The sequence below is a fragment of the Kitasatospora sp. NPDC051702 genome, from assembly GCF_040681575.1.
In the GTDB taxonomy this organism is placed as follows: domain Bacteria; phylum Actinomycetota; class Actinomycetes; order Streptomycetales; family Streptomycetaceae; genus Kitasatospora.
On the sequence record NZ_JBFAZB010000062.1, the window covers coordinates 1 to 47,814 of the forward strand.

At 74.1% G+C, this 47,814-nt stretch carries 34 protein-coding genes and 1 rRNA gene; 10 read left to right on the top strand and 25 right to left on the bottom strand.

What is annotated here, in order from left to right; all coding sequences use genetic code 11:
* Positions 1–154: 154 nt before the first annotated feature.
* The 5 genes from hflX to miaA form a co-directional block, all read right to left on the bottom strand.
* Entirely contained in the window at positions 155–1,657 is a 1,503-nt protein-coding gene (gene hflX, locus AB0N04_RS34590; protein ID WP_360222226.1) for a GTPase HflX, read from the bottom strand.
* A gap of 103 nt (positions 1,658–1,760) precedes the next feature.
* Entirely contained in the window at positions 1,761–4,115 is a 2,355-nt protein-coding gene (locus AB0N04_RS34595) for an HD domain-containing protein (protein ID WP_360222223.1), read from the bottom strand.
* Between the two features lie 174 nt (positions 4,116–4,289).
* Positions 4,290–5,198 (bottom strand): diaminopimelate epimerase, encoded by a 909-nt coding sequence (gene dapF, locus AB0N04_RS34600; RefSeq protein ID WP_360222220.1) that lies wholly within the window; start codon positions 5,196–5,198, stop codon positions 4,290–4,292.
* Positions 5,199–5,241: 43 nt separating this feature from the next.
* Positions 5,242–5,751: a hypothetical protein gene (locus AB0N04_RS34605; RefSeq protein WP_360222217.1), complete on the bottom strand. Its 510-nt coding sequence runs from the start codon at positions 5,749–5,751 to the stop codon at positions 5,242–5,244.
* Between the two features lie 227 nt (positions 5,752–5,978).
* The gene (miaA, locus tag AB0N04_RS34610) at positions 5,979–6,920 is read right to left on the bottom strand and encodes a tRNA (adenosine(37)-N6)-dimethylallyltransferase MiaA (RefSeq protein ID WP_360222214.1); all 942 of its coding nucleotides are present in this window, start codon (positions 6,918–6,920) and stop codon (positions 5,979–5,981) included.
* 167 nt (positions 6,921–7,087) lie between these two features.
* On the opposite strand from miaA, the gene AB0N04_RS34615 reads away from it, so the two are divergent.
* Positions 7,088–7,333 (top strand): antitoxin, encoded by a 246-nt coding sequence (locus AB0N04_RS34615; RefSeq protein ID WP_360222211.1) that lies wholly within the window; start codon positions 7,088–7,090, stop codon positions 7,331–7,333.
* Between the two features lie 31 nt (positions 7,334–7,364).
* Here AB0N04_RS34615 and AB0N04_RS34620 read toward each other — a convergent pair whose 3' ends face one another.
* Both AB0N04_RS34620 and miaB read right to left on the bottom strand, forming a co-directional pair.
* On the bottom strand, positions 7,365–8,063 hold the full coding sequence (locus tag AB0N04_RS34620) for a hypothetical protein (protein ID WP_360222208.1): 699 nt from the start codon (positions 8,061–8,063) through the stop codon (positions 7,365–7,367).
* A 203-nt stretch (positions 8,064–8,266) separates the two neighbouring features.
* Positions 8,267–9,766 carry a tRNA (N6-isopentenyl adenosine(37)-C2)-methylthiotransferase MiaB gene (gene miaB, locus AB0N04_RS34625; RefSeq protein ID WP_360222205.1) on the bottom strand — a complete coding sequence of 500 codons (1,500 nt, stop codon included), beginning with the start codon at positions 9,764–9,766 and terminating at the stop codon, positions 8,267–8,269.
* Between the two features lie 210 nt (positions 9,767–9,976).
* Here miaB and AB0N04_RS34630 point away from each other — a divergent pair, with 210 nt between their 5' ends.
* Positions 9,977–10,996 carry a TAXI family TRAP transporter solute-binding subunit gene (locus tag AB0N04_RS34630; protein ID WP_360222202.1) on the top strand — a complete coding sequence of 340 codons (1,020 nt, stop codon included), beginning with the start codon at positions 9,977–9,979 and terminating at the stop codon, positions 10,994–10,996.
* Positions 10,997–11,048: 52 nt separating this feature from the next.
* Here the strand turns inward: AB0N04_RS34630 and AB0N04_RS34635 are convergent, their stop codons facing one another.
* Entirely contained in the window at positions 11,049–12,482 is a 1,434-nt protein-coding gene (locus tag AB0N04_RS34635; RefSeq protein ID WP_360222199.1) for a HAMP domain-containing sensor histidine kinase, read from the bottom strand.
* 6 nt (positions 12,483–12,488) lie between these two features.
* Complete coding sequence (locus AB0N04_RS34640) at positions 12,489–13,247, bottom strand: response regulator transcription factor (RefSeq protein WP_360222196.1); 759 nt, start codon at positions 13,245–13,247, stop codon at positions 12,489–12,491.
* A gap of 371 nt (positions 13,248–13,618) precedes the next feature.
* Between AB0N04_RS34640 and AB0N04_RS34645 the strand changes: the two genes are divergently transcribed.
* The 5 genes from AB0N04_RS34645 (at position 13,619) to AB0N04_RS34665 (ending at position 18,872) form a co-directional block, all read left to right on the top strand.
* On the top strand, positions 13,619–14,392 hold the full coding sequence (locus tag AB0N04_RS34645; protein ID WP_360222193.1) for an amino acid ABC transporter ATP-binding protein: 774 nt from the start codon (positions 13,619–13,621) through the stop codon (positions 14,390–14,392).
* Positions 14,393–14,512: 120 nt separating this feature from the next.
* Positions 14,513–15,412 carry a glutamate ABC transporter substrate-binding protein gene (locus AB0N04_RS34650; protein WP_360222190.1) on the top strand — a complete coding sequence of 300 codons (900 nt, stop codon included), beginning with the start codon at positions 14,513–14,515 and terminating at the stop codon, positions 15,410–15,412.
* A gap of 66 nt (positions 15,413–15,478) precedes the next feature.
* A complete protein-coding gene (locus AB0N04_RS34655) occupies positions 15,479–16,129 on the top strand; it encodes an amino acid ABC transporter permease (protein WP_360222187.1) in 651 nt (216 codons plus the stop codon).
* Positions 16,126–16,977, top strand: a complete 852-nt coding sequence (locus AB0N04_RS34660; RefSeq protein WP_360222184.1) for an amino acid ABC transporter permease — start codon at positions 16,126–16,128, stop codon at positions 16,975–16,977. Before AB0N04_RS34655 ends, AB0N04_RS34660 begins: the two co-directional genes overlap by 4 nt.
* A 122-nt stretch (positions 16,978–17,099) precedes the next feature.
* Positions 17,100–18,872, top strand: a complete 1,773-nt coding sequence (locus tag AB0N04_RS34665) for an FAD-dependent monooxygenase (RefSeq protein WP_360222181.1) — start codon at positions 17,100–17,102, stop codon at positions 18,870–18,872.
* 33 nt (positions 18,873–18,905) lie between these two features.
* On the opposite strand, the gene AB0N04_RS34670 is transcribed toward AB0N04_RS34665, so the two are convergent.
* The 5 genes from AB0N04_RS34670 to AB0N04_RS34690 all read right to left on the bottom strand — a co-directional run bounded on the left by AB0N04_RS34670 (position 18,906) and on the right by AB0N04_RS34690 (position 24,351).
* Positions 18,906–19,928, bottom strand: a complete 1,023-nt coding sequence (locus AB0N04_RS34670) for a regulatory protein RecX (RefSeq protein ID WP_363365643.1) — start codon at positions 19,926–19,928, stop codon at positions 18,906–18,908.
* A gap of 4 nt (positions 19,929–19,932) precedes the next feature.
* Entirely contained in the window at positions 19,933–21,051 is a 1,119-nt protein-coding gene (recA, locus tag AB0N04_RS34675; RefSeq protein ID WP_360221009.1) for a recombinase RecA, read from the bottom strand.
* A 193-nt stretch (positions 21,052–21,244) separates the two neighbouring features.
* Positions 21,245–22,378 (bottom strand): AI-2E family transporter, encoded by a 1,134-nt coding sequence (locus AB0N04_RS34680; RefSeq protein WP_360221012.1) that lies wholly within the window; start codon positions 22,376–22,378, stop codon positions 21,245–21,247.
* 195 nt (positions 22,379–22,573) lie between these two features.
* Positions 22,574–22,768, bottom strand: a complete 195-nt coding sequence (locus AB0N04_RS34685; RefSeq protein ID WP_360221015.1) for a DUF3046 domain-containing protein — start codon at positions 22,766–22,768, stop codon at positions 22,574–22,576.
* Positions 22,769–22,821: 53 nt separating this feature from the next.
* Entirely contained in the window at positions 22,822–24,351 is a 1,530-nt protein-coding gene (locus AB0N04_RS34690) for a S8 family serine peptidase (protein ID WP_360221018.1), read from the bottom strand.
* Between the two features lie 149 nt (positions 24,352–24,500).
* Here AB0N04_RS34690 and AB0N04_RS34695 point away from each other — a divergent pair, with 149 nt between their 5' ends.
* On the top strand, positions 24,501–29,231 hold the full coding sequence (locus AB0N04_RS34695) for an ATP-dependent helicase (protein ID WP_360221021.1): 4,731 nt from the start codon (positions 24,501–24,503) through the stop codon (positions 29,229–29,231).
* A 122-nt stretch (positions 29,232–29,353) separates the two neighbouring features.
* Here the strand turns inward: AB0N04_RS34695 and AB0N04_RS34700 are convergent, their stop codons facing one another.
* The 9 genes from AB0N04_RS34700 to AB0N04_RS34740 form a co-directional block, all read right to left on the bottom strand.
* Entirely contained in the window at positions 29,354–29,650 is a 297-nt protein-coding gene (locus tag AB0N04_RS34700; RefSeq protein WP_360221024.1) for a hypothetical protein, read from the bottom strand.
* 55 nt (positions 29,651–29,705) lie between these two features.
* Positions 29,706–30,074 (bottom strand): helix-turn-helix transcriptional regulator, encoded by a 369-nt coding sequence (locus AB0N04_RS34705; protein ID WP_030290911.1) that lies wholly within the window; start codon positions 30,072–30,074, stop codon positions 29,706–29,708.
* Between the two features lie 366 nt (positions 30,075–30,440).
* The gene (locus AB0N04_RS34710; protein ID WP_360221048.1) at positions 30,441–30,917 is read right to left on the bottom strand and encodes a CinA family protein; all 477 of its coding nucleotides are present in this window, start codon (positions 30,915–30,917) and stop codon (positions 30,441–30,443) included.
* A 122-nt stretch (positions 30,918–31,039) separates the two neighbouring features.
* Entirely contained in the window at positions 31,040–31,678 is a 639-nt protein-coding gene (gene pgsA / locus AB0N04_RS34715) for a CDP-diacylglycerol--glycerol-3-phosphate 3-phosphatidyltransferase (protein WP_360221027.1), read from the bottom strand.
* Positions 31,675–33,168 carry a 30S ribosomal protein S12 methylthiotransferase RimO gene (gene rimO / locus AB0N04_RS34720; RefSeq protein ID WP_360221030.1) on the bottom strand — a complete coding sequence of 498 codons (1,494 nt, stop codon included), beginning with the start codon at positions 33,166–33,168 and terminating at the stop codon, positions 31,675–31,677. The genes pgsA and rimO overlap by 4 nt, the downstream gene beginning before the upstream one ends.
* 108 nt (positions 33,169–33,276) lie before the next feature.
* A complete protein-coding gene (locus AB0N04_RS34725; protein ID WP_360221033.1) occupies positions 33,277–34,137 on the bottom strand; it encodes a RodZ domain-containing protein in 861 nt (286 codons plus the stop codon).
* A gap of 394 nt (positions 34,138–34,531) precedes the next feature.
* On the bottom strand, positions 34,532–37,225 hold the full coding sequence (locus AB0N04_RS34730; protein WP_360221036.1) for a DNA translocase FtsK: 2,694 nt from the start codon (positions 37,223–37,225) through the stop codon (positions 34,532–34,534).
* A 144-nt stretch (positions 37,226–37,369) separates the two neighbouring features.
* On the bottom strand, positions 37,370–38,008 hold the full coding sequence (locus tag AB0N04_RS34735; protein ID WP_360221051.1) for a response regulator: 639 nt from the start codon (positions 38,006–38,008) through the stop codon (positions 37,370–37,372).
* 294 nt (positions 38,009–38,302) lie between these two features.
* Positions 38,303–42,826, bottom strand: a complete 4,524-nt coding sequence (locus AB0N04_RS34740; RefSeq protein ID WP_360221054.1) for a HAMP domain-containing protein — start codon at positions 42,824–42,826, stop codon at positions 38,303–38,305.
* A 540-nt stretch (positions 42,827–43,366) separates the two neighbouring features.
* On the opposite strand from AB0N04_RS34740, the gene AB0N04_RS34745 reads away from it, so the two are divergent.
* Together AB0N04_RS34745 and AB0N04_RS34750 are read left to right on the top strand one after the other, a co-directional pair.
* Positions 43,367–45,928, top strand: a complete 2,562-nt coding sequence (locus tag AB0N04_RS34745) for a SpoIIE family protein phosphatase (RefSeq protein ID WP_360221039.1) — start codon at positions 43,367–43,369, stop codon at positions 45,926–45,928.
* Positions 45,929–46,227: 299 nt separating this feature from the next.
* A complete protein-coding gene (locus AB0N04_RS34750; protein WP_360221042.1) occupies positions 46,228–46,791 on the top strand; it encodes an acetate uptake transporter in 564 nt (187 codons plus the stop codon).
* Here AB0N04_RS34750 and AB0N04_RS34755 read toward each other — a convergent pair.
* Together AB0N04_RS34755 and rrf are read right to left on the bottom strand one after the other, a co-directional pair.
* Positions 46,784–47,629, bottom strand: a complete 846-nt coding sequence (locus tag AB0N04_RS34755; protein WP_360221045.1) for a phosphatase PAP2 family protein — start codon at positions 47,627–47,629, stop codon at positions 46,784–46,786. The two genes, AB0N04_RS34750 and AB0N04_RS34755, sit on opposite strands and share 8 nt — an antisense overlap.
* A gap of 98 nt (positions 47,630–47,727) precedes the next feature.
* Positions 47,728–47,814: ribosomal RNA gene (rrf, locus tag AB0N04_RS34760) — 5S ribosomal RNA — on the bottom strand; the annotation flags it as partial.

The following is a 47,814-nucleotide window of genomic DNA, read 5'->3' on the forward strand; positions in this document are numbered from 1 at the left end:
CTTCAACAAGCTCATCCCCGCGCTCCTGGCCGAAGGGCACCAGGTGCTCAGTTCGCAGCACGGCCTGGACTCGCTCGAAGGGGACGTCGCCTGCGCCCGGACGCATCCGTCCGGGGCCCTCCGTCACCGTTCGTGCCGCACCGCGGCAGCGGCCTCAGCCCTGCAGCGCCACCGTGAAGCGCTCCAGTTCGGCGGCCAGCTCGGCCGGCACCTTGGCGTGCAGCAGGGTGCCCTCGCCGGTGTGCTCGGTGGCGAGCAGCTCGCCCTCGGCGTGCACCCGCGAGACCAGCCCGCCGTGGGTGTAGGGCACCAGGGCCCGCACCTCGACGGCCGGACGCGGCAGCTCGTCGTCGATGAGCTTCAGCAGCTCCTCGATGCCCGCGCCGCTGCGGGCCGACACCACGATGGCGTGCGGCTCGCGGCGCAGCAGGCGCTGCAGCACGTGCGGGTCGGCGGCGTCCGCCTTGTTGATCACCACGATCTCCGGCACGTTCTGCGCGTCGACCGAGACGATGACCTCGCGGACGGCGGCCAGCTGCGTCTCCGGCTCGGGGTGCGAGCCGTCGACCACGTGCAGGATGAGGTCGGCGTCGGCGACCTCCTCCATGGTGGAGCGGAAGGCCTCGACCAGGTGGTGCGGCAGGTGCCGGACGAAGCCGACGGTGTCGGCCAGGGTGTAGACCCGCCCGCTCGGCGTCTGGGCCCGGCGGACGGTCGGGTCCAGGGTGGCGAACAGCGCGTTCTCCACCAGGACGCCGGCGCCGGTGAGCCGGTTGAGCAGGGAGGACTTGCCGGCGTTGGTGTACCCGGCGATGGCCACCGACGGCACCTGGTGGCGCTTGCGCTCCTGGCGCTTGGTGTCGCGGCCCTTCTTCATCTCGGCGATCTCCTTGCGGAGCTTCGCCATCTTCTCGCGGATCCGGCGCCGGTCGGTCTCGATCTTGGTCTCACCGGGACCACGGGTGGCCATGCCGCCGCCGGACGAGCCGGAGCCGCCACCACCCATCTGCCGGGAGAGCGACTGGCCCCAGCCGCGCAGGCGCGGCAGCATGTACTGCATCTGCGCGAGCGAGACCTGCGCCTTGCCCTCCCGGGACTTGGCGTGCTGGGCGAAGATGTCCAGGATCAGGGCCGTCCGGTCGACGACCTTGACCTTGACCACGTCCTCCAGGTGGATCAGCTGCCCGGGGGTGAGCTCACCGTCGCAGACCACGGTGTCGGCACCGGTCGCGGCGACGATGTCGCGCAGTTCCTGGGCCTTGCCGGAGCCGATGTAGGTGGCCGCGTCGGGCTTGTCGCGGCGCTGGATGACGCCGTCCAGCACCTCGGAGCCGGCCGTCTCGGCGAGCGCGGCGAGCTCGGCCATCGAGTTCTCCGCCTCCTCCAGGGTGCCGTCCGTCCAGACGCCGACGAGGACCACGCGCTCCAGGCGGAGCTGGCGGTACTCGACCTCGGTGACGTCCTCGAGTTCGGTGGAGAGGCCGGCGACCCTGCGGAGCGCGGCGCGCTCGCTGCGGTCGTACTGGTCGCCGTCGTAGTGGTGGCCGTGGTCCTCGTCGATGGCCGCGAGGTCCTCGTCCATGAGGGCTTCCGCCCGCATACCGTCCAGGCGGCGCGGGGCGTCGGCGTGGTCGCGGGTGTCGAACGTGGAGGTCATTCTGTCCTTTGGTCGCTGGTGCGGATGGCCTGTGCGGACGGCTCGCGCCGCCCACCGGGAGTCTGCCCAGCTTCCGCCCCGCTTACCGTCCGGGCGAGGTGAGCTACCCCTCGGGTCCTCGGGTGCCACCGGGGCTCCTGTGCCCTGTGAACGCCGCGGACCGGCCGTGAATTCCCCATGATGGTCGCACGCCCGGCGCGGGCCGGTCATCCCCATTTCCCCCGGGGTCGCGGGCGCCGCCGCCCTCGGGGGCATGCGGGCGGCTCACGTCGTACACCCCGGACACCCGGAGCATCGCCCGCATCAGCGCGGGCAGCACGGCCGGCTCGGGCAGTTCCACCGTGTAGGTGTGCCGGACCCGCAGTTCCTGCGGCGGTTCGACCTCGGCGGAGACGATGCCCACGCCCTCGGCGGAGATCGCCGCGGTGAGGTCGGCGAGCAGCCGGGGGCGGTTCAGCGCCTCGGCCCGCAGGGTGGCCCGGTGGCCGGCCGCCGGGGCGCCCTGCGGCTGCCAGCGGACCTCCAGCTCCGCGCGGCCCGCCTCGCGCATCCGCTCCCCGGCCGGGCAGCCGGTGCGGTGCACGGCGACGGCGCCGCCGCGGATCGGGTAGCCGGCCACCTCGTCCGGCGGGACGGGCGTGCAGCAGCGGGCCAGCCGGACCGGCGCCCCGGGGTGCCCGGCCACCGCGACCGGCGCCGGGCGGCGTTCCGGGCGGCGCTGCGCGGCCGGGGCGGGCTGGCCGCTGGAGGGCCCGGTGCGCACCACGGGGAGCCGGGCCGGGTGGTCGGCGAGCCAGCGTTCGATGGCCAGCCGGGCCGCCGGGGTCCGGGCGTGGGCCAGCCACTCGGGGGCCGGTCCGGAGGGTTCGGCGGCGGGTGCGCCGGCCCCGGCGGGCGCGCTCCCGGCGGGCCCGGCCGGGGTGGGCGCGGTCTCGGTGAGCACGGCGAGCAGGTCGCCGTCCTGGAGCACGGTGGAGAGCGCGGTGAGCCGGCCGTTGACCCGGGCGCCGATACACCGGTGGCCGGTCTCCTCGCCGAGCAGGTAGGCGGCGTCCACGCAGGTGGCGCCGGCCCGCAGCTGAAGCGTTTCGCCGTCCTCGGTCACCACGGTGATCTCGCGGTCGCCGGCCAGGTCGGCGGTGAGCGCGGACCAGAAGGCGTCCGGGTCGGGCGTCTCCTGCTGCCACTCCAGCAGCCGGCTGAGCCAGCCGGGCCGGGCCGGGTCGGTGCGGTCGAGCTCGTCGGCGTCCTGGACGGCGCCGGCCGGCTCCGGGTCCCCGAGCGCGACCACCCCCGTCTCGGCGACCGCGTGCATCCGCCGGGTGCGCACCAGCACCTCGACCACCTCACCGCCGCCCAGCGCCACGGCGGTGTGCAGCGACTGGTAGAGGTTGAACTTGGGGGCGGCGACGAAGTCCTTGAACTCGCCGGGCAGCGGCGTCCAGCAGGTGTGCAGTTCGCCGAGCACGGCGTAGCAGTCGGCGTTCTCCTCGACGACCACCAGCAGCCGCCCGAAGTCGGCCGGCTGCGGCCCCTGCGGCCGCCCGTCCGGGCCGGGCGCGGCGGCCCGCTTGAGCAGCACCCGGTGCAGCGAGACGCAGTGCCGGGGGCGGACGGTGACCTCGGCGGTGACCCCGGTCTCGGCGAGCTGGCGGGCCAGCTGCCGGGCGAAGGGCTCCAGCAGCGCGTCGGGCTCGCCCTCGTGACCGGCCATCAGGGCCCTGGTGCGGGCGTGTTCCTCCGGGTGCAGGGTGGCGAAGACGATGTCCTCCAGCTCCGCCTTGAGCACCTGGATGCCGAGCCGCTCGGCCAGCGGGATCAGCACGTCCCGGGTGACCTTGGCGATCCGCACCTGGCTGGCCGGCTTCATGTGCCGGATGGTGCGCATGTTGTGCAGCCGGTCGGCGAGCTTGACGACCATCACCCGGACGTCGTCGCCGGTGGCGACCAGCATCTTGCGGAAGGTCTCGGCCTCGGCGGCGGCGCCGAAGTCGACCTTCTCCAGCTTCGTCACCCCGTCCACCAGGTAGGCGACTTCGGGCCCGAAGCCCTCGCCGACCTGCTCCAGCGTCAACTCGGTGTCCTCGACGGTGTCGTGGAGCAGCGAGGCGACCAGGGTGGTGGTCCCGGCGCCGAGTTGGGCCAGGATCATGGTGACGGCGAGCGGGTGGGTGATGTACGGCTCGCCGCTCTTGCGCTTCTGGCCGCGGTGGCTGGCCTCGGCGAGCCGGTACGCGCGGGCGAGCAGGCCGAGGTCGGCCTGCGGATGGTGCTCGCGGTGGACCCGGACGAGCGGTTCGAGGGCGTCCGGGACGGGCGGCCGGCCGGTGGCCAGCAGGGCGGCCCGGCCGGCCCGGCCGAGTGCGGCCCGGCCGAGTTCCCCCAGGGGCCGCCTGGCCCCGGCTTGCCGTGCGGACGTCGGCTGCCCCGTCAGGGACTGCCCGGCTTCGATGGTCATCGGCGCACCTCCGGCAGCGATCACCGGTTGCCCGCCTGCCCCTCTCGGGGGCGCCCGGCCCGGTGGTCCATGCTACCGAGCAGAGCACGTTCCGCGATGCGTTGCTTCCCGTCCGCGACCGGCATCACCCGAACGGGCGGATTCGCCGGCTCACGAAGTGGGCAAACCGGGCCGTCAGCCGACGAGGGTCGCCCACCAGCGCGGGTCGATCTCGCCGCCCGCCACGATCACCGCGGGCCCGGTCATGTCGATCCGGCCGTCCGGGTGCTCGGTGACGACCACCCGGCCGCCCGGCACGTCCACGGTGTAGGTGGCGGGCTCCCCGGTGACCGCCGGGTCGACGCCGTCCCGACGGATGGCGGCCACCGCGACGGCGCAGGTGCCGGTGCCGCAGGAGCGGGTCTCCCCGGAGCCGCGCTCGTGCACCCGCATGGCGACGTGCCGCGGACCGCGGTCCACCACGAACTCGACGTTGACGCCCTCCGGGTACACGCCGTCGGGGCTGGTGAGCGGGGCGGTGTACAGGTTCCCCGCGTGCTCCAGGCTCTCGACGAAGGCCACCGCGTGCGGGTTGCCCATGTTCACGTTCAGCGCGGGCCAGCGCCGGGCGCCGACCGCGACCTCGACGCCGTCCGGCCCGGGCAGCCGCGCCCGGCCCATGTCGACGGTGACCTCGCCGAGCGTGCCGTCCGCGGCGTCCTCGGCGACCCTCGCCCGCCGCACCCCGGCGCGGGTGGCGATCGCCAGCTCGCCCGGCTTCGCCAGCCCTGACTCGACCAGGAAGCGGGCGAAGACCCGCACGCCGTTGCCGCACATCTCGGCGATGCTGCCGTCGGCGTTGCGGTAGTCCATGAACCACTCGGCCCGGTCGGCCTGGTCCACCGAGGCCGGGTCGGCGGCGGAGCGCACCACGCGCAGCAGCCCGTCCCCGCCGATGCCGGCCCGCCGGTCGCACAGGGCGACGACGGCCTGCGGGCCGAGCGCCAGTGCGCCGTCCGGGTCCGGGATGATGACGAAGTCGTTCTCGGTGCCGTGCCCCTTGAAGAAGCGGGGGCCGGCCTGCTGCGGGGAGGATGCGCTCACCCTCCCGATGGTACTGAGTCGCCGGGCCGGGGCCCGGGCCCGGTCACCGCAGGTAGGCGACCCGCCAGACGGCCAGCGCGCAGGCCGCCAGCGCGATCAGGGTGTAGACCACGATCGCCTTCCAGCCGGCCCGCTGCCCGGAGCCGCGGCGCGGCAGGCCGGGCCACTTGTAGCCGGCGTGCCGGGCGGCCATGGCGCCCCAGCCGACGGAGGCGGCGGTGAGCAGCAGCCCGAGCATGCCGACCATGGTCGCGCGGGCCCCGGCGGAGCCGAAGGCGAGCGGGAAGGCGAACATCAGCGAGCCGAGGGTGCCCAGCAGGGCGATCGGCAGGGTCTGCCACCAGCGGAGCCGGCGCAGCGGCCGGATCTCCCGCTCGTGCACCGCGCCCGCCGGGGTGCGGGTGTCCAGGGCGGGCAGCGCGGTGGCGTAGGAGGTGGGTGCGCCCAGGCCGGTCAGCACGGGCAGGTCGCCCATCGTGGACTCGTCGAACGCCTCGGCCGGCGCGGTGACGCTCCCGCTCTGGCCGGATTCGGGGCCGGTACCCGTTGACACACGGCCTCCCCTGACTGTTCGACACGAGCGGACTCGCGGCCGGGCACGGTCGGCCCGCGCGGGCCGATCCCTATGGCATCGATGATGGCATGTCCAGAGGTGCGTTCCGGGCCTGACCGGGGTCGACAAGTGATCCGTGGCCATCACGTGATCGGCCCGTGACCGCCGGTTCGTCCTGCACGGCCACCTGCGCGCGCACCTGCACCCGCCGGGTGGCCGGAACCCGCCTACACGGCCGGAACCCCCTGACGGCCGATCAGTTCGAGGGATCGTTCCAGCAGCTCGACCGGGTCGGTCCCGGCCGGGCGGGAGAGCCAGTGGATCCGGTCGTCGCGGCGGAACCAGGACTCCTGGCGGCGGGCGAAGCGCTTGGTGGCCCGGACGGTCTCGGCCCGCGCCTCGTCCTCCGTGCACTCCCCGGCGAAGTGGTCCAGCACCTGCTGGTAGCCGAGCGCCCGGGAGGCGGTGCGGCCCTCCCGCAGTCCGGCGCCCTCCAGCTCCCGCACCTCGTCCAGCAGCCCGGCCCGCCACATCCGGTCGACCCGCAGCGTGATCCGCTCGTCGAGTTCGGGGCGCGGCACGGCGACGCCGATCTGCACCGCGTCGTAGACGGCGGTGTTGCTCGGGAGGTTGGCGGTGAACGGCCGGCCGGTGATCTCGATGACCTCCAGGGCACGGACGATCCGCCGCCCGTTGCCGGTCAGGATCGCCTCGGCGGCGGCCGGGTCCAGCTCGGCCAGCCGCCGGTGCAGGGCGTACGGGCCGTCCCGGTCGAGCTCGGCCTCCAGCCGGGCGCGGACCTCCGGGTCGGTGCCGGGGAACTCCATCTCGTCGATCGCCGCCCGGACGTACAGCCCGGAGCCGCCGACCAGGACGGGCGTGCGCCCGGCGGCGAGCAGCCGGTCGATCTCGGCCCTGGCCAGCCGCTGGTACTCGGCGACGCTGGCGGCCTCGGTGACGTCCCAGACGTCCATCAGGTGGTGCGGCACTCCCCCGCGCTCGGGCAGGGTGAGCTTGGCGGTGCCGATGTCCATGCCCCGGTACAGCTGCATCGAGTCGGTGTTGATCACCTCGCCGTCGAGGGTGCGGGCGATGGCGACGGCCAGGTCGGATTTGCCGGCGGCGGTCGCGCCGACGACGGAGACCACGCGGGGCTGGGAGCTGCTCACCGCTCCAGTCTCGCAAAACCGGCGGGGTTGCCGTGACCGCGCTGCCCGACCGCCACCGGTGCGCGACGATATGACTGTTTCCGGCCGTTTCGGCGGTCGCGAACGCTTCGACCCCCCGGGACGTTGGTCAGGACACGGAGAGGAAGGGTGACGACACCATGGGTCTGATGGACAACCTCAAGGGCAAGGCCGGGGAGCTCAAGGAGCGGGCCAGCGAGCTCGCGGGAAAGCACGGCGACCAGATCGACCACGCGGTGGACCGGGCCGGCGGGGCGATCGACCGGGCCACCAAGGGCAAGTACAGCGAGAAGATCGAGCACGGCGCCAGCCGGGCCAAGGGTGCGGTGGACGACTTCGCCACCAGGCCCGGGCCCGCCACGGGCGACGGCCCCGGCCCGGCCCCGCGGGGCTGAGGCTCCCGGCCGCCGCCCCGCACCGGGGCGCTCAGCTCCAGGACGCCACCAGGTACCCGACGCCGTACGGGGCGTCCTGGTAGCCGAGCCGTGCGGTGAGGCCGGCGCCCTCGGCGGCGCCGGCCAGCACCTGCCAGGGCGCCCGGCCCTCGGCCTGGAGCTCGGCGGCCAGCGCGGCGTCCAGCGCGGCGAGGGCGGCCAGGTCGGCGGAGCCCAGGGCGGCGGCCAGCGCGGCGTCGAAGCCCTCGGCCCGCTCGTCCAGGTAGCCGGGGGCCTTCAGCGAGCGGCACGCGCTGCCGTCCCCCAGCACCAGCAGGGCGACCCGGTCGGCGAGCCCGGCCAGGCCCTGGCCGAGGCCGAGCATCCGGTCGGCGGGGGCGTCGGCCGGCACGGCGCAGGCGTGCGTCGGGACGTCCACGCCGGCGCGCTGCAGCAGCCAGGCGCCGATGGTCAGCGAGGGCGCCAGCTCCGGCCCCTCCACCCGGTCGCCGGGCAGCTTGGCCACCAGCGGCACCCCGTAGCGGTGCAGGGAGCCGGCCCCGCCCTCGGTCCACACCTCGGCCTGCGGGCCGGTGCCGACCACCACGACCAGCTGCGGCGCGGCCGCGACCAGCGCAGCCAGCGCCTCGTCGCAGGCGGCCCGCAGCCCGTCCAGCTCGGCGGCCGCCCCGGCGGCGACCTCCGGGACGAGCAGCGGCGGACAGGGGCACACGGCGGCGGCTACCAGCATGTGGATCACTCTAGGCCCTCTCCCGCCGGGAGGAGGGGGGCCGAAGCGGCCCGTCCGCACACGGACCCCGACGGGGAACGGACCCCGACGGGGAACGGGAGCCCGGCCGGAGAACGGGACCCAGGCCGGAGAACGCGCCGGGCGGGAAGCGCGACGGCCCGGCGGGACGCGGGTCCCACCGGGCCGTCGTGCGCGGCGCGGCGTCAGTCGCCGCAGCAGCCACCCGCCGGGGCGGCCGACGGCAGCGCGGCCGGAGCGCCGATGGTCGGCAGGCCGAGCATCACCCCGGCCGGCTTGGCCGCGGGCTTGGCCTGGCGCTTCTCCCAGGCGTCACCGGCCCGGGTGCGGCGCACCGCGAGGGTCGGCCCCTCGGCGAGCAGGTGGTGCGGGGCGGCGTAGGTGATCTCGACGGTCACCATGTCGCCCGGGCGCACCGGCTCGGCGGGCCGGGTGAAGTGCACCAGCCGGTTGTCGGGGGCGCGGCCGGAGAGCCGGTCGGTCTTGTCGTCCTTCTTGCCCTCGCCCTCGGCGACCAGGATCTCCAGGGTGCGGCCGACCTGCTTCTTGTTCTCGTCCCAGGAGATCTCCTCCTGGAGCGCGATCAGCCGGTCGTAGCGGGCCTGGACGACGGCCTTCGGCACCTGGTCCGCCATGTCCGCGGCCGGGGTGCCGGGGCGCTTGGAGTACTGGAAGGTGAAGGCGCTGGTGAAGCGGGCCTCGCGGACGACGTGCATCGTCTCCTCGAAGTCCTCCTCGGTCTCGCCGGGGAAGCCCACGATGATGTCGGTGGAGATCGCCGCGTCGGGCATCGCCTCGCGGACCTTCCGGATGATCCCCAGGAAGCGGTCCTGCCGGTAGGAGCGGCGCATCGCCTTGAGCACCCGGTCCGACCCGGACTGCAGCGGCATGTGCAGCTGGTGCATCACGTTCGGGGTCTCGGCCATCGCGGCGATCACGTCGTCGGTGAAGTCGCGCGGGTGCGGCGAGGTGAAGCGGATCCGCTCCAGGCCCTCGACCTGGCCGGCCGCCCGGAGCAGCTTGGAGAAGGCCTCGCGGTCGCCCAGGTCGGAGCCGTAGGCGTTGACGTTCTGGCCGAGCAGGGTCACCTCGATGACGCCCTCGTCCACCAGCGCCTCGATCTCGGCGAGGACGTCGCCGGGGCGGCGGTCCTCCTCCTTGCCGCGCAGCGCCGGGACGATGCAGAAGGTGCAGGTGTTGTTGCAGCCGACCGAGATGGCGACCCAGGCCGCGTACGCCGACTCGCGGCGGGTCGGCAGGGTGGAGGGGAAGGTCTCCAGCGACTCCAGGATCTCCACCTGGGCCTTGCGCTCGACCGCGGCCCGCTCCAGCAGCGCCGGCAGGTGGCCGATGTTGTGGGTGCCGAACACCACGTCGACCCAGGGGGCCTTCCGCACGATGGTGTCGCGGTCCTTCTGCGCCAGGCAGCCGCCGACGGCGATCTGCATGCCCTTGTGGCGGGTCTTGACCGGCGCCAGCTGCCCGAGGTTGCCGTACAGCTTGTTGTCGGCGTTCTCGCGCACCGCGCACGTGTTGAACACGACCAGGTCCGGGTCGCCGTCCTGGCCGGCCTTGACGTAGCCGGCGTCCTCCAGCAGGCCGGACAGCCGCTCGGAGTCGTGGACGTTCATCTGGCAGCCGTACGTGACGACCTTGTAGCTCTTCAATCCGCTCTCACCGCTCACCAGACCAGGGTACGGGCAGCCGCGAAGCGCTTTTCCCGGTCCCGCCCCGCCCGTGCTCCCGCCGTCCCGCCCACCGCCCCCGCCGTCCCGCCCACCGCCCACCGGGCAGGCGCTCCGGTCCGGCCGGGAGCACGGGTGCCGGGCCGGCCCCGCGGTTCCCGTACCCCGTTCCCCCTCCCGTTCGGCCGGGGCGCCTGGCAGTATCCCTGCATGGCCCCCACCACTCCTCCACGCCTCGGCGCCGCCGCCCGCACCGCGGCCCGCAGCCCGCTGTGGCGGACGCTGCTGGCCCTGGTGCTGGTGCTCGCGGCGCTGGGCGGCTGGTGGCTGTCGGCGGGCCGCTCGCCCGGCTACCCGCTCGGCGAGACCCGCTTCGCCACCGGGGTCGAGCGCGGCGTGTACGACCGGTACGGGCAGCTGCTGGAGACCCACGTCGCCAAGGCGATGCCCGGTGTGCGGCTGGCCCTGGACAACTCCCAGGGCTCGATAGAGAACCTCACCCGGGTGACCGGCGGCCAGGACTCCTTCGCGATCGCCACGGCCGACGCGGTCGCCGACTACAGCGGACCGGGGAAGGACCGGCTGCGGGCGATCGCCCGGCTCTACGACGACTACCTGCAGCTGATCGTCCCCGCGTCCTCGCCGGTGCACCGCACCGCCGACCTCAAGGGCCTGAGGGTCGGCGTGGGGCTGCCGCAGTCCGGGGTGAACCTGGTGACCAGGCGGCTGCTGACCGCGGCCGGACTGGACCTCGACCGCGACATCGTCCCGGTGCCGGACGGTGTCGGCGCCGCCGCGGACGACCTGCGCGCGGGCAAGCTGGACGCCTTCTTCTGGTCCGGCGGCCTGCCGACCAGCGCCCTCACCGACCTCTCCGACCACGTGCGGATCCGGGTCGTGCCGCTGGGGGACCTCGCCGAGGCGATCCACAAGATGGAGGGCGGCGGCACCGACGCCTACCGGGCGGCCACCATGCCGAAGGGCACCTACCCGAACGCCGAGCCCACGGAGGCCGTCGCCACGGTGGCGGTGCCCAACCTGCTGATCACCCGGGACGACGTGGACCCGGGCCTGGTCGAGGGGATGACCCGGGCGGTGATCGACAGCCGCGACCAGATCGGCGCCCAGGTGCACGCGGCCCAGCTGGTCGACCTGCGCACCGCCGTCTACACCGACCCGCTCCCGCTGCACGAGGGCGCCATGCGCTACTACCGCTCCGTGAAGCCCTGAGGAGCCTGCGCTCCGCCCGTCGGCCGGCCCGCGGGGTCGCGCGGGCCGGCCCTCAGGCCTTCGCCGGCCTGGGCACGGCCAGCGTCACCGCGAGCCCGGTCGGCTTGACCGGCGCGAAGCCGAGCGAGCCGCCGCCGGCCGCCAGCAGGGTGCGGGCGATCGACAGGCCCAGCCCGGAGCCGTCCACGTTCTGGTGGCGCGGGCTGCGCCAGAACCGGTCCCCGGCGCGGGACAGCTCGTCCTCGGTGAGGCCGGGCCCGGCGTCCGTGACGGTCACCGCGACCTCGTCCTTGCGCACCGCGACCCGCAGCCGCACCCGGCTGTCGGCCGGGCTGAACTTGAGCGCGTTGTCGAGCACGGCGTCGAGGGCGGAGCCGAAGCCGATCGGGTCGGCCATGCCGAGCGCGAGCGCCGGGCCGTCCCAGCGCAGCTCGATGCCGCGCTGTTCGGCGACCGGCCGCCAGGCGTCCACCCGGGCCAGGGTGAGCGCGGCGAGGTCGGTCTGCTCGGGTTCGGGGCGGGCGTGCTCGGCGGTGGCCAGGCCGAGCAGGTCGTCGAGCACCCGGGCCAGCCGGACGCCCTCCTCCCGGACGCCGCCGAGCTCCTCCTCGTGCCCCTCGGGCAGTTCCAGGCCGAGCACCTCGACCCGCAGCAGCAGCGCCGCCAGCGGGTTGCGCAGCTGGTGCGAGGCGTCGGCGACGAAGGCCTTCTGCTGGTCCATGGCGAGCACCACGTGGTCGGCCATCTCGTTGAAGGAGCGGGCCAGCCGCTGCAGCTCGGGCGGCCCGCCGCCGGGCGCGACCCGGGCGGCCATCCGGCCGGTGGCGATGTCGTGGGTGGCCCGGTCGAGGGTACGGACCGGACGCAGCACCCACTCGGTGAGCCGGACGGCCAGCAGCACGGCGACGATCATGGCGGCGGCCTCGCCCGCGCCGATCACCAGCCAGCTGTGCAGCATCCGGGTGCGCAGCGCCCCGGTCGGCGACTCGCTGAGCACCACCGCGACCACGTCGCCGTCGCGCACCACCGGGGTGGCGACGGTGAGGGTGCGGTCGCCGGTCCACGGCCACACCTGCGGCGGGTTGTGGCTGCGCCGCCCGTCCAGCGCCTCCTGGAAGGCCTGTGCGCCCCAGCCGCCGGCCGGCACCCGCCAGTCGGCGGGCGCGGCGGCTATCGGCTGGCCGTCGCGCTGGAAGATGCCCAGCCGGACGCCGTAGAGGTCGTGATAGCGGCTGACCTCGGCGTCGATGGCGTGCCGGCGGCTGACGTCACCGGGGGCGGGTTCGAGGTCCCCCTTGAGCGCGGACTCCACCCCGGAGGCCCCGGAGGTGGGCAGGTCCTGGGCGAAGCGGGCGGCGTCGTCGAGCCGGTCCACGACCACCTTGCTCTGCTGGGCCGCCGCGACCGCCGCCGCGAGCGGCAGCCCCAGGGCGGCCAGGACGCAGAGCATGAGGGCGATCAGGATGCCGAGCAGGCGGGTGCGCACGTGCGGTCAGTGCTCCGCGGGTGCGGACGACGGGGCCTGGTCCGCGGCGGGCGCCGGGGACTCCGGGATCAGCCGGTAGCCGACGCCGCGGACGGCCTCGACCAGGCCGGGCAGGGCGAGCTTGTTGCGCAGCGAGCCGATGTGCACCTCCAGGGTGCGCCCGTTGCCCTCCCAGCCGCTGCGCCAGACCTCGCTGAAGATCTGCTCGCGCCGGTAGACCACACCGGGGCTCTGTGCGAGCAGGGCGAGCAGGTCGAACTCCTTGCGGGTGAGCGGCACGTCCCGGCCGTCCACGCTGACCCGGCGGCGTTCCCGGTCGATCCGGATGCCGCGGGACTCCAGCGGGCCGCGCTGCTGCGGGACGGCGTCGGGCGCGGGCGCGGCGACCGCGGCGGGGGCGGCGCCGCGGCGGGCCACCGCGTGGATGCGGGCGAGCAGCTCGCCCATGTCGTAGGGCTTGGTGACGTAGTCGTCGGCGCCCAGGTTGAGGCCGTGGATCCGGGAGCGGATGTCGGCGCGGGCGGTGACCATGATCACCGGCACGCCGCTGCCGGCCCGGATCCGGCTGCACACCTCGAAGCCGTCGCGGTCGGGCAGTCCGAGGTCGAGCAGCACCACCCGGTACGGGTCGTTGCCGTCCGGCACCAGGGCGTCCAGCGCCTCGTGCCCGCTGCGGGCGTGCCGGACCTGGAAGCCGTGCCGGCCCAGTACCGCGACCAGCGCGGCGGCCACCCGTTCGTCGTCCTCGACGAGCAGCAGTCGCATCCTGTTCTCCTCCTTCCCCCACGTGATCACCGGACCGATCGGTCGGGTCCCGGTCCTGCGCAGTATGAGCCAGCGGACGGCCCGGCGCCAGGCTCGGCCGTCCACCGGGCTCCGGGGGGACGGGGAGCACCGGCGCGAACGCCCGATGTGACATGCCCCGTTGACGCACTCGCGAACAGTCCGCGAGCACCGTGTGGCCGTTTCGTGATCCTCAAGTTCCGCTCAGATCGGCTGACGGCGGCTCGTCATCGCTCCTATGGTCGGCCCACCGGGGGCTGCGGCTCCGCCGGTCGCGGCTCCCGGATTCGTACCACCATTGCCGCCCAAGGGAGTTCGGACTCCCGAGGGCCGACACAGAGGGAGCAGGCGCGATGACCGAGAACCCGGTCGCGGACTCCACCCCCGCAGCCGCCCCCCTGGTCGTGCTGAACGGTGTGAACAAGCACTACGGCGCCCTGCACGTGCTGCAGGACGTCGACCTGGAGATCGTCCAGGGCGAGGTGGTGGTCCTGATCGGGCCGTCCGGCTCGGGCAAGTCCACGCTGTGCCGGACGATCAACCGACTGGAGACCATCGACTCCGGCTCGATCACCATCGACGGCCGCCCGCTGCCCGCCGAGGGCCGGGAGCTGGCCCGGCTGCGCGCCGAGGTCGGCATGGTGTTCCAGTCCTTCAACCTCTTCGCGCACAAGACCGTGCTGGAGAACGTGGTGATGGGCCAGGTCAAGGTGCGCCGGGTCCCCCGGGCCGAGGCCGAGCGCACCGCCCGCGAGCTGCTGGACCGGGTCGGCGTGGGCGCCCAGGCGGACAAGTTCCCCGCCCAGCTCTCCGGCGGCCAGCAGCAGCGCGTGGCGATCGCCAGGGCGCTGGCCATGAAGCCCAAGGTGATGCTGTTCGACGAGCCCACCTCGGCCCTCGACCCCGAGATGGTCAACGAGGTGCTGGAGGTCATGCGCCGGCTGGCCGCCGAGGGCATGACGATGGTCGTGGTCACCCACGAGATGGGCTTCGCGCGCTCCGCCGCCAACCGCGTGCTGTTCATGGCCGACGGCCGGATCGTCGAGCAGAACACCCCGGACGCCTTCTTCACCGCGCCGCGCTCCGAGCGCGCCAAGGACTTCCTCTCGAAGATCCTGCACCACTGACGCTTCGGGACCACGCGGGGCCGCCGCCGGCAAGGGCGCCGGACGGCCCTGCCCGTGTACACAACTTCCAGACGCCAGAGCCCGGTTGAACCGTGGCCAAGCTCCCAGGAGAACACCCTCATGAGGACTCGTCGCACCCTCGCCGTCGCGCTCTGTGCCGTCGCGCTCACCGCCACCGCCGCCTGCGGCAAGGACGGCTCGCCCGGCTCCGCCGCGAGCTCCGGCAACGCGCCGGCGCTGCCGACCTACACGGTCAAGACCGACGTCAAGATCGACTCCGCGATCCTCGCCGAGGCCAGGAAGCGCGGCCAGCTGATCATCGGCGCCAAGGCCGACCAGCCGTTCCTGGGCTTCGAGGACGTCGCCAGCGGCGACCGCAGCGGCTTCGACATCGAGATCGCCAAGATGATCGCCGCCGACCTCGGCTTCACCCCGCAGCAGATCAAGTGGCAGACCCTGGTCTCCTCGCAGCGCGAGCCGGCCATCGCCAAGGGCCAGATCGACTTCTACGTCGGCACCTACAGCATCAACGACGAGCGCAAAAAGACGGTCTCCTTCGCCGGCCCGTACTACATCGCCGGCCAGGACCTGCTGGTGAAGAAGGACAACACCTCGATCACCGGCCCGGAGAGCGTCAGCGGCAAGAACGTCTGCACCGCCACCGGCTCGACCTCGATCAAGAACATCCAGCAGTACAACCCGAAGATCACCCAGTTCGACACCTACTCGGCCTGCGTCGAGAAGCTGCTCGCCGGCGAGGTCGACGCGGTCACCACCGACGACGCGATCCTCAAGGGCTACGCCTCCAAGTTCGCCGGCAAGCTCCAGGTGGTCGGCAAGCCGTTCACCAAGGAGAACTACGGCGTCGGCCTCAACAAGGACGACGCGGCCCTGCGCGGCGCCATCACCGACGCCCTCAAGGCCCACGAGGAGAACGGCGACTGGAAGAAGGCCTACGACGCGACGCTCGGCCTGTCCGGCTCCGCCGCGCCCGCCGTGCCCACCCTCGACCGCTACTGATCCGCACGCGGCGAACCGCCGCGGCCACACGTTCCCGACCCGACATCCTGAGAGGAGGGCCGCCGGATGGGGTTCCTGTTCGAGGACGACAACTTCGCGTTGTTCCGCGACGGCTTCCTGCAGACGATCGAGCTGAGCGCGCTCAGCGCCCTGCTCGCCCTGCTGCTGGGCACCCTGCTGGCGGCCTTCCGGGTCTCCCCGGTACCGGTGCTGCGCGCCTTCGGCACCACCTGGGTGACGCTGTTCCGCAACACCCCGCTGACGCTGCTGTTCTTCGCGGTCACCTTCGGGCTGCCGGCGCTGGGCGTGCACTTCAGCCACCTCGCCTTCGCCGTGCTGGCGCTCGGCGGATACACCGCCTCGTTCGTCTGCGAGGTGATCCGCTCCGGCATCAACACCGTGCCGCTCGGCCAGGCGGAGGCCGCCCGCAGCCTCGGCATGGGCTTCGGCCAGACGCTCACCCTGGTCGTCCTGCCGCAGGCCGCCCGGACCGTCCTGGCCCCGCTGAGCAGCGTGTTCATCGCGCTGCCGAGGAACTCGGCGATCGCCGGCGCGTTCAGCGTCAGCGAGCTGTACAGCGCCCAGCAGACCTTCTCCGAGAAGGGCTACTCCATCTTCTCGATCTTCTTCTGGATCGCCTGCGCCTACCTGGTGATCAGCGCCACGGTCGCCGCGCTGTTCCGCTTCCTGGAGTCCCGACTGGCGGTGGCCCGATGAGCAAGACCTCCACCCGCGTCCCGACGGCCAGCGTCCTCTACGACGCCCCCGGCCCGCGCGCCCGCAACCGGTACCGCCTCTTCGGGGTGCTGTCGCTGCTCGGCGTCGCCGGACTGCTCTGGTACGCCTTCACCGCGCTCGACGACAACGGGCAGTTCGACCCCCAGCTGTGGGACGCCTTCCAGTACAACACCGTCCAGCAGTGGATCCTGGAGGGCCTGCTCGCCACCCTCAAGGCCTTCGGGCTGGCGGCGCTGTTCTCGCTCACGCTGGGCTCGCTGCTGGCCACCGGCCAGCTCTCCGACCACCGGCCGGTCCGCTGGCTCTGCGTCAGCTTCGTCCAGTTCTTCCGGGCGATGCCGCTGCTGATCCTGATCGTCGCGCTCTACTACGCGTTCTTCGCGAAGGAGCCGATGTGGGCGCTGGTGCTCGGGCTCACCCTCTACAACGGCTCGGTCCAGGCCGAGATCATCCGCAGCGGCGTCAACGCCGTCCCGCGCGGCCAGGCCGAGGCCGCCTACGCGCTGGGCATGCGCAAGACCCAGGTGATGGCCGGCATCCTGGTGCCGCAGGCCGTCCGCTCGATGCTGCCCTCGATGATCGGCCAGCTGGTCGTCACCCTCAAGGACACCTCGCTCGGCTTCATCATCACCTACCAGGAGCTGCTGTTCATCGGCAAGAAGATCGCCAGCCAGCCGCTGAACGCCGCGGGCTTCCCCTACATCCCCGTGGTGCTGGTGATCGGCCCGATCTACATCCTGCTTTGCCTGCTGCTGACCGCGCTCGCCCGGTGGATCGAAGCACGCGGCCGTCGCGGCGCGAACCGGCGCACTTCGGCTGCTGCTTGACGGACACGCAGGTGAACTGTTGCATTGCTCTTCGTGACACCTCCCGGGAGCATCCACGCGGCATATGCGGCAGCGGTAACTGACGCCGGCCCATCGGCCGGTTCGTGCCCGGAGGTCACCGCATGGACCCGGTGATCGTGGTCGGGGCCGGACCGGTCGGTCTGGCCCTGGCCCTCGCCCTGGCCCGGCACGAGGTGCCGACCGTCGTCCTGGACGAGGGCTCCGGCCTCTGCCCCGAAGGCCCGCGCAGCGTCGTCCTCGGGGCCGACACCGCCGCCTTCCTCACCCGGATCGGCTACTCCCGGGCCGTCTCGGACTCCGCCCTATGGGACTCCTTCGCCGTCTGGCGGCGCCGCCAGGAGGTGCTGCGGATCGACCTCACCGACTCCCCCACCTTCCACCTGCCCCAGCACCGGCTCCAGCGCGGCCTGCGGGACGCCCTGACCGGCACCCCGCTGGTGAGACTCGTCCCGCTGAGCCGGGTCGTCGAACTCGAACAGGACCGCGACGGCGTCAGCGTCCGCACCCACGGCACCCAGGACGGCTCCAGCACCTGGTGGCGCGGCAGCCACCTGGTCGGCTGCGACGGAGCCCGCTCCGCCGTCCGCAAGCTCCTGAAGATCCGCTTCCCCGGCCGCCCGGCCGTCGACCGCAACGCCATCGCCACCGTCCGCGTCGACCTGCCGTTCCACGAGGCCAGACTCCACCGCGAGCCCCCGTGGCGCGGCGACCGCGAGGCCTCCGCCCGCCCCCTGCCGGACGGCGTCTGGCGGCTCGACTGGCGGCTGCCCCCCGGACGGCCCGCCCCCACCGAGCCCGTCGACCCGCACGCCACCTGGCCCGGCATCGTCACCGGCGACACCCTGCTCACCCGGGTCACCGCCACCCTGACCGGCTGGTGCGGCGAACTGCCGCGCTTCGACCTGCTGGCCGCCGCCGACCACACCGCCCAGCAGCGCCTCGCCGCCCGCTTCCGCAGCGGCCGCTGCTTCCTCGCCGGCGACGCCGCCCACCTGCACGGCGCACTCGGCATGCAGAACCTCGCCGACGGGCTGCGCGACGCCGACAACCTCGCCTGGCGGCTCGCCCTCGCCTGGCACCTCCACTCCGGCGGCCCGCAGCCCGGCGGCTCCCTGCTGGACGGCTACGAGGCGGAGCGGCGCGGCGCGGTCGGCGCCCGGCTGCGCGCCGTCGACCAGGCCATGCCGCTGCTGCGCCCGTTGCGCGGCTGGCAGCAGACCAGGCGTTCGCTGCTGGTCGGGGGGTTCCGCAAGCACGCCCCGCTGCTCGCCGACGGACAGCTCGGCACCGGCCGCTTCGGCGGCGCGCCCGCCTACCCGGCGGCGCCCTCCGGCGTCCCCGGCCGGGTGCCGGTCCAGCGCGGTGCCCGCAGCACCACCTCGCTCAGCGAACTGCTGCCCGCCACCGCGCCCGGCGTGCTCGTCCCGGACCTGCCGGTGCTGGCCGCCGACGGCACCCCCGACCACCTGCACGCCCGGCTCGGCGTCGCCTTCCTGCTGCTGCTGGTCGCCCCCGGCACCGCCGTCTGGTCCTCCGAGCACTGGCTGGGCGCCGGTCTGATGCCCCGGCTGGCCGAGGTCGCCGCCGCGCTGCCGGTGCCGGCCGAGGTGCTGGTCACCGAGGAGTACCCGGAGGCCGGGCCGCACACCGTGCTGCTGATCCGGCCGGACGGGCACCTGGTCGGCGTCACCCAGGGCGCCGCCGCCGAGGACCTGCTGGCACTGGCCGACCGGGCCCGCGGGGGGCCGGCCCCGCTGGCCGGGGCCGCGGACGCCGAGCCGGCCCGGGACCGCCCCGCCGAGGACAGCCCCGCCGAGGACAGCCCCGCCCAGGACCACCCCGCCCCCGAGCAGGTGGACTCGCCGAGCGTCTGAGCCCTCCCGGGCCCGCCCTCCCGGGGCGCGCGGCTACGTTGCGTCCTGCTCCTCCGACTCCAGCGCGCCGCGCACCACCCGGAACGCCAGCCCCTCGGAGTAGCCGCGGCGGGCCAGCATGCCGACCAGCCGGCGGGTGCGCACCTGGGCGTCCAGCCCCCGGGTGGCCCGCAGCTTGCGGTCGACGAGGGCCCTGGCGGCCTCGGTCTCGTCGTCGTGGTCGACCTGGGCGACGGCCTGCTCGACCAGGTCGGCGGCCACCCCCTTGGTGCGCAGCTCCTGGGTGAGCGCCCGCCGGGACAGGCCTCGGACGGCGTGCCGGGACTCCACCCAGGCCGCGGCGAAGGCCGCGTCGTCGATCAGCCCGACCTCTTCGAGCCGGGTGAGCACCTCGTCGGCGACGTCCTCCGGGATCTCCCGCTTGCGCAGGGCGTCGGCGAGCTGCTTGCGACTCTTGGCGGCGCCGGTGAGCAGCCGCAGGCAGATGTCGCGGGCGCGGGTCTGCGGGTCGGCCGAATCCTCGGCCCCCGCCCGTCTACGGGCGCCGGGCGCACGCCCCTCCTCCGGCTCCCCGCCCTCGGACCGCTCCGCCGCGCGCCGGGCCCGGCGCGTGCCCGTGCCGCCGCGCGGACCGGTGGCCGCTCCCCGGGGGCCTTCGGCCGGGGATCCGCCCGGCTCGTCGTCCGTCACGGCGCCGGTCGCGTCGGCCCGCTCGGCCACCAGGGCCGAGCGGCGCCGACGCCGGCCGGTGGGCAGCTCGGAGGCGGAGACGAGCCCCAGCTCGTCGACCGAGGGCTCCGCCGGTGCCGGCCCGGGCGCCGCGCCGCGCACCGCCCGGGCCGGCGCCCGGTCGAACTCCGGCTCCGAACCGGATGCCCACCGCGCGGCGGAGGACCGCTCCCGCCGCTGCCCCTTCCGGGGCCGTGACCGGGGCAGCGCCGCGGACGGCGGCTCCGGTTGCTCCGCGGGCGGCGGCTCCTCCGCGACCGCGGCGAACCAGTCCGGTGGTCCGTGGTCGTCGTCCGGGCCGCTGCCCGCCGCGTCGTGCTGTGTCAACGGCTCAGGCCTTGGCGGCCGCCGCCGTCTTCTTCGCCGCGGCCGTCTTGGCGGCGGTCGCGGTGATCGGCTTGGCCGCGCCGTCGGAGGCGGGGGCCGCCGCGTCACCCTCGGCCGGCTCCTCGACCTTGGGGCCGATGCCGAGCTTGCCCTTGATCTTCCGCTCGATCTCGTCCGCGAGCTGCGGGTTGTCCCGCAGGAAGTTGCGGGCGTTCTCCTTGCCCTGGCCGAGCTGGTCGCCCTCGTAGGTGTACCAGGCACCCGACTTGCGGATGAAGCCGTGCTCGACGCCCATGTCGATCAGGCCGCCCTCGCGGCTGATGCCGATGCCGTAGAGGATGTCGAACTCGGCCTGCTTGAACGGCGCGGCGACCTTGTTCTTGACGACCTTGACGCGGGTGCGGTTGCCGACCGCCTCGGTGCCGTCCTTCAGGGTCTCGATCCGGCGGATGTCCAGACGGACCGAGGCGTAGAACTTCAGGGCCCGGCCACCGGTCGTGGTCTCCGGCGAGCCGAACATGACGCCGATCTTCTCGCGGAGCTGGTTGATGAAGATCGCGGTGGTGTTCGACTGGTTCAGCGCACCGGCGATCTTGCGCAGCGCCTGGCTCATCAGACGGGCCTGCAGACCGACGTGCGAGTCGCCCATCTCGCCCTCGATCTCGGCGCGCGGGACGAGGGCCGCGACCGAGTCGATGATCACCAGGTCGATCGCGCCGGAGCGGATCAGCATGTCGGTGATCTCCAGGGCCTGCTCACCGGTGTCCGGCTGGCTGACCAGCAGGGCGTCGGTGTCCACGCCGAGCTTCTTGGCGTACTCCGGGTCGAGCGCGTGCTCCGCGTCGACGAAGGCGACCGTGCCGCCGGCCCGCTGGGCGTTGGCCGCCAGGTGCAGGGTCAGCGTGGTCTTGCCGGAGGACTCGGGGCCGTAGATCTCGATCACCCGGCCGCGCGGGATGCCGCCGACGCCGAGGGCGACGTCCAGGGCGGTGGACCCGGTGGAGATCACCTCGACCGGCTCGTTGGCCTTCTCACCGAGGCGCATCACCGAGCCCTTGCCGAACTGCCGCTCGATCTGGGCGAGGGCGGTCTCAAGGGCCTTCTCGCGATCCGTACCTGCCATGGCTTCCACCCTCGGGTTCTGTGCTGTGCGCTTCATCGTCCTCGACGCTAGCGCGTCCCACTGACAAACGAGCCCGACCCGGCTCCGCCTGTGGAGAACTCTTCGCCGGAGAGTACAAAGAACAACTGTTCGATTCAAGCTTCGCACGTCGGCCCGGCGGCCGGGTCACCCCCGCCGCGGCCCGGCCGCCGGATCACTCCCCGTCGCCGCCGACGATCCGCCGCAGCCGCCGCGCCGCCTCCCGGCGCAGCTCCCGCCGGGCCCGCCGCTGCTCGCCCCGGTCGATCCGCGGGTCGGTGGCCACCTCGTAGCGCCGCACGTACGTCCCGACGAAGCCCTGCAGGGTGGCCGCCGCCGGGATGGCGATCAGCGCGCCGACCGCCCCGAGCAGCGCCGCGCCCGCGATCACCGAGCCGAACGCCACCGCCGGGTGCACGTCCACCGTCCGCGCGGTGATCCTCGGGTGCAGCAGGTAGTTCTCGACCTGCTGGTAGACCACCACGAAAACCAGCACCCAGAGCGCGTCCACCGGCTCCACGGTGAGCGCCACCAGCACCGGCAGCGCGCCGGCGAGGTACGTCCCGATGGTGGGCACGAACTGCGACATGACGCCGACCCAGACCGCCAGCGCGGCCGAGTACGGCAGGTCCAGCAGCGCGAACATCACCCAGTGGCCGGCGGCCGAGACCACCGCCAGCAGCGCCCGGGAGTAGAGGTAGCCGCCGGTCTTGGCCAGGGCGATCTCCCAGGCCCGGAGCACCTCGGCCTGCTTGGCCGGCGGCAGCACCGAACAGACCGTCCGGCGCACCCGGGGGCCCTCGGCGGTGAAGTAGAAGGTGAACAGCCCGACCGTGAAGGCCTGGAAGAGCCCGCCGATCACGGTGGAGGAGACGCCCCAGACGTTGTCGGCGGCCTGCTGGGCGTAGCTCTCGATCGCCCCGGAGTCCTTGAGCAGCTTCTTCTGCAGCTCGCCCAGCGACAGGTCCTGGTGGAACGTCCGGTTGATCCAGCCGATCAGGTTGTCGACCAGGTGCGGGAGGTCTCCGGCGATCTTCGCCACCTGGTCGACCAGCAGCGTGCCGAGCGCCGCGAGGAACCCGGCCACCGCGACCCCGACGGCCACGAAGACCAGGAAGGTGCCCACCCCGCGGCGCACCCCGCGCGCCGCCATCCGGTCGACGGCCGGCTCCAGCGCCAGCGAGAGGAAGAAGGCCACCAGCAGCATCACGAAGAGGTCGATCAGCTGGTGGAAGGCCCAGTCGGCGAGCTTGAACACCCCGACCAGCACGAGGGCCAGCACCATCGCCCGGGGAAGCCAACGCGGCATCCCGCCGCTCCATTCGATCCCCCGGCCCGGCGGCCGCGCGGGTGCGGGCGGCTGGCCCGCGGCATCGTCGACGGCCTGCGCCGACCTGTCCGGTTCCGGTGCTCCTGCGCTGCTTGCCACCCCGACAGTCTCACCCATGCCCCGGGCCCGCCCGGGCGCGGGCACCCGTTCGGCCCACCGCCGGACGGGCCCGGCTCAGCGCAGCGCGCCGGAGACGCCCTGGGTCCGACAGACCACCCGCCAGACGTCCTTGGCCTCCCAGCCGGACTCCAGCGCCTGCCGCACCGTCCGCCCGCCGAGTTCGCTCATCACGTGGTCGGAGGCGAAGGACTCCGCGTACGCCTCGCCGAAGTGCGCGTACATCCGTCGCCAGAACTCCGTCAGCCTCATGCCCCCCAGTATCCCGGACCGCGCCCGCCCGCCCCGGCCGGTCCGGGGCCGGCTCACTTCGGCAGCGCGAGCAGCCCCGCACCGGCGTACTGCCGCTCCCCGCAGGCGTAGGGCCCCGGCGGGCAGGCGGCGGCCGCCGTGCCGGCCAGCAGCGCGGCGAGCGCCCCCGAGCCGTAGTCCGGGTGCAGTGCGGCGGCCACCGCGACCGCCCCGGTGACGTGCGCCGCCGCCATCGAGGTGCCCGCGAGCGCCGCGTACTGCCCGCCGGGCCAGTCGGAGACGATCGCGCCCTGCGGGCCGCCGTCCGGGTCCCCGCCGGGTGCGGCCAGCGACACCCGGCCGCGCCCGTAGTTGGAGTAGCCCGACGGGTGGCCGTCCCGGTCGACGGCGGTGACGGTGACCACCCCGGGCAGCTCGCCGGGCAGCCGGATGCACTCCGTCCCGAGGTGGCGGGTGCGGGCCGGGCCGGCGGTGCGGTCGTTGGGGCTGCGGTCGTCGGTCCGGGCCGCGCCGAGGTCCTGCCCGTCGTTGCCCGCCGAGGCGACCACCACGGCGCCCCTGCGCTGCGCGTAGCCGGCGGCGCGGCCGACGGCGGCGACCAGCGCGGCCTGGTCCCGGTCCTCCGGGCAGTTGTACTTCCACGGGTCGGCGAAGTAGCTGTTGTTGATCGCCCTGGCGCCGTGGTCGGCGGCCCAGAGCATCCCGCAGACGATGTTCTCGGCGTAGTACTGGCCGAGCGGCCCGAGCAGCCGGACGGCGGCGATCCGCACGCCGGGCGCGACCCCGGTGACGCCGTGACCGTCCCGGGCGGCGCCGACGATGCCGGCGACGTGGGTGCCGTGGCCGCTCTCGCCGACGCCCGGGTCGGGCCGCCAGGCACCGGAGCGGGCGTCCGGGCGCCCGTCGGCACAGGAGGCGGAGGCCTTCGGGTCGACGGCGGCCCGCAGGTCCGGGTGGGTGTCGTCGACGCCGGAGTCGAGCACCGCGACCAGCACCCGGTTCAGCGCCCCCGCGGTGGGCGCGGCGCCGGCCGCGGGGCCGCGCGGTGCGGCGGAGGCGTCGCCGCCCGGCGCGGGGGCGGCACCCACCAGGGCGAGGTTCCACGGGTCGCCCTCGGCCGGGTCGGGCACGGTGGGGGTGCCGCCGTCCGCCCGGTCGGCGCCGCCGCGGGCGGCCGGGCCGGCGCCGGCCGCGAAGTCCCCGGCGCCGTCGAGCAGCCGGGGCGGGCTCACCACCGGCGTGGTGCGGGTGGCGCCGACCGCGGCGATCCCGGGGCGGGTGCGCAGCCGGTCGGCGAAGCCGCCGGTGGCGTACGCCAGGACGGCCCCGATCTGCGGGTACTCCTGGACCACCTGACCGCCCGCCGCCCGGCTCTCCGCCCCGGCCCGGGCGGCGCCGGCGGCGTCCTCCTGCTCGGCCAGGACCAGGTAGCTGAGGTAGGAGCGGCCGGCCCCCGAGACGGAGGGGACGGCGCCGCCGACCACCAGCGCGGTGAGCAGCATGGCGAGCAGCGCCCGGGCGGGCCCGCCGACCCGGCGCCGGGCGGCACGGACGGGCCCGCCGCACGGGTGCACCTGCGCCATCGCACGCTCTCCGCTCGTCGGTCCGGTGGGTCACGGGTCGATCACGGTCCTGAATCATCACCATATGAGCGGATTGCCCTTTTTGCTCCTCCACGGACACCCGCGCCCGCCGGCCCCCGGTTGTCGGTGCCACCCGGCACCATGGGGGCATGGCGCCCCAGCACCCGACCCCGCCCGACGACGACCCCCTGGCCGGCTTCGCCCCGACCACCCGGGCCTGGTTCACCGGCGCCTTCTCCGCCCCCACCACCGCCCAGTCCGAGGCCTGGCGCGCCATCCGGCGCGGCACCGACGTCCTGGTGGTCGCCCCGACCGGCTCCGGCAAGACGCTCGCCGCCTTCCTCTCCGCCCTGGACCGGCTGAGCAGCACCCCGCCCCCGGCCGAACCGGCCCGCCGCTGCCGGGTCCTCTACGTCTCACCGCTCAAGGCGCTCGCGGTGGACGTCGAACGCAACCTGCGCGCCCCGCTGACCGGCCTGCGCCAGGCCGCCGTCCGGCTCGGCCTGCCCGAACCCGAGGTCCAGGTCGCCATCCGCTCCGGCGACACCCCCGCCGCCGACCGGCGACGCTTCGCGACCCACCCGCCGGACATCCTGATCACCACCCCCGAGTCGCTGTTCCTGCTGCTCACCTCCGCCTCCCGGGACGCGCTGCGCGGCGTCGACACGGTGATCCTCGACGAGGTGCACGCGGTCGCCGGCACCAAGCGCGGCGCCCACCTCGCACTCAGCCTGGAGCGGCTGGACGAACTGCTGGAGCGCCCGGCCCGCCGGATCGGCCTGTCCGCGACCGTCCGCCCGGTCGACGAGGTGGCGCGCTTCCTCAGCCCGCAGCGCGGCGCCGCCGTCGTCCAGCCCGCCACCGCCAAGGAGTTCGACCTGTCGGTGGTCGTCCCCGTCCCCGACCTGGACGACCTGCCCGCCGCCCCGGCCACCGGCGGTGCGTCCGACGCCGACCCGCAGCGCCAGACCTCGATCTGGCCGCACGTCGAGGAACGGATCGTCGACCTCGTCGAGGCGCACCGCTCGACCATCGTGTTCGCCAACTCCCGCCGCCTCGCCGAGCGCCTGTGCAACCGGCTGAACGAGATCGCCCACGAGCGCGCCACCGGCACCGCCGCCCCCGAGGCGCACGCCCCGGCCCAGCTGATGGGCGGCTCGGGGGCCGCCAAGGGGATCCCCCCGGTCATCGCCCGGGCGCACCACGGCTCCGTCTCCAAGGAGCAGCGGTCCCTGGTCGAGGAGGAGCTGAAGGCGGGTCGGCTGCCCGCCGTCGTCGCCACCTCCAGCCTGGAACTGGGCATCGACATGGGCGCCGTCGAGCTGGTCGTCCAGGTGGAGTCACCGCCCTCGGTCGCCTCCGGCCTGCAGCGGGTCGGCCGGGCCGGCCACCAGGTCGGGGCCGTCTCCACCGGCGTCTTCTTCCCCAAGTACCGGGGGGACCTCGTGCAGTCCGCCGTGGTCACCGAGCGGATGCGGGCCGGGCGGATCGAGGCGCTGCGCGTCCCGCGCAACCCGCTGGACGTCCTCGCCCAGCAGCTGGTCGCGATGACGGCACTGGACGCCTGGCCGGTGGACGAGCTGCTCACCGTGGTCCGCCGCGCCGCCCCGTTCGCCACCCTCCCGCAGTCCGCCTTCGAGGCCGTGCTCGACATGCTGGCCGGCCGCTACCCCTCGGACGCCTTCGCCGAGCTGCGCCCCCGGGTGGTCTGGGACCGCGTGGCCGGCACCGTGACGGGCCGTCCGGGCGCCCAGCGGCTCGCCGTCACCTCCGGCGGCACCATCCCCGACCGCGGCCTGTTCGGCGTCTTCATCGCCGGCACCGACCCGAAGAAGGGCGGCGGCGGGCGGCGGGTGGGCGAGCTCGACGAGGAGATGGTCTACGAGTCCCGCGTGGGCGACGTCTTCACCCTCGGCACCACCTCCTGGCGGATCGAGGACATCACCCACGACAAGGTGCTGGTCACCCCCGCTCCCGGCGTCCCCGGCCGGCTCCCGTTCTGGAAGGGCGACACCCTCGGCCGCCCGCTCGAACTCGGCCGCGCCCTCGGCGCGTTCACCCGCGAGCTGGGTGCCATGCCACCCGCCGACGCCACCGCCCGGCTCCGGCAGGCCGGCCTGGACGACTGGGCCGCCGCCAACCTGCTCGACTACCTGGCCGAGCAGCGCGCCGCCTGCGGTCACCTGCCGGACGACCGCACCATCGTGGTCGAACGCTTCCGCGACGAGCTGGGCGACTGGCGGATCGTCGTCCACTCCCCCTTCGGCGCCCAGGTGCACGCCCCCTGGGCGCTCGCCCTCGGCGCCCGGCTGCGCGAGAAGCACGGCCTCGACCCGCAGGTCATGCACGCCGACGACGGCATCGTGCTCCGGCTGCCGGACGCCGACCTGCTGTCCCCCGACTTCGACTTCGCGGGCCCCGCGGAGCCCTCCCCGGCGGACGAGGCCCCGGTCGGCGCCGACGCCGCCCTGTTCGACCCCGGCGAGATCGAGCAGCTGGTCACCGACCAGGTCGGCGGCTCGGCCCTGTTCGCCTCCCGCTTCCGCGAGTGCGCCGGCCGCGCCCTGCTGCTCCCGCGCCGCAGCCCCGGCCGCCGCACCCCGCTCTGGCAGCAGCGCCAGCGCGCCGCCCAACTCCTCGAGGTCGCCTCCGAGTACGGCTCGTTCCCGATCGTCCTGGAGGCCGTCCGCGAGTGCCTGCAGGACGTCTTCGACGTACCCGGCCTGGTCGAGCTGATGGGGGACCTCGAGTCCCGCGCCGTCCGCCTGGTCGAGGTCACCACCCCGGAGCCGTCCCCCTTCGCCCGCTCACTGCTGTTCGGCTACGTCGCCCAGTTCCTCTACGAGGGCGACTCCCCGCTCGCCGAGCGCCGCGCCGCCGCCCTCTCGCTCGACTCCCGGCTGCTCTCCGAACTCCTCGGCCAGGCCGAACTGAGCGAGCTGCTCGACCCGCAGGTGCTCGCCGAGCTGGAGGCCGAGCTCCAGCGCCTCACCCCGGAGCGCCGGGTCAGGGACGCCGAGGGCGTCGCCGACGCGCTGCGCCTGCTCGGCCCGCTCAGCGAGGCCGAGCTGACGGTGCGCGGCGCCGAGCCGCTCTGGGCGCTGGAGCTGGAGGCCGCCCGCCGGGTGATCCAGGTCCGGATCGCCGGCGAGCAGCGCTGGGCCGCGGTCGAGGACGCCGGTCGGCTGCGCGACGCGCTCGGCACCCCGCTGCCGGTCGGCGTCCCGGAGGCGTTCACCGAGCCGGTCAAGGACCCGCTGGGCGACCTCCTCGCCCGGCACGCCCGCACCCACGGCCCGTTCACCGCCGCCGAGGCCGCCGCCCGGTTCGGCCTCGGCACCGCCGTCGTCACCGGCACCCTGCACCGCCTCACCTCCGCCGGGCGCCTGGTGCAGGGCCAGTTCCGGCCGGTGGAGAGCCACACCGCCGGCGTCGAGTGGTGCGACGCCGAGGTGCTGCGCCGGCTGCGCCGCCGCTCGCTCGCCGCTCTGCGCCAGGAGGTCGAGCCCGTCCCGCCCCGGGCGCTGGCCGCCTTCCTCCCACAGTGGCAGCACCTGGCCGGCCACCGGCTGCGCGGCCCCGACGGCCTGCTCCGGGTGGTCGAGCAGCTCCAGGGCACCGCCCTGCCCGCCTCCGCCCTGGAGAAGCTGATCCTGCCGGCCCGGCTCGCCGACTACTCCCCCGGCCTGCTGGACGAACTGACGGCCGCCGGCGAGATCGGCTGGTGCGGGGCCGGCGCCCTGCCCGGCAAGGACGGCTGGCTCAGCCTGCACCTGACCGAGAACGCCCACCTGCTGCGCCCCGACGCCGTCCCGCCCGCGCTGACGCCCGTGCACGACGCCCTGCTGCGGGCGCTGGCCGGCGGCTACGGCCTGTTCTTCCGCCAGCTCGTCCAGCAGCTCCCGGAGGACGTCCCCGAGCCGGAGGCGGTGGCGGCCCTCTGGGACCTCGTCTGGGCCGGTTACGTCACCAACGACACCCTGGCCCCGCTGCGCGCCCTGCTCGGCTCCGGCCGGACGGCCGGGGCCACCGCCCACCGCGCCCCCCGGGCGACGCCGCGCGGCCGCTACGGCGGCGCCGGCCGCTCCTTCGGCCGGGCCGGCGGCGCCCTGCGCAGCGGCCCGCCGACGGTGGCCGGCCGCTGGTCGCTGCTGCCCGCCCCGGCGGCCGACCCGACGCTGCGGGCCACCAGCCGGGCCCAGAGCCTGCTGGACCGGCACGGTCTGCTCACCCGGGGCGCGGTGGCGGCGGAGCGGGTGCCCGGCGGCTTCGCCGGGGTGTACCGGGTGCTCGCCGCGATGGAGGAGCGCGGCCGGGCCCGCCGGGGCTACTTCGTCGAGGGGCTGGGCGGGGCCCAGTTCGCCATGGACGGCGCGGCCGACCGGCTGCGCTCGGTGCACTCCCGACTGGAGCGGGCCCGGGGGGTCGAGTGGCCGGCCGCGCCGGCCGCGGAGCCCCCGCAGGTGCTGGTGCTCGCCGCCGCCGACCCGGCGAACGCCTACGGCGCGGCGCTGCCCTGGCCGGAGCCGCCGACCGGCTCCGGGGCGAAGGAGGCCACGGGTGCCGGGGGCACCGGGGAGGCGAAGGAGGTCCGGGCGCACCGCCCCGGCCGCAAGGCGGGCGCCCTGGTGGTGCTGGTGGACGGCGAGCTGGCGCTGTACGTCGAGCGGGGCGGCAAGTCGCTGCTGGCCTGGCCGGAGGACGCGGCCACCCGGGCGCTGGCGGCGGGCGCGCTGGCGGGCGCGGTCCGCGAGGGCGCCCTGGGCAGCGTCACGGTGGAGCGGGCGAACGGCGAGCCGGCCCTCGGCTCGGAGCTCGGTGCGGCACTGGAGGAGGCCGGCTTCCACGCGACCCCGCGCGGTCTGCGCCTGCGGCCCTGACGGTGCCGTCGGCCCGGGGCCCGGCCCCCGTCGGAGCAGCAGAAGGCCGCGAGTCCACCGGACCCGCGGCCTTCCCGTCCACTCGTCGCGCCGGTACGACCGGGCTCACCCGTACGGGTGAATCAGCCGGTCGGCGGCGGTTGCGTCTCCACCCGGCCCGCGGCCCGTGCGGCCCGCGCCCGCGGGCGCCGCTGCGGTCCGGTCGCGCTCCGGTCTGCGTGCACCGGGATCAGACCGAGCCCCCAGCCTCCGGCCGCGAGCAACCCGAGGGCCGCGCCGTCCGCCAGCTGGCCCCGGATCACCAGGAGCCAACAGAGGAGGCCGGCGGTGAGGACCGCCAGGACCCGGCGGGCCGACCAGGACACCACGTGCCGCAGCCGTATTCGGGCCTCCGTGCACACCGTCGACGCTCTTCGCACGACCGCCCTCCTTCGCTCGCCCCGGGCACCAGGAGCCCAGGAGTCGAGGCCGGGTTCAGGCGGCGACCACGTCCATCGCGGCGGCCTTGGGCGACATGTTCGCCCGGTCGGCGCCGGGGGCGGGCAGCGGTACCGGTTCGAGCACCGGCCTCAGCAGATCACCTTCGGAGAGGGTGGCCATCGCCGCAAGTTCGGCGAGCGAGAGTTCGTCGCTGACCTCGCGCATGACCTCGGACATCCGGACGTCGAGTGCGTCGCAGATGGCGGAGAGCAGCTCCGAGGAGGCCTCCTTCTGTCCCCGCTCGACCTCGGAGAGGTAACCGAGCGAAACCCGTGCGGCCGCCGACACCTCGCGGAGTGTGCGGCCCTGGCGCTGGCGCTGCCGACGCAGTACATCGCCCAGTAGGCGACGGAGCAGGATCATCGGTGCCTCCCTCCTCGGACTGCGGATCGAGATGTCACGCCCCCACCGTACCGCCTTGCCCGCTTCGCGTGCGGGGACCCTGGTCGTGTTCACTCTGGGCTGCAAGGCCGTCCCCCTCCTCGCGGCGGTGTCGTACCCGGGTCCGCGGGCCCCTCGTGGTACCCGTCGCGGCCCGCCCGGCCACCGTCACGCAACTCGTTCGCCACCTGGTTTCTGCCCAACCAGGGCCTTGGATGTAACACGATCCTCCAGCTGTCCCATACCCGTGCGCCGGATCGACGGATCCCGGTCGGGTGGAGTTCTCCGCGACCGCGGCTCCACCAGGACTCCACCGGCGCCCGAGGCGCGGGGGCCGGGCCCACGAGGTCAGGTCGTGGGCGCACCGGCCGGGAGGCTCCCGACGAGCAGTTCCAGGGCGGTGGTCACCGCCCCGTGACGGATTGTGGCACGGTCCCCCGACAGCCGGGGCGAACTGACCAGAGTTCCCCCCGGGCCGGCCACCGCGAGGTGTACGGTGCCCACCGGCCGGCCGTCCTGCGGGTCCGGTCCGGCGACCCCGGTCGTCGCGAGGCCGTAGGTCGCCCCCAGCAGCCGGCGCACGCCCTCGGCCATCTGCCGGGCCACCACCGGGTGCACCGGCCCGTGGACGGCCAGCAGCCCCTCGTCCACGCCGAGCACCGAGGCCTTGAGGTCGGTGGCGTACGCGGTGACGGAGCCGCGGAAGGTCGCGGACGCCCCGGGGACGTCCACCAGCGCGGCCGCCAGCAGCCCGCCGGTCAGCGACTCGGCGACGGCCAGCGAGGCGCCCCCGGCGCGCAGCGCGGCGTGCGCCCGCGCCGCCAGGTCGTGCTGAGCCGGGTCGTGCTGAGCCAAGTCGTGCTGAGCCGGATCGCACCGGACCGGGTCGCGCCGAGCCGGCTCGTGCCCCGCCGTGTCCTGCCGCGCCACCCGCGCTCCCCCCTCGTTCACCGGCCCGCGCGCTCCGCGGCCAGTCCCTCGCGGCGCAGGCGCAGCGCCTGTCCGACGTAGTCCAGTGCGGTGCCGACGGTCAGCAGCACCGCCAGGGCCATCAGCACGGCCCGCGCGGTGGCGAGCCAGCCGGTCAGCTCCAGGACGTACATGCCGACGGCGATGCCCTGGGTGAGCGTCTTGAGCTTGCCGCCGCGGCTGGCCGGGATGACCCCGTAGCGGATGACCCAGAAGCGCATCAGGGTGATGCCGAGTTCGCGGGCCAGGATCACCACGGTGACCCACCAGGGCAGGTCGCCGAGCAGCGAGAGGCCGATCAGGGCCGCGCCCATGATCGCCTTGTCGGCGATCGGGTCGGCGATCTTCCCGAAGTCGGTGACCAGGCCCTTGCGCCGGGCCAGCTCGCCGTCGAACAGGTCGGTGATCATCGCGACGGCGAACGAGGCCCAGGCGACGGAGCGCCACTTGGGGTCGTGCCCGCCGTCGGCGAACAGCAGCGTCACGAAGACCGGCACCAGCAGCAGCCGGAGCATCGTGAGCATGTTGGCGATGTTCCAGACACCCGGCGGCGGCGGTACCGCGGCCACCGGTCTGTCCGGGTGGGCCGCGGCCGGGGCGCCGGGCCCCTTGGTCATTCCCCGGCTCCCGGGGCCTTGGGGGCCCGCACCTGCTCCAGCGCCTCGGCGATCAGGTCGACGCCCTCGCTGGCCACCACGGTGGCCCGGTGGAACTGCCCCACCGCGGGGTCCTCGACGCCGAGCAGGGTGGTCAGGCCGTCGGTCTCGGGCGCCTGGTGGGCGGCCCGGCCCTCGACCACCCCGTCCTCGACCGACTCGATCAGCACCTCGACCTCGGTGCCGATCCGCTGTTCGGCCCGCTGGGCGGTCATCTCCTCGGCCAGTCGGCTCAGCCGGCTCAGGCGGTCGGCGATGACGTCCTCGGGCAGCTTGCCGTCGTAGGTGGCGGCCTCGGTGCCGTCCTCGTCCGAGTAGCCGAAGACGCCGATCGCGTCGAGCCCGGCGTGGGTGACGAAGCGTTCCAGCTCGGCGAAGTCCTCCTCGGTCTCACCGGGGAAGCCGACGATGAAGTTGGACCGGGCGCCGGCCTGCGGGGCCCGGTCGCGGATGGTCTTCAGCAGCTCCAGGAACTGGTCGGTGGAGCCGAAGCGCCGCATCCGGCGCAGCACGGCCGGCGCCGAGTGCTGGAAGGAGAGGTCGAAGTAGGGCACCACGTCGGTGATCCCGGTCATCGCGTCGATCAGGCCGGGGCGCATCTCGGCCGGCTGCAGGTAGGAGACCCGGACCCGCTCGACGCCCTCGATCGAGGAGATCTCGCCGAGCAGCGTCTCCAGCAGGCGGATGTCGCCGAGGTCCTTGCCGTACGAGGTGTTGTTCTCGCTCACCAGGACGATCTCGCGCACGCCCTGCCCGGCCAGCCACTGGGCCTCGTGCAGCACGTCGGAGGGGCGGCGGGAGATGAACGAGCCGCGGAAGGCGGGGATGGCGCAGAACGAACAGCGCCGGTCGCAGCCGGAGGCGAGCTTGACGGAGGCGACCGGGTTGTCGTCGAGCCGCTTGCGCAGGGTGCGCGGGCCGGAGGCCGGGGCGAGGCCGTCGGGCAGGTCGGCGATCGGTTCGGCGGGGGCCTCGGCGGCGCCGTGGCCGGGCAGCGCGACGGCCTCGGCGGCGGCCTGCCGTTCGGCCGGGCTGATCGGCAGGAGCTTGCGGCGGTCGCGCGGGAGGTGCGGGGCGTGGTGGCCGCCGGAGAGGATCGTCTGGAGCCGGTCGGAGATGTCGGCGTAGTCGTCGAAGCCGAGCACCCCGTCGGCCTCGGGCAGCGCGTCGGCGAGCTCCTTGCCGTACCGCTCGGCCATGCAGCCGACCGCGACGACGGCCTGGGTGCGGCCGTGTCCCTTCAGGTCGTTGGCCTCCAGCAGGGCGTCCACGGAGTCCTTCTTGGCGGCTTCGACGAAGCCGCAGGTGTTGACGACGGCGACGTCCGCGGCGGCGGCGTCGTCGACGAGCAACCAGCCGTCGGCCTCCAGTCGCCCGGCGAGTTCCTCGGAGTCCACCTCGTTGCGGGCGCATCCGAGCGTGACAAGGGCGACAGTGCGGCGTTCAGGCATAGGCCCAAGATTAACGCGCGGCCTCCGGTGCCGTTCGCCCCGGAGGCCGCGCGCCTCGGATTACCAGATCTTCACCAGGTCTCCGACCCCTCCACAGGCCTGCTCTGGTCAGCCCGCCTGCGGGTCGCCGGGGGTGTACGTGACGTGCACCACCTGGCCGTCCTTGCCGAGGAGACCGAGGTCCTTCCCGTTGACGTACGCGTGCACGGCCCCGCCGTTGCCGAGCACCAACTTGATCTGCTTCCCGTCGGTGAACGTCTGGTCCTGGCCGTCGCTGATGTTGTTCTGGAACAGCGACTTCCCGGTGCCGTCCACCGCGGACACCCAGCTGGTGCCCTCGGCGACCAGCTTCACGGTCACCTTGTCGGCCGGCACGGCGGCGATCGCGGCGGCGCTGGGAGCGGGTGCCGGGGGCTGCACGGTGGGCGAGGGGGCCGGGGCGAGGGAGCCGGTGCCGGAGCCGCTGGGCAGCGGCGCGCTGGCGGAGCCGGTCCCGGTGTGGCCGGTCTTGCCGTTCACCAGGTTGAAGCCGATCAGGGCGACCACGGCGACGATCGCGGCGACCATCGCCGCCGCCCAGTTCGGCCGACCGCGGCCGGGCACCTTGATCGGCCCGCTGTCGATCAGCTGGGTGGGGCGCTTGGAGGCGGGCGAGCCGCCGTGCGCGTCGTCGTAGCGGGCGACCAGCTCCTCGCCGTCCACGCCGACGGCGCGGGCGATCGAGCGGATGTGTCCGCGGGCGTAGAAGTCGCCGCCGCAGCGGCCGAAGTCGTCCTCCTCGATGGCATGGACGATCGGCACCCGTACCCGGGTCGCCGTACTCACCTGGTCCACCGTGAGCCCGGCCTCGATCCGGGCGGCGGACAGCACCCGGCCGATGCTCGGGGCATCGGCCGCCTGAACCGCGGCGTCGGACGGCTGCGCGGACGACGGGGCGTTCTCGCGGTCGGGGGACTTGCCGATGGTCACGGGGCACGCCTTTCGAGCGGATGGCCACCTGCTGGGGAACAGTCTAGGGGCGCGGGCGGATCGTTTCTCAAGCGGAACAGGACCGAATGCGCACACCCGCCCCGACCGGGGCCCCGCACCCCGCTGACCCGCTGTCAGCGGGCCCGCGCGGGGAACCCCGGGCTTCGCTTTCCGGCCTGTGACGCGGTGTACGCACGTTCGGTTCCCACCACGGCGCCTACCCCCCTCCGAACGAGTGACACCTCCCCGGGGGCACGGGTCCCGAGGGGCACCGGCCCCCAGGGGCGCCGGTCCGGGGGAGCGCCGGTCCCGGGGAACGCGGGTCCGCCGAAGAGACGCGTCCAGCGGGGGGAACGGGCCCGACGGGGGGACGGGCCGACGGAGGGACGGGCCGTCACCCGCGCAGGGTCACCAGTACCCCGTCCAGCTCGTCCGGCTTCACCAGCACGTCACGGGCCTTGGAGCCCTCGCTCGGCCCGACGATCCCCCGCGACTCCATCAGGTCCATCAGCCGGCCGGCCTTGGCGAAGCCGACCCGGAGCTTGCGCTGGAGCATCGAGGTCGAGCCGAACTGGGTGGAGACCACCAGTTCGGCCGCCTGGATCAGCAGGTCCAGGTCGTCGCCGATCTCCTCGTCGATCTCCTTCTTCGGCCCGCCGCCGACCGTCACGTCGTCCCGGTAGACGGCGGTGAGCTGGTCCTTGCAGTGCTGGACGACCGCGGCGATCTCCGCCTCGGTGACGAACGCGCCCTGCATGCGGATCGGCTTGCTGGCACCCATCGGGAGGAAGAGCGCGTCGCCCTTGCCGATCAGCTTCTCGGCGCCGGGCTGGTCCAGGATGACCCGGGAGTCGGCCATCGCGGAGGTCGCGAAGGCCAGCCGGGACGGCACGTTGGCCTTGATCAGACCGGTCACCACGTCCACCGAGGGCCGCTGGGTCGCCAGCACCAGGTGGATGCCGGCCGCACGGGCCAGCTGGGTGATCCGGACCACCGAGTCCTCGACGTCGCGCGGCGCGACCATCATCAGGTCGGCCAGCTCGTCGACGATCACCAGCAGGTACGGGTACGGCGTCAGTTCCCGCTCGCTGCCGAGCGGCGGGGTGACCTTGCCGGCCCGCACCGCGGCGTTGAAGTCGTCCACGTGCCGGAAGCCGAAGGCCGCCAGGTCGTCGTAGCGCAGGTCCATCTCGCGCACCACCCACTGGAGGGCCTCCGCGGCCTTCTTGGGGTTGGTGATGATCGGCGTGATCAGGTGCGGGATGCCCTCGTAGGCGGTCAGCTCGACCCGCTTGGGGTCGACCAGCACCATCCGCACCTCGTCCGGGGTGGCCCGGGCGAGCACCGAGGTGATCAGGCAGTTGATGCAGGACGACTTGCCCGCGCCGGTGGCGCCGGCCACCAGGATGTGCGGCATCTTGGCGAGGTTGGCCATCACGGTGTGGCCCTCGACGTCCTTGCCCATGCCGACGACCATCGGGTGGGTGTCCTCGGCCGCCGTGCGCGAGCGCAGCAGGTCGCCGAGGTTGACCATCTCGCGGTCCCGGTTGGGGATCTCGATGCCGACCGCGGACTTGCCCGGGATCGGGCTGATGATCCGCACGTCCGGGCTGGCCACCGCGTACGCGATGTTCTTGGCGAGCGCGGTGATCCGCTCCACCTTGACGGCCGGGCCGAGCTCGACCTCGTAGCGGGTGACCGTCGGGCCGCGGGTGAAGCCGGTGACCCTGGCGTCCACCTTGAACTCGGAGAAGGTGCCGGTGAGCTGGGCCACCACCTCGTCGTTGAGGGCGCTGCGGGCCTTGGCCGGGCCGCCGCGCTCCAGCAGGTCGAGCGGGGGGAGCGCGTAGGTGATGTCGCCGGAGAGCTGGAGCTGCTCCATGCGCACCGGCGCCGCGCCGTGCTCCTCGGGTGCGCCGGGGCCGCCGCTGCGGGCGGCCGGGACGGCCGCCTCCTCGGGCGGGGCGGTGCGGTCCTGCACCTGGTGCATCATGTCCGCCACCGCCGAGGAGGCGGGCACCCCGTAGACCAGCGCGCCGTCCAGGTCGGCGGCGGCGCCGGCGGCGAGGTTGCGGGTGGCGTACGGGTCCAGCGGCTCCTTGTCCAGGGAGACCCGGACGGCCTCCGGCCCGTCCTGCTCGGCCGGGTCCGGCTTGCGCCGGCGGCGGCGCCGGCGGGCGGCCACCTCGTCGCGCGGGTCCTCGCCGCCGGCGTCCACGGTGAACGGCAGCGCCGAGGGGTCGGCGTCCTCCGGCGGCTCGGTGGACAGCTCGCGCTCCGGCGCGCGCCCGTCGCGCGTCCCGTCCCCGGGCCGGGGCTCGACCACGCCGAGCCGGACGCCGGCCGAGCGCAGCCGCTCGAAGATGCGGTTGACCGGGGTGGCGGTGATCACCAGCACCCCGAAGAAGGCCAGCAGCAGGAGCAGCGGCACGGCCAGCGTAGGGCCGGCGGCGGCCATCATCGGGGTGGAGGCGGCCCAGCCGATGATCCCGCCGGCCGCCCTTATCCGCGAGGCGCCGCTGCCCATCGTGGGGGCGCCGCAGCCGATGTGGACCAGGCCGAGGACGCCGACCAGCAGCGCGCTCAGCCCGATCATGATCCGCCCGTTGGCCTCCGGCAGCTCCGGGTGGCGCCAGAGCCGGATGGCGATCGCGGCGAGCAGGAAGGGCACCAGCACGTCGAGCCGGCCGAACAGCCCGGACACCACCGCGGTGGCCCCCTCCCCCAGCCAGCCCTCCGGGCTGAACCAGGTGCCGGCCGCGGTCACCAGGGCGAGCGCGAACAGCAACAGGCCCACGCCGTCCTTGCGGTGGGCCGGGTGGAGGTTCTTGGCGCCGTCGCCGAAGCCGCGGAAGACCGCGGCGACCGCGTTCGCCAGGCCGAGCCAGACGGCCCGCACGGCGCGGAAGAGGATCGGCCTGGGCGGGGGCGGCGGGGCGGGCTTGGCCGCCGTCGCCTTCTTCGCGGGGGCCGCCTTCTTGGTCGCCGCCTTCTTCGCGGGCGGCTTGCCCGGGGCCTTCGCCGCGGCCTTCTTGGACGGTCCCGGACCGGGGTTGCGTGCCGCGCTGCCGGGCGTACGTGTGGCCATGGGTCAGCAGCCTACCGGGGCGGGCGACCCCGGGACATGCGGCCGAGCCGGGCACGGGGACGTGTCGCAGACACACCGTCACGCTGATCCGGTTTCACCCGGCCGCCGCAGGAATTCACCCGGGGAGGTGAACCGGACCGGCGGTCACGGGCTCCCCGGCCGCAGGGCGTCCAGGGCCCGGCGCAGCCCGGCCAGCTTGCGCTCCAGGTGCCCCGCGGTGGCGGCCACCCCCGGGTCCTCGACGGCGTCCAGCTGCTTGCCCAGCGCCTCCGCCTGCTCCTCGACCGCAGCGAGCCGCGCGGACAGCTCGCCGAGCAGCGCGCCGCCGAGGGCCGGCTCGCCGCCGCCCGCCTCCAGCTGCAGCCGCAGCAGCGAGGCCTGCTCCTTCAGCTGGCAGTTCTTGACGTACAGGTCGACGAAGACCGAGACCTTGGCGCGCAGCACCCACGGGTCGAACGGCTTGGAGATGTAGTCCACGGCCCCGGCCGCGTAGCCGCGGAAGGTGTGGTGCGGGCCGTGGTTGAGCGCGGTCAGGAAGATGATCGGGATGTCCCGGGTGCGCTCGCGCCGCTTGATGTGGGCGGCGGTCTCGAAGCCGTCCATCCCGGGCATCTGGACGTCCAGCAGGATCACCGCGAAGTCGTCGGTGAGCAGCGCCTTGAGCGCCTCCTCGCCGGACGCGGCGCGCACGAGCGTCTGGTCCAGCGCCGAGAGGATGGCCTCCAGCGCCAGCAGGTTCTCCGGCCGGTCGTCGACCAGGAGGATCTTCGCCTTCTGCATCAGGGCCCGCCCTCCTGTCGCCTGCCTGCCGCCCGGTGACGGCAACCGCGTACTGCCCACCGCTACCCCGGTCATGCTAGCCGCACCCCCTCGCCCGGCACATCGCCCCGTCGGGACCCGATCCGGAGCGGCGTGCGGACAGTGCTCCGGCGCACGCTCACCAGCGTGTCGTCGTCCGGTCACTGTTCGCAACGATCGGTGACCCTACCGGGTTCCCGGGCCCGACCGCCAGCAAACCGGTCCACCGGACGGCGCGAACCCCGGGGCGGGCCCCGGGGTTCGCGCCGTCCCGGGCGGCTACGCGCGGCCCGGGCGCAGCCATTCGCGCATCACCGACAGCAGGTGGTCGGTCTCCACCGGCTTGGTGATGTGGTCGGTGGCCCCGGCCTCCAGGGACTTCTCGCGGTCGCCCTTCATGGCCTTGGCGGTCAGGGCGATGATCGGCAGGCCGGAGAACTGGGGCATCCGGCGGATCGCCTCGGTGGTCGCGTAGCCGTCCATCTCCGGCATCATGATGTCCATCAGGACCAGCGCGACGTTCTCGTGCTGCTCCAGCATCTCGATGCCCTCGCGGCCGTTCTCGGCGTACAGCACCGTCAGGCCGTGCTGCTCCAGGACGCTGGTGAGGGCGAACACGTTGCGCACGTCGTCGTCCACGATCAGCACCTGCTGGCCGTCGAAGCGCGCGTCGACGCGGCCGGGCCGCGGCGGGGCGGGCTCCACCTGGCGGCTCGCGACGGTGGTGTCCAGCGCGGCGGTGCGCCGGCGCTCCACCGCGCCGCGGCGGCGCTCCTCGGCCAGCTCGCGGACCTCCTGGGCCCAGTGGTCGGCCGGGTTCTCGCCGACCGGCACCGGCGTCCCGACCGAGGCGCGCAGCGCCGGGGCGTGCGGCGCGGCCTGGCGTTCGGTCGCGGCCGCGTCCGGCGCCTCGGTGCGCAGCGGCAGGTAGAGCGTGAACGTGGAGCCCTCGCCCAGCTCGCTCTCGGCGTGGATCTCGCCGCCGAGCAGCCGGGCGATCTCCCGGCTGATCGACAGCCCGAGGCCGGTGCCGCCGTACTTGCGGCTGGTCGTGCCGTCGGCCTGCCGGAACGGCTCGAAGATCTCCCGCAGCTTGTTGCCGGGGATGCCGATGCCGGTGTCGGAGACCGAGAAGGCGATCAGCTCGTCGTCCGGGCCCTGGATCGAGCCGGCCTCCAGCAGCCGCTCCCGGACGTGCTGCGGGACCTCCGGGCCGGCCGGGGCGATGGAGAAGTCGACGGCGCCGGTGTCGGTGAACTTGACCGCGTTGGAGATCAGGTTGCGCAGCACCTGCTGGAGCCGCTGCTCGTCGGTGTGCAGGGTGACCGGCAGGGCCGGCGAGACCCGGACGGCGAAGTCCAGGCTCTTGTCCAGCGCGACGGGCTGGAAGGTGGCCTCGACGTAGTCGACCAGCTGGACGAGGGCGATCCGGGCCGGGCGGACGTCCATCTTGCCGGCCTCGACCTTGGACAGGTCGAGGATGTCGTTGATCAGCTGGAGCAGGTCGGAGCCGGCCCCGTGGATGGTGTCGGCGAACTCGACCTGCTTGGGCGAGAGGTTGCCCTCGTTGTTGTCGGAGAGCAGCTTGGCCAGGATCAGCAGCGAGTTGAGCGGGGTGCGCAGCTCGTGCGACATGTTGGCGAGGAACTCGCTCTTGTACCGGGAGGCCAGGGCGAGCTGCTCGGCGCGCTCCTCCAGGACCTGCCGGGCCTCCTCGATCTCGCTGTTCTTGATCTCGATGTCGCGGTTCTGCTGGGCGAGTTGCTCGGCCTTCTCCTGCAGCTCCTCGTTGGTGCGCTCCAGCTCCTCCTGGCGCGCCTCCAGCTCGGCGGAGCGCATCGAGAGCTCGGCGGTGAGCCGCTGGGACTCCAGCAGCAGCCCCTCGGTCTTGGTGTTGACGCTGATGGTGTTCACGGTGACGCCGATCAGGTCGGCGATCTGGTTGAGGAAGTCCAGCGCGACGGTGGTGAAGGAGCTGAAGGTGGCCAGCTCGATCACGCCGAGCAGCCGGCCCTCGAACAGCACCGGCAGCACCACGATGTGGGCCGGCGAGGCCTCGCCGAGACCGGAGGCGATCTTCAGGTACCCGGGCGGCGCCTCCTTGAGGATGATCGCCCGCTTCTCCACCGCGGCCTGGCCGATCAGCGACTCGCCGGGGCGGAAGGTGGTCGGCATCGCGCGCCGCTGGTAGCCGTAGCTGCCGATCAGGCGCAGCACGGTGTCGTTCTCGTCGTCGTCCTCGGTGATCAGTTCGGCGGTGCGGCCGGCCGGCTGGGCGAGGAAGAAGGCGCCGTGCTGGGCGGAGACCACCGGGGTCAGCTCGGTCATGATCAGCGAGGCGACGGCCTCCAGGTCCCGGCGGCCCTGCAGCAGGCCGGAGATCCGGGCCAGGTTGGTCTTGAGCCAGTCCTGCTCCTGGTTGGTCCGGGTGGTCTCGCGCAGGTTGGCGATCATCTGGTTGATGTTGTCCTTGAGCTCGTCGAGCTCGCCGGCGGCGTCCACGTCGATCCGCAGGCTCAGGTCGCCCCTGGTCACCGCGGTGGCGACCTGGGCGATCGCGCGCACCTGCCGGGTCAGGTTGTTGGCCAGCTCGTTCACCGACTCGGTGAGGTCCTGCCAGGTGCCGTCCACGCCGGGCACCCTGGCCTGGCCGCCGAGCCGTCCGTCGGTGCCCACCTCGCGGGCCACCCGGGTGACCTCGTCGGCGAAGGCCGAGAGCTGGTCGACCATGGTGTTGATGCTGGTCTTGAGCTGGAGGATCTCGCCGCGCGCGTCGACGTCGATCTTCTGCGAGAGGTCGCCGCGGGCCACCGCCGTGATCACCAGCGCGATGTTGCGGACCTGGCCGGTCAGGTTGTTGGCCATCAGGTTGACGTTGTCGGTCAGGTCCTTCCAGATGCCGGCCACGCCCGGCACGCTGGCCTGGCCGCCCAGGGTGCCGTCGGTGCCCACCTCGCGGGCCACCCTGGTCACCTCCACCGCGAAGGAGGAGAGCTGGTCGACCATCGTGTTGAGGGTCCCGGCGAGCGCCGCGACCTCGCCCTGCGCCTCGATGCTGATCTTCTTGGAGAGGTCGCCGCTGGCCACCGCGGTGGCGACCTCGGCGATCTTGCGGACCTGGCCGGTCAGGTTGGACGCCATGAAGTTGACGTTGTCGGTCAGGTCCTTCCAGATCCCCGACACCCCGCGCACCCGGGCCTGACCGCCCAGGATGCCCTCGGTGCCCACCTCGCGGGCCACCCGGGTGACCTCGTCGGCGAAGGCCGACAGCTGGTCCACCATCGTGTTGACGGTCGTCACCAGCTCCAGGATCTCGCCCCGCGCGTCGACGGTGATCTTCTTGGAGACGTCGCCGCGGGCCACCGCGGTGGTCACCTCGGCGATGTTGCGGACCTGGCTGGTCAGGTTGTTGGCCATCAGGTTGACGGAGTTGGTCAGGTCCTTCCAGGTGCCGGACACCCCCGGCACGCTGGCCTGGCCTCCGAGGATGCCCTCGGTGCCGACGTCCCGGGCCACCCTGGTCACCTCGTCCGCGAAGGCGCCCAGCTGGTCCACCATCGTGTTGATGGTGTTCTTCAGCTCCAGGATCTCCCCGCGCGCGTCCACCTGGATCTTCTGCGAGAGGTCGCCGCGCGCCACCGCCGTGGTCACCTGGGCGATGTTGCGCACCTGATCGGTCAGGTTGTTGGCCATGAAGTTGACGTTGTCGGTCAGGTCGCGCCACACGCCGGCCGCTCCGGGGACCTGCGCCTGGCCGCCCAGCCGCCCCTCGGTGCCCACCTGGCGGGCCACCCGGGTCACCTGCTCGGCGAAGCCGGAGAGCTGGTCCACCATCGTGTTGATGGTGTTCTTCAGCTCCAGCATCTCGCCGCGCGCGTCCACCTCGATCTTCTGCGAGAGGTCGCCGCGCGCCACCGCCGTGGTCACCTGGGCGATGTTGCGCACCTGGCCGGTCAGGTTGTCGGCCATGAAGTTCACCGAGTCGGTCAGGTCGCGCCAGACGCCGGCCACGCCCGGCACCTGCGCCTGACCGCCCAGCCGGCCCTCGGTGCCGACGTCCCGGGCCACCCCGGTGACCTGCGCCGCGAACCCGTTCAGCTGGTCCACCATCGTGTTGACGGTGTTCTTCAGCTCCAGCATCTCGCCGGCCACCTCGACGGTGACCTTCCGGGACAGGTCGCCCTTGGCCACCGCCGTGGTCACCTGGGCGATGTTGCGCACCTGCGCGGTCAGCCGGCCGGCCATGGTGTTGACCGAGTCCGCCAGGTCCTTCCAACTGCCCGACACGCTGCGGACCTTGGCCTGGCCGCCCAGTTTGCCCTCGGTGCCCACCTCGCGGGCCACCCGGGTCACCTCGTCGGTGAACTCCGAGAGCTGGTCCACCAGGCCGTTCACGGTCCGGCCGATCTTCAGGTACTCGCCGCGCAGCGGGTGGCTCACCCCGTTGCTGTGCAGCGAGCGCAGCTCCATCTTCTGGTCCAGGTCGCCCTCGGCGATCGAGGTCAGCACCCGGCCCACCTCGGACATCGGGCGGGCCAGGTCGTCGATCAGCGCGTTGCAGTTGTCGACGGCCGCCATCCAGGCGCCCTCGCCCGCGCCCGTCTCGAGCCGCTCGTTCAGCCGGCCCTCGCGGCCCACCGCCCGGCGCACCCGGGCCAGTTCGCCGGTCAGGTGCTGGTTGCGCTCGGCGACCTCGTTGAACACCGCGGCGATCTCCGCCAGCGGCCCGTCCCCCGGGACGGTCAACCGCCGGCGGAAGTTGCCGTCCCGCATCGCGGTCAGCGCGGACAGCAGCTTCCGCAGCTCGGCCGGCTCCGCTCCCCGGTTGTGGTTCGCTCGCCGGCCGGCCGCGTTCCGCGGCGCGGTCCCGGACCGCCCGCCGCGCTGGGCGGGCGGCGTCGTACCGGTTGCGTCCTTGGTGGCCGAACTCAACGGGCCCCTCCCACATCGTGAACTGTCCGGTGACCTCCCGTGCCGGTACGGCACGCACCCGGCACCGGCCCGGCCGGGCTGCGCCGGCGGCCCACTCGGTCCACCGGCACCCGCATCGACCGTACTGCTCGAACCGACCGTCGCGGACCCCCCAGTCTGGCAGCACCGGCACCGGGTGCACGGCCGGTTGCGCTCGGTTGGTGCCCCGCCGTCCGAAACAGGTGGGCAGAATCACCCTCAGGTGCCTGTTTCGCCGCCCCGCCCCCACGGGGAACCAAGCGGAAAGTAGGGTGGAGCGCTGCACCGGGCCGCGACCCGCCCCAGCGCCGCCGCCCACCCCGACGGCACGCGGGGGAGTCCGCGCCGCACCCCGGACAGCCAGGGCCAGAGCAGCAGAGGAGAAGTGGCAACGTGGTCACCGCGCGCGCAGCCGCCACCTTCGACCCCGACGGCCGGTCCGCGGCCGCCGCCAGGGGCTTCGTCCGGGACGCGCTGCTCGGCTGGGGCCTGCCCGAGGTCGTCGACGACGCCGTCGTCCTGGTCAGCGAGCTGGTCACCAACGCCGTCGTGCACGCCGGCACCGCCGCCGAGGTCTGCTGCCTGCGCGAGGAGGGGACGGTGCGGATCGAGGTCACCGACCACCACCCCGAGCGCAGCCTCCCCTCGCTCGGCGACGGCCCCGTCACCGCCTCCGACCGCTACGCCGACCCCGAGGGCGAGGGCGGCCGCGGCCTGCTGATGTGCTCGGCCCTCGCCGAGCGCTGGGGCGTCGAGTACGCGGCCGGCACGAAGACCGTCTGGTTCCGGCTCGCCCTGCCCGCTCCGGTGGCCGGCACCCGCTACGCCGTCCCCGCCACCCCCGGCAGCGACCTGCCCAGCGGCCCGGGCCCGGTGCACGTGGCCGTCGTCCAGCTCGACGAGGACGGCCGCGTCCTCGCCTGGAACCCGGACGCCGAGGCGCTCTTCCGGTACCCCGCCGCCGCCGTGCTCGGCCGCCCCTGGGCCGACCTCGCCGTCTGGCCCCAGCCGGCCGACCGCGGCCCCGACCTGGCCGACACCCTGCGGATGGCCCGCTGGGAGGGCGGCTACGGCGTCCGGCGCGCCGACGGCGAGGAGGTCGAGGTCTACGGCGTCCAGGTCCGCGTCCGGGACACCGAGGGCGTCCCGTCCACCCTCTGTCTGCTCGTCCTCGAACCCGACCGCGCGGTGCTCCGCTCCCCCGCCCGCACGCTGCCCGGCGAGCGGACCGACCCGACCGGTCCGCGGCTCGACCTGCTGGCCGGCCCGGTCGCCACCGACGACCTGGACACCCTGCTCCAGCGCACCGTCGAACGCGCCCGCGACCTGCTCGACGCCGACGCCGCGTACCTGCTCCTCACCACCGAGGACGAGACCGAGTTCGAGGTCCGCGCCGCCACCGGACTCACCTCCGGCCACCGCCGGCGGGCCCGCTTCCCCGTCGACACCGGCAACCGGTACGACTCCGCCCGGCTGCCCTCCGTCCACGAGGACCTCACCGCGCGACCGACCGGCCTGCCGCTGCTCACCGGCAGCGGCATGCGCTCCCTGGTCACCGTGCCGCTCAAGGTCGAGGGGCGGCTGATCGGCTCGCTCGGCATCGCCACCGCCGCCCCCGGCCGCTACGACAACGAGGACGCACTGCGCCTGCAGTTCGCCGCCGACCGGGTCGCCCTCGCCGTCGAGAGCACCCGGCTCACCGAGCTGGAGCGGCTGCGCCGGGGCTCGCTGTCCTTCCTCGTCGAGGCCTCCGACCTGCTGGCCGGCACCCTCGAACACGAGCAGACCCTCGCGCTGATGGCCCAGATGGCCGTTCCCACCCTCGCCTCCTGGTGCGCCGTCTACACCAAGGGCGACCACAGCGCCGCGGCCGGTCTCGCCTTCGTCCTGCACGAGGACGAGGACCGCATCGACCCGTTGCGCGGCCTGCTCGAGAAGACCCCGGCCCCGGAGGCCGGCCCGACCCACGGCGTGCGCTTCTGGTCGGCTCCCGTCGAGACCGCCGCCGCCGGCGGGCTCGACGACGGCCCCGAACTCGCCGGCCTGCTCGGGGAGACCGTGGTCCTCCCGCTGACCGCCCGCAACCGGGTCATCGGCCTGCTCGCCCTCGGCGTCCCGTCCGGCGTCCGCTTCCGCCAGGAGATCCTCGAACTCGCGGAGGACCTCTCCCGCCGCGCCGCCCTCGCGCTCGACAACTCCCGCCTCTACTCCGAGCGCACCGCCACCAGCCAGGCCCTGCAGCGCAGCCTGCTCCCGCCCGAGCTGCCCGAGATCCCCGGTGTCGAGGTGGACGTCTACTACCAGGCGGCCGGCGAGGGCAACGAGGTCGGCGGCGACTTCTACGACCTGTTCACCATCCGCGAGGGCACCTACGGCTTCGCCATCGGCGACGTCTGTGGCACCGGCCCGGAGGCCGCCTCCGTCACCGGACTGGCCAGGCACTCGCTGCGCCTGCTCGCCCGCGAAGGACTGGACGCACCGCAGGTGCTCCGCCGGCTCAACGCGGCCATCCTGGACGAGGGTTCGCGCAGCCGCTTCCTCACCCTGCTCTACGGCGAGCTGACGCCCCGCCCGGACGGCAGCACCGAGCTCTCCCTGGTCTGCGCCGGCCACCCGCTGCCGCTGCGGCTGCGCACCGACGGCCGGGTCGACCGGGCCGCCACCCCGCAGCCGCTGCTCGGGGTCATGGACGACCTCGACCTGACGGCCGAACACCTGGTGCTCTCCCCCGGCGAGGTCCTGCTCTGCGTGACCGACGGCGTCACCGAACGCCGCGAGGGCCGCCGGATGCTCGGCGACGACGGACTCGCCGAGGTGCTCACCGGCTGCACCGGCCTGACCGCCGGAGCGGTCGCCCTGCGCGTGCAGCGCGCCGTCGAGCGCTTCGCCCCGGAGCCGCCCTCCGACGACATGGCCATCCTGACCCTGCGGGTGCCGGCCCAGCGGACCGCCTGACCGGATCCGTCGGATTCCGGCCCGTTCCGGGGCCGGCCGTGAGCGTTCGACAGCTGACGACGTCACGAATTGTTGGATTCACAAGGGTACAAGCGAGTTCGGCCGGGTACACCGATCTCACCGGGGAATCCCCCGGCGGGGACGCGACCAGCGGCTCTCCCGCTGGCCCATCACTTCTGACCGCAGCCCGCGCACGCTCCAGCCGTGCGCCCTCGGCGCGGTCGCGCGCATCCACCTCATCGGACCACACCACTGCCTTGACTGCGCCCTGCGCGCGCCCAGAGTGAAAGGAGCCTCCGGTGAGCAACGAAGCTACCGGGGCAACGAACGCCCGCTCCACCGGAGCCGACGCGGGTAACCTCGGCTACCTCGCACTCGGCCTCACACTGCTCGCCTACGGCCTGCTCTCCACCGGGATCCTCAGTGGCACCGGGGTCGGGGACGCCGCCCAACTCGCCCACCTCGTCGGCGGAATAACCCTCTTCGTCGCGGGCCTCTGGCAGCTCCGCGGCGGCGAGGCCTTCACCGGCACCGCCTTCACCAGCCTCGGCGCCTTCTGGGCGACCTGGTCCGCGGCCGGCGGGGCCGGCAAGAACGCCGCCGGGCTCTTCCTGCTGCTGTGGGCGCTGCTCGCCCTGACCCTGACCGCGGCCAGCTGGGGCGCGGGCCTGGTCAGCCGCGTCGTCTACGGCCTGTTCACCCTCTCCCTGGTCCTGTCCGCGGTCGCCACCTTCGGTGGCTACGGCGGGCTCGCCAAGTTCGCCGGCTGGGTCGCGGCCGTCTCCGGGCTCGCCGCCTGGTACTGGGCCACGTCCGCACTGAGCAACGGCGCCTGGGGCAGGATCGCCCTGCCGCTCAAGTGACCTGTTCCGGCTGATCCACCGCACCACGCCGGGGTCGGGCCTCCGTGTCGACGGAGGCCCGGCCCCGCCGGCGTGCCACCAGCGCCAGCACGGCGTACGCGAGGAGCAGGATCAGGACGGCGACGATGCCGTCCGCCCAGAAGTGGTTGGCCGTCACCACCACCACCGCGACCGTCAGCACCGGGTGCAGCAGCACCGCCCACCGCAGCGGACTCCTCGACACCCGCACCACCGCGACCGCCGCCAGCACGCACCAGGCGACGTGCACCGACGGCATCGCCGACAACTGGTCCGCCACCACCACCCCGCCGACGGCACCCCCGTACACCGACTGTCCGTACTGCGCGGCCACGTCGACGAAGCCGTTCTGCGGCAGCATCCGCGGCGGCGCCACCGGGACGAACTGCACCAGCAGGCAGACCGCCGTCGTGATCACCACCGTGTTCCGCACCCACGCGTACCGCTCGCGGTGCCGCAGGAACACCCAGAGCAGCACCGCCAGCATCACCAGGAAGTGCATGACCGCGTAGTAGTAGTTCGCAAGCTTCACCAGCACCGGGTACGGCGTGACCGCCGCCTGCCAGGACGCCTCGTCCGGCAGGCCGACCGCCAGCTCCGTCCGGTGGATCCACCCCGCCCGGTCGACCGCGTGGTCCGCACTCATCACCGACAGGTGCCCCACCAGCTGCCAGAGCGCGAACAGCGCCAGCAGCGTGCCGGCCTCCCGCAGCAGCGCCGACAACGACGGCTTCCGGACCCTGCCGGCGGCGTACGCACCACCGTAGAGAGCGACCGCGGCGCCCCCGGCCGACTGCCAGGTGAGGGTCAGGTTCTGCAACGGATCGCGCCTCTCCAGCCAACTCCGGTTCGTGTGTTGGCAGAGGTTAACGCAAAAAGACCCCCTCCCGAGTGGGAGGGGGTCTTTTTGGAATGATTGTTCGGCGGCGTCCTACTCTCCCACAGGGTCCCCCCTGCAGTACCATCGGCGCTGTGAGGCTTAGCTTCCGGGTTCGGAATGTAACC

What these genes read in the sequence shown, in the direction of transcription:
- hflX (WP_360222226.1), bottom strand. Translation starts at nt 1,657, where the DNA reads ATGACCTCCACGTTCGACACCCGCGACCACGCCGACGCCCCGCGCCGC.
- AB0N04_RS34595 (WP_360222223.1), bottom strand. Translation starts at nt 4,115, where the DNA reads ATGACCATCGAAGCCGGGCAGTCCCTGACGGGGCAGCCGACGTCCGCA.
- AB0N04_RS34615 (WP_360222211.1), top strand. Translation starts at nt 7,088, where the DNA reads ATGGACAACCTCAAGGGCAAGGCCGGGGAGCTCAAGGAGCGGGCCAGC.
- AB0N04_RS34620 (WP_360222208.1), bottom strand. Translation starts at nt 8,063, where the DNA reads ATGCTGGTAGCCGCCGCCGTGTGCCCCTGTCCGCCGCTGCTCGTCCCG.
- AB0N04_RS34630 (WP_360222202.1), top strand. Translation starts at nt 9,977, where the DNA reads ATGGCCCCCACCACTCCTCCACGCCTCGGCGCCGCCGCCCGCACCGCG.
- AB0N04_RS34640 (WP_360222196.1), bottom strand. Translation starts at nt 13,247, where the DNA reads ATGCGACTGCTGCTCGTCGAGGACGACGAACGGGTGGCCGCCGCGCTG.
- AB0N04_RS34645 (WP_360222193.1), top strand. Translation starts at nt 13,619, where the DNA reads ATGACCGAGAACCCGGTCGCGGACTCCACCCCCGCAGCCGCCCCCCTG.
- AB0N04_RS34650 (WP_360222190.1), top strand. Translation starts at nt 14,513, where the DNA reads ATGAGGACTCGTCGCACCCTCGCCGTCGCGCTCTGTGCCGTCGCGCTC.
- AB0N04_RS34655 (WP_360222187.1), top strand. Translation starts at nt 15,479, where the DNA reads ATGGGGTTCCTGTTCGAGGACGACAACTTCGCGTTGTTCCGCGACGGC.
- AB0N04_RS34660 (WP_360222184.1), top strand. Translation starts at nt 16,126, where the DNA reads ATGAGCAAGACCTCCACCCGCGTCCCGACGGCCAGCGTCCTCTACGAC.
- AB0N04_RS34665 (WP_360222181.1), top strand. Translation starts at nt 17,100, where the DNA reads ATGGACCCGGTGATCGTGGTCGGGGCCGGACCGGTCGGTCTGGCCCTG.
- recA (WP_360221009.1), bottom strand. Translation starts at nt 21,051, where the DNA reads ATGGCAGGTACGGATCGCGAGAAGGCCCTTGAGACCGCCCTCGCCCAG.
- AB0N04_RS34680 (WP_360221012.1), bottom strand. Translation starts at nt 22,378, where the DNA reads ATGCCGCGTTGGCTTCCCCGGGCGATGGTGCTGGCCCTCGTGCTGGTC.
- AB0N04_RS34685 (WP_360221015.1), bottom strand. Translation starts at nt 22,768, where the DNA reads ATGAGGCTGACGGAGTTCTGGCGACGGATGTACGCGCACTTCGGCGAG.
- AB0N04_RS34690 (WP_360221018.1), bottom strand. Translation starts at nt 24,351, where the DNA reads ATGGCGCAGGTGCACCCGTGCGGCGGGCCCGTCCGTGCCGCCCGGCGC.
- AB0N04_RS34695 (WP_360221021.1), top strand. Translation starts at nt 24,501, where the DNA reads ATGGCGCCCCAGCACCCGACCCCGCCCGACGACGACCCCCTGGCCGGC.
- AB0N04_RS34705 (WP_030290911.1), bottom strand. Translation starts at nt 30,074, where the DNA reads ATGATCCTGCTCCGTCGCCTACTGGGCGATGTACTGCGTCGGCAGCGC.
- pgsA (WP_360221027.1), bottom strand. Translation starts at nt 31,678, where the DNA reads ATGACCAAGGGGCCCGGCGCCCCGGCCGCGGCCCACCCGGACAGACCG.
- rimO (WP_360221030.1), bottom strand. Translation starts at nt 33,168, where the DNA reads ATGCCTGAACGCCGCACTGTCGCCCTTGTCACGCTCGGATGCGCCCGC.
- AB0N04_RS34730 (WP_360221036.1), bottom strand. Translation starts at nt 37,225, where the DNA reads ATGGCCACACGTACGCCCGGCAGCGCGGCACGCAACCCCGGTCCGGGA.